Origin of the sequence: Psychrosphaera sp. B3R10 (genome assembly GCF_018861025.1) — a bacterium.
In the GTDB taxonomy this organism is placed as follows: Bacteria; Pseudomonadota; Gammaproteobacteria; order Enterobacterales; family Alteromonadaceae; genus Psychrosphaera; species Psychrosphaera algicola.
In genome coordinates this window covers 60,762-118,432 of record NZ_JAHKQH010000023.1, presented here as the reverse complement: position 1 = coordinate 118,432, position 57,671 = coordinate 60,762, and the positions used below count along the sequence as shown (strand labels likewise).

The window sequence follows — 57,671 nt, the reverse complement described above, 5'->3', positions numbered from 1 at the left end:
AATACGTTAAATTGGCGTGTGTTTCGCCCTCTTTAACGCTTTAGGATGCATCAGTTTTGCGAGTTTAGCCAACAAGGTGGCCACTTTTTGGTGGGTGGTTGAGTCTTCAATTATAGCGTGATGTAGCCACTTATAACTTTGTTCGTAATCATATGGGCTACCAACCCCATCTAAATGCATTTGTACCAACCTCATTTGCGCATTGAGGTTTCCTAATTCCGCGGCTCGAAATATTAACGTGTGAGCTTTATCGATGTCCTTTTGAACAAATATGCCTTCATGATAATAGCGTCCCATCTGTTCTATTGCCGCAACTAGGCCTTGTTTTGCCGACTTACGAATATAATAAATTCCCAGCTCTGCGTCTTTTTCAATGCAAACTCCCCACGCGAGCATGTCCCCATAAAGAAATTCATAAGCCGGTATATGGAGTTTTACTGCATGGTCTTCAATATCTCGATTTAACTGGCACCGATCGGCTTTTACTTTATCTAAATGCTTGTTTTCTTTTATTAAAGCTAACAATTCATCTTGAGTATAAATTTGCACGACTTTCAATTTATTCTCGTTATAAGAAAAACTATAAGCAGAAAAAACAAGCAGTAGTGTCAGAATATATTTCATGTGCGCCAGACCAAATTGTAGTGTTGCTTTCAATTAACCGATTTATTGGTTAATTGAAAGCAAGTACTAGGCCATTCCCTAAAGTAAGTTTTTGGCTTTAATCGGCCCTTTGGAAAAGTCGACGGGTGGAGAAGGAATAAATTTAGCTTTTGCCCCGCCATTTCGATTTTGAGGCGACGCTACGGCACTCGCACTACAACTGTCATTGGCAAGGTAATATAGCCCTTCTGCCAACAATGGATCAGAATCAACACCCCAATCCCCTGTAACGACATCATTCACTGGGCAGTCAACACTCAGACCATCAAAGTAGTCACCAAAGCCTACTGCGTTCTGAGTTTGGAAGTTAATTGCAAAAACCACATGGTCGCATATTTCTTCTGGATACATACCAACTGGTTTACCACAGGTATTTTCGCCTACGATGACAACTTCTACGAATGGGTCTAACGCATTGATAACTAATTCACTCGCTGAACAACTGCCACCAGTGGTTAACACAATAACTCTGTCGAGATTCATTTTTTCAAAGCCGGCCCCTAAACTAAAGTACGACGTTTGGTCGCGACTCGATTGTTTATCATTGTGAACGTACTTTACAAAAACTTCATTCTCAACTTCATCTCCCGCGATTTGAGTACTCAATTGCTTTGCGACACGGATTAAACCGCCGCCGTTGTATCTAACGTCTAATATCATTTCGTCGATGTTTTGATCAGCAAACTCATCAAACGCGACGTTAAGCTCCTGTTCAGATCGAGAATCAAACGAATCGAAAACGAGATATCCAACTTTTTTAGCTTCGCCTGCGATAGTGACATCTTTAACCTGAGTCGCCATTACAGTATTGGCCGTTATCGAGCCTTTACTAAACTGAGTATCTATTATTGAGCCGTCTGGTTTTAAAATTTCAACATCAATAGTATGCCCTGCTTCATTAGGGCCAAATACGGTATTCAACGTCGTTGTGCCTGCTGCAACCTGAGACAATATTGTCGCCATATCAACACCTTCGACGCCAACGATGGTATCACCGCGACGAAGACCATTCTGCGCTGCCGAACCCTCTTCAAAAACATATCTGATCTTAAGACCATCATTATTTTCTGTGGCCGAATGAGAAAAGCCATAGCCAAAGAACACTGACTTTTGATAATCGTCATATTCTGCTGTAGTCATTGCAAAGCTAAATCGGTCTTGAGGAACGCGAAGACTCGCAAGTGCTTCTTTGATATCAGAATGCTTTTCAGGGTTAAACGACTGTGCTAAATCGCCATACCAAAAATATTCATCGTCCAGAAAGTCATATAATCGATTGTTGGCATCCGGTGCTGAACACTGACCATAAGTAACGTCATCGTCAGTTTCCAAACAACCGGATAAGCTAATACTTATAAGAGCGACAAAGAGGGATTTTATGTACATGTATTTTATCCTTAAACTAATTCATCATTAGATTATCGAAAAAAACCTAGGAGTACATCTAATTATAGAAAGAAATTTCGCGAATGCTGTAAACAAAAAAGCCACCTTCCGGTGGCTTTATTTTAACTCTAATAAATTTAGGCGTTTTTTCTACGGTAATGAATACCCATCAAACCAAATACAAACAATGCAATAGACGCTGGTGCAGATACTGCAGCAAATACCGGCGTATAGTCGCGAATTAACCAACTACCACCAGCTAAAGGCGTATCTTTGTCCCAAACCCAATCAACCATTTCAGGCGCAGCGCCACCAATAAACTGGACAGCTTCTATTTCACCTGGTTCACCAGCAACATCAGTTCCCGACATACCCATTGTAGCGAGTGCACCATTGCCTACGTCATCTAACGTGTTGCCAAATAATTGGATAAAATCAAACATATTACTTTCGTTTAAAATAGGTGTGCCTGAAATATCAGCAAAAAAGTTAAATGCCATAATTTGAATTTCAAACATTTGTGCGTAGCGCCAGCCAGTCGAAAACTCTGAAGTTTCGCTTAACGTGTCATCTAAAACTGAGTCCGCTAGGTCAGCGGTGATGTCATTGAAGCTTATGTCTAGCGTTTCTGTTAAATCTAACCATTCGGTCATTTGACCTTCGATGTTAGTAATCGTAGTTCTACCATTGTCGATAAATTCAACAATTGGAACAGCCTGGGCTTTACCCGTGACTAAAATGCAAAGCAACATTGCGATTGACAAAATTTTCATACAACAACCTCTAAATTAGGAAATGAACAATCCATGTTGAATAAACAACTATCATTCGTCGAATGTAGTTTTAATATATCAATAACAAAGCAATTAATGAGCCAACAAAAACAAACCCTTTAAATACAACAATATAAGTATTACCGAAAATATAAAAAAAGCCAAGTGTAAAATTTATCGACACTTAGTAAATACAAAAAAACCGCCATGATGGCGGTTCTTAAAAACAATTCTACTTACGAAAACGGGTTACGTAAAATCATTGTTTCATTTCTGTCAGGACCAGTAGATATGATATCCATTGGCACGCCAGTGATTTCTTCTAAACGTTTAATGTAGTTTTGCGCAGCTTGTGGCAAACCTTCAAAAGTTGTAACGCCAAAAGAGTTTTCAGACCAACCTGGAACACTTTCATATAAAGGCACGACAGCATCATACCCTTCAGCGGCCATAGGTGGAACGTCAACAACTGAACCATCTGCTAATTGATAACCTATACAGATTTTTATTTCTTCTAGACCATCAAGTACATCAAGTTTTGTTAAGCAGAAACCTGTAATTGAGTTAATTTGCACTGCACGTTTCATTGCAACGGCATCAAACCAACCTGTGCGGCGTTTACGGCCTGTTGTAGCGCCAAACTCATGACCTTTAATGCCTAAGTGTTGGCCAACTTCACAATCAAGTTCTGTTGGGAATGGGCCTGAACCAACGCGTGTTGTGTATGCTTTTACAATACCAAGTACATAGTCTAAGTAACACGGACCAAAACCTGCACCAGTTGCAACACCACCAACAGTTGTGTTTGAAGACGTCACATACGGATATGTACCGTGGTCAATGTCAAGAAGTGTACCTTGGGCACCTTCAAACAAGATTGACTCACCAGCAAGGCGTGCAGCGTCTAATAACGACGTTACATCAACAACCATAGCTTTAAGTATGTCGGCAATTGCCATAGCATCATTAAATGTCTTATCAAAATCGACAGGGTCAACTTTGTAATAATTAACTAATGAGAAGTTATGGTACTCAAGAACTTCTTTTAGTTTTTCTTTAAATTGCTCTGGATTAAACAAATCGCCAACACGTAGGCCACGACGTGCTACTTTGTCTTCATAAGCTGGCCCAATGCCACGGCCGGTTGTGCCGATTGCTTTATTACCACGTGCGATTTCACGGGCTTGGTCTAGAGCGATATGATATGGAAGGATAAGCGGGCAAGCTTCAGAGATAAGTAAACGCTCTTTAACAGGAACGCCTCTTTCTTCCAACATTTTGATTTCAGTCATCAAAGCGTCTGGAGATAATACAACGCCATTACCAATAATACATTTTACGCCATCGCGTAATACCCCAGAAGGGATTAAATGCAGTACTGTTTTCTCACCGTCTATTACTAACGTGTGACCCGCATTGTGGCCACCTTGATAACGTACAACGTAATCAGCCTTGTCAGTTAGTAAATCAACTACTTTACCTTTACCTTCGTCACCCCATTGGGTGCCTAAAACTACAACGTTTTTGCCCATTTCATTTTCACTCAGAAAAAATTAGGCGGGGATTCTATCAAAATTGCGGGGTAAAGATCACCCGATTTGGCAAAAAAGATTCACATTGTTTATTAAATATCTGAATTTATTAGATAAAAATTAAACTTAACGAAACATTAAAAGCACGATTCCAAGTACAAACAACACACCACCAACAAATCGGATGCCACTTATTGGTTCATCTGCTAACTTTCTAATGTAGTTTTGCCATATTTTTGGGAACAATAACGGCATCATTCCTTCAACTATTAATACAAGTCCAATTACGGTTAACCATTCTATCTGCATTTTTATCTCACTACATTACGTGGCATAAATACCAAAATTTCATGTATTTATACGGTACCAACAAAAAAGGCCCCGTAGGGCCCTTTAACTAGTGGTAAGGTTATTTACCTGAGGTTGATTTCATATATTTGAAGAAATCGCTGTCTGGTTCGATAACCATAATATCTTGACGACTATTAAAGCTATTTCGATACGCGTCTAAACTACGAACGAAACTAAAAAATTCCGCGTTTTTGCTAAACGCATCAGCATATACGCGTGCTGCTTGTGCATCACCTTCACCACGTAAAGTCTGCGAATTTTTCTCTGCTTCTGCAATCATAATGGTAATTCTTGCATCGACATCAGCTCGAATAATTTCAGCTTGTTCACGACCCTCTGAGCGGTGAGCTTTAGCTACTTTTAATCGTTCTGTTCTCATACGTTCAAAAATATAGTTACTGACTTCAAGTGGTAGATTGATTTGTTTTACACGAACATCCAATACTTCCAAACCTAAATCACTAGAACTTTTAGCGGCAATAATAGCAGCTTCCATAAGCTCTGTGCGTTCACCAGAAACAATCTCTTTAATTGTACGAGTACCAAATTCAGTTCTTAACGCGTTGTTTACTTTTTGCTTAAGTAACTGTTCTGCATTTGCTTTAACGCCACCGGTAGAAAGGTAGTACGTTGCAAAGTCAGAAACACGATATTTGATAAATGAATCAACTATTAAGTCTTTTTTCTCTGCTGTTACAAAACGGTCTGGCACATCGTCCAGCGTTTGAATACGAGCATCTATCATTCGTACTTTTTCAACAAACGGCAGTTTGAAGTGCAAACCAGGCTCTTTCACCAATGTGGTACCAGAAGCATCACGCTCAACTTTACCAAACTGAATAACAATAGCTCTTTGACCTTCTTTCACAACAAATAGTGAAGAGAAGGACATAAGACCAATAAATATTAGGGCTACAATACTAAAGTTTTTCATATCTAGTTCCCGCCTCCATTAAATCTGTCGCCACGGCCCGAACGGGACGGTTGTGGCTGATTAGTTGGACTTGAAGAGCCCGCGTTATAGCCATCTTCTGGACGATTAGACATCACAGGAGTCTGAATGTTTTGCTGCTGCATAATTTTATCCAGTGGCAAATACAACATGTTGCCACTGCCTTTTGTATCGACTAAAACTTTAGATGTATTTGCATACACTTGTTCCATCGTTTCTAGGTAAAGACGATTACGAGTCACTTCAGGAGACGCTTTGTATTCTGGAAGTAACTGCTCAAACTTAGCAACTTGACCCTGTGCTGATAAAATTTTGCCTTGTTTGTATGCCTCAGCTTCTTGACCCATTCGGTTAACTCGACCACGAGCACTTGGCTCAACTTCACTAGCATAAGCTTTAGCTTCGTTGATATAACGAATCTCATCTTCCTGCGCAGCGATAGCATCATCAAATGCATCTTTCACCTGTTCTGGTGGGCGTGCATCTTTAAAGTTGACGTCAACAACGCTGACACCGAGTTTGTATGGTTCAATAACTGTGTTTAATTCATCCCAAGTGTTGCGACGAACTGTTTCACGACCAGCTGTTAAGATGGCATCCATGTTTGAATGGCCAATTACCAGTCGTAACGCACTATCTGTAGCTTGACGTAAACTTGAGTCAGGATCAGGAGTAGAGAATAAGTAAAATTTCGGATCAATAACCTTATATTGAACTTCCATATCTACTTGAACGACGTTTTCGTCTTTCGTTAACATAAAGCCTGACGCTGGAATTGTACGAATAGTTTGTACATTCACAGGAATAACTTCTTGAATAAAGGTCATCTTCCACTGAATACCTGGATCAACTAACCCGGTGTATTCACCAAACGTTAAAACCACGCCTTTTTCAGCTTCTTTAATGGTATAAATACCAGAAAGTGCCCAAATACCTAAAGCCACAATCGCAATAAGTCCAAATCCAAATGGGCTCTGTGCTTTACCACCTTGATTGGAGGATTTACCACCAAACATGCCGTTAAAACGGTTGCCTAAATCTTTGAAAAGTTCATCCAAATCAGGAGGACCCTGATCTTTTCCACCGCGATTTTTCCACGGATCGTTGTCGTTTTTTCCCGGCTCGTTCCAGGCCATACCTTTCTCCAGTACCTATTAGTAATCAATAAATTATTAAATTCGCATCATAACGTGTAGTTAAAGACGAATATCAGTGAATGACACAAACATAACTCTATTTAGTCATCCAGTTGCCATTTTTCAATGGCATAGCTCATTTGTTTATTTAACTTTTGATGATCGACAGTGGTGATACGTACTTGTAGCACCCATTCACCCTTATCATTTATTTTTTCATCTAATATACCATTAAGTGTATAAAGTGCCGCTCTTAACTTACCCTCTGATGGTGGAATACACAAAGTGATATCCAACATAGAAAGGCCCAACAGCTCAGACATTGCGTCGAATAACAGGTCTAACCCCAATTTATTCTGTGCAGACAACCAAACTGAGATTGGCTTGCCTTCATCATCGCGTTCAATATGTGGGCGAATATCTTCTAACAAATCGACTTTATTAAATACCAGCAATTGCGGAATATGATCAGCGTCGATTTCTTTCAATACTTCTTGAACCTGCTCCATATTATCAGCACGGCGGGCATCTGCAACATCAACTACGTGCAACTGTAAATCAGACTCGCGAGTTTCTGTTAATGTTGCTTTAAATGCGGCAACGAGATCGTGTGGTAGATGACGTATAAAGCCAACTGTATCAGCTAAAATAACTTCGCCTACGTCTTCAACTTCTATTTTTCGTAGGGTTGGATCTAATGTCGCAAACAATTGGTCAGCGGCATACACCTCGGCATTTGTTACCGCGTTAAATAATGTTGATTTACCGGCATTGGTATAACCAACTAATGACACTGTCGGCACCTCTGCTTTTTTACGTGAACGTCTACCCTGTTCGCGCTGTTTTGATACTTTTTCTAACCGTCCCAGAATGTGCGTTATACGAGCACGTAGTAGTCGTCTGTCAGTTTCTAACTGCGTTTCACCAGGACCACGAAGACCAATACCACCTTTTTGGCGCTCTAAATGAGTCCAACCGCGAATAAGCCTTGTAGAAATATGACGTAGTTGTGCAAGTTCGACCTGCAATTTACCTTCGTGTGTTCTTGCTCGTTGAGCAAAAATATCGAGAATAAGTCCTGTGCGATCTAAAACTCGGCACTTAAACAACGCTTCAAGGTTTCTTTCTTGGGAAGGCGATAAGGCGTGGTTAAAAATTACGATATCAGCGCCGTCACGTTGCACCGCATCAGCTATTTCTTGCGCTTTGCCGGTGCCAACATAATATTTTGCGTCTGGTGAGCGTCGCGTTGTTGTTATAACGCCTAACGAAGAAACGCCGGCAGATGACACTAATAGACCAAGTTCTTCTAAGTCTTCTCGGTCGTTTTCATTGGAAAAGTTCACGTGAACAAGGATTGCTTGTTCACCGCCTTCATATCTATCAAACAAATGTATTTCCTGTTTTTAAAAAACACAAAAAGGAAATACATCGTATGACATATTTCCTTTATGGTATGCATTAATTTACCCGTGTAGGCGTAAGCCCTGGATAGGCATTTATTCTGCGTCTTCTCCACTACCTTGGTAGTGTGGATTTGTCTGGAAAGGACGAGCAGGCACTATCGTTGATATTGCGTGTTTGTAGACCATTTGACTTAAGGTATTTTTAAGTAAAATCACAAACTGATCAAAAGACTCCACTTGGCCCTGCAATTTAATCCCATTTACAAGATAAATTGATACAGGAATACGCTCACGTCGTAACGCATTTAAAAACGGGTCTTGTAAAGATTGCCCCTTAGCCATTGTTCATTCCTTATTGTTATTCTGTTATTTTTATACAAAATGTAGAACATGTTTAATGTCATGTTCTATGCAACCCCTTGTCATCGCCAACGTCTATTTTTCCTTAATATCACGTTATCGGGTGTTGCTTATGCAAGTTACCACAATATTATTGGGGTAATAACTTTAAATTCAAGTAAATCGATCAAATTTCAACCATTACTTCATAATTTAAGCAATATCTTCCTATCTACTTATAAGCTTAGCGAGTTTATCATTCGATGCAAGTTTTCTTTTTCTTTACCTATGCTTAGGTGCGTCACATCGGGCCAGCTTCGTAACCACGTGAGTTGCCTCTTAGCCAATTGACGAGTCGCTACAACGCCCCTGAAAATCATTTCATCCCAGTCATGTTTGCCGTCAAAATATTCCCACATTTGTCGATAGCCAACGCAACGCATGGAAGGTAAGTCTAAATGCAAATCGCCTCGTTCATAAAGCGACCTAACTTCTTGTTCAAAACCTTGTTCTACCATGTTCAGAAATCGTTGTTCAATTCGATGATGGAGCAATGTTTTGTCTTCACACATAAAAGCAAACTGCTTTACTTTAAACGGTATCGGCTTTTTTTCTTTTTTCATTAATGCCGTCATCGTTTCACCACTAATTAGATAAATCTCATAGGCTCGGTTAATACGCTGCGGGTCATTAGGATGAATACGTAAAGCGGATTCTGGATCAATTTCAGCTAACTTTTGATGCACACCTTCCCAACCAATTTTACTTGCCAATTGCTCAATCTCAGCTCGGGTTTCGGCTTGGGCGACAGGTAATGTCGATATTCCGTCAATCAGAGATTTGTAATACATCATAGTGCCGCCCACTAAAATTGGCGTTTTTCCATTTTGGTATGCCGACTCAATTTCCTTCAATGCATCTCGACAAAAGTCAGCAGCTGAATAAGTCTCTAATGGATCTAAAAAGCTGATTAACTGATGAGGATGCCGAGCTAATTCTTCGGCCGTTGGCTTGGCTGTTCCAATATCCATGTCTTTATAAATGAGGGCCGAATCCACACTTATCAGCTGGCCATTAATACGATCGGCTAATTCCATCGCTAAATCGGTTTTGCCCGAGGCTGTTGGCCCCATTATCGTTATGACCGGATATTGCACTGACTGGCTCATTTTAATTCACTAATTTGGTTAATATTGCAGAAGCAGAGAGTTTAGCTGAATGTTGTAGCACATTGACATCAAGACTCCCGTTTTTAATATATTCATTAAATGTTGTACGGATCTGTTCACCTGAAATTGGCTGCGCACTGGTTTGTTTTAAGATATTAACAAGTATCGTCTCGGTTAACGTTTCCGTTGCCATTAAATTTTCAAAAAAACGAGGCAATGTTCGACCGACTTCCGAGGACCGTAAGACACTTGGCACTTGCTTAATGATAATGTATTGCCCGTGTAATTTTGTTTCAAAGCCACTGTTTTTAAGCTGTTCAATATGCTGCGAACACCATTGTAGTTCATCTTTTGTTAGCTTTAATCGAACCGGCACCAATAAAGGTGCTGGTGTCAGATTGATTGGCGTTGCTGGATTTAGCTTCATCGTCGATAACATATCAAACAAATAGAAGGTATTTTGCCAAATAAAATAGACATACCTGTCTTGTTCGATATAACAAATGGACAGTAGGTTGTTGGTAGGCGTATTAATCTCGGCAACACTGTCTCTTAGTCCACGTTCTGACGTCGGAACTTGCTGATGATGCGCATCGGTATCTGCGGTTAGCTCGTCCACAGAATTCGCAAAATTATCAAATGCCTGGCGCTGACGATTAGAAATTTGCACTGAATGACCATGGTTCATTCTAGGTTTTTGCGCAGTAGGTGCATAGTCGTTGTCTGCACGCTCAGTTATTCGCCTAATCGCTTCATCCCCAACCGGCAACTCTCCATCACTCTCGTTTCTTTGTTCAGAGCCTTCCGCTGCTCCTGTAAACAAAGAGCCTTCAGCCTCACTCGGTAAAGAGCCTTCAGCGTCTCTTTTAAGCAAAGTGCCTTCAGCGTCTCTTCTAAATAAAGAACCTTCCGCTGTTCCTGTAAACAAAGAGCCTTCAGCTGACTGGGGTTGATCATCAAGTGAAGTCAAACACGATTTTTGAATTTCAGTCTGCTCAAATGCTTTTTGATAATCATCAGGGGCAGATCCCAACCCGCCTTCCAATTTTGTTCCGTCACCCTTACCCGTTTCAGGTAACTGGTAAAAATGTTCAATTGCTTCCTGCACTGTGCGCACGACCAGATCATGAATAAGACGCGAATGGTGGAACCTAACCTCATGTTTGGCTGGATGTACATTCACGTCAACATCAGTCGCTGGCAAATTTACCGTAATGACATATTCCGGCTGTTGCTCCGAATGCAACGAATCGCCATAACCTTGGCGTATTGCATGTTGCAACAATTTGTCGCGCATCATACGGCCATTTACAAACGCATATTGCGATGGGTTAACACCTGCGCAAAGCTCAGGTTGATTAACCCAAACCGATATTTCAACGTCATCATACTGCAAATATCCATACTGACATTGATCTACAAACCTTTGGTTAATGACTTCGGCCAACCGACCCGACATTTGTTGTTGCCAATCAGACTCGTTACCTTGTCCTCGGTATCGTTTAATTGTTTTACCATTATGTTTGAGTACAAAACTAATCTCAGGCCGACTCATCGCGATTCGTTTTATTAACAATTCAATATGGTTAAATTCAGTTTTGTCAGCTCGAAGAAATTTGCGACGTGCAGGCGTATTAAAAAAGAGATCTAGCACTTCAATACTGGTGCCATTTGGATGTGCCGCAGGTTTAACCGCCACGGCCATGTTTAGACCTTCGGCACTTGCCGCCCAGGCTTCGTTTTGACTTTGTGGTTTAGATGTTAAAGTCAACCGAGAAACCGAGCTAATAGAGGCTAACGCTTCGCCTCTAAAACCCAAACTGTGAATTGCTTCCAAGTCGTCAAGGCAGCTAATCTTGCTTGTTGCATGTCGTGACAATGCCAATGCAAGTTCGTCTTTGACAATGCCTTTACCATTATCACGGATCAAAATGCGTTTCTGACCGCCACGATCTATTTCCACTTCCACTTTAGTGGCGCCAGCATCTAACGCGTTTTCAACTAACTCTTTTACAACTGACGCGGGACGTTCGACAACTTCGCCAGCCGCAATTTGGTTAGCTAATTGCGGTGGTAATATTTGAATAGGCATGGATCAGACTTATGATTGCGGAATGGACAAAACTTGACCCACACGGATCATATTTGACTTAAGTTTATTGGCTTTTTTAATCGATGAAATAGAAACATTATAACTTTGTGCTACTAACGACAAAGACTCGCCACTTTTTACTTTGTGTTTAAGATTTTTAGTCCGCGCGAATAATGTGCCGTCTGGTGGATTATGTTTAAAATAACCACGCACTGCTTTGAAGATAGAATTAGCTAATCTTGATTGATGCCAGCCATTCGTTAACAGTTTTTCTTCTTTTAGATTAGAAATAAACCCTGTTTCAACTAATATGCTTGGAATATCAGGTGATTTAAGCACCCCTAAACTTGCCGCCTGTGGCGAGCGTTTGTGCAATTTTGTAATCGACTTTAATTCACTTAAAACGCTATTGGCCACACCATGCGCTTGATCCATCGAATGATCCATCGACATATCAAGTAACGTTCGCGCTAAATATCGCTCCGACGTCGTATTTTTAATGACTTCCGCCGCACCACCTAATAATTGTGAATGCTTCTCTTTTTGCTCTAACCACTTACCTATTTCTGAATTAGCCCGTCGTAAATTAAGAACCCAGACAGATGCACCATTTGGTTCTGGCGAAGTGAATGCATCGGCGTGAATTGAAATTAAAAGGTCGGCGTCAGAGTCTCGCGCCTTTTCAGTTCGTTTATGGACGCTTAAATAATAATCGCCCGTACGCGTCATTACGGCCCGCATTCCGGGCTCTTTGGTAATTAAATCTTCTAATTTTTTCGCAATACCTAATGTAACTCGTTTTTCATAGTTGCCTCGACCGCCTATTGAGCCTGGATCTTCACCACCATGACCTGCATCAATCGCAATAACAATGTCTCGGTCAGTTTTGAATTGTTTTTTGGTGTGCGCCACTTTCGCCACGGAATCAACTAAATCAATAACCAGCCGGTCGCTATATGGCGCGGTTGGTTTTAAGGCAAAAATCATGGCTTCAACTTTTTTATTTAAGTCGAGCACTAAACGAGCATCACCTTTCTTTTTCGGTGTACTGGTACGCACTGTATTTAACAGATTAGTATCTTTTGCAAGATCAGTTAACACTGCACTGATTTTTGTATCATGCAAATCAATAACCAGTCGTTCAGGGTTGTTCAAAGTAAAATAGCTGTATTCAACTGGTTTAGATAAGTCTAGTACCACGCGAGTAGAATCTGGAGACGGCCATACTCGAACATTTTTGACATCTATTGCAGCAGACACGCAAGCGCTCCCAATCACCAAAATAGTAATGACTAGGTTTTTCATTATTTGAAAACTTTTCACAAGCTGCATAGTGTTGTTTAGATCTCGTTTTTCAATCGTTGTAAAATTGTCTCACCTAACTCAGTACCGGCCTTGAATGTCACTTCGCGTTGTTGTTCTGCGTATTGCAATTCAATAACTAGATCTGGTTTAGGCAGTAAACCTGCGCCCTTTTCTGGCCACTCGATTAAACATACGGCGTGATCATTCAAATAATCCCGAAATCCCATATATTCGAGCTCTTCTGGCTCCGACAGGCGATATAAGTCAAAGTGATACGCATTCAATCCCGATAACTCATAAGGTTCAACCAATGTATAAGTTGGACTCTTTACATTGCCGTTATGCCCTAACCCTTGAATGACACCACGACTAAATGTCGTTTTTCCTGCTCCCAAGTCGCCATGCAAAAATATAATTGTTGAGCTCGTTAATGACTTTGCCAGTCGACGGCCCATAACAACAGTTGCATCTTGATCAGGTAAAATTTCTGAATATATTTTTATCACTTGTATCGACCAATAGTAAACACTTACATCGTAGTTTAATTAACGTTAATTACCGTTACATCATTACTACGTCAAACTGATCTTGATTATATAACGACTCAGTTTTAACTTTAATCTGTTTGCCAATAAAAACTTCAAGCTCCGCAAGGTTATGATATTCATCATTAACCAGTGACTCTGCTACCGTTGGCGAAGCATAAACAACAAACTTATCGGCGTCATAAGCGCGATTTACCCGCACTATTTCGCGTAATAATTCAGCACAAATCGTCTCTACGGTTTTTACATAACCACGACCATTACATGCTGGGCACTCACCACAAAGCACATGTTCAAGGCTTTCACGTGTACGTTTACGCGTCATTTCAACTAATCCAAGCGCGGAGAAGCCATTAATATTGGTTTTAGAACGGTCTTTTGATAAAGCAACTTCTAAACTGTGCAAAACACGGCGGCGATGGTCTTCGCTCTCCATGTCGATAAAATCGATAATAATGATGCCGCCAAGATTTCTCAATCTTAATTGCCGAGCAATCGCTTGAGTCGCTTCGCTGTTGGTATTAAAAATTGTATCTTCTAAACTGCGATGACCAACAAACGCCCCTGTATTAACATCAATTGTTGTCATCGCTTCAGTTTGGTCAATGATCAAATATCCACCTGATTTTAATTCGACCTTTTTATCCAACGCTCGTTTGATTTCAGATTCGACATCAAACATATCGAAAATAGGGCGTTCACCCGGATAATATTCTAACTTGTCGGTGATCTCTGGACAAAATTCATCGGTAAACGCCCTGAGTTCACCAAACATTAATTTTGAGTCGACTCGTACTCGTTCTAGTTCATTGGCGATAAAATCTCTAATCACCCTAAATGCTAAACTCAAATCTTCATGCAGTACTGACTGGTGGCGAGTCTTCTTTTTCTTTTTGATGATCTTGCCCCACAGCTTTTTAAGAAAAACGGCGTCCTGTGCTAGTTCATCTGCATGGGCACCCTCAGCGGCCGTGCGAACAATAAAACCACCGTTCCCTTCTTCATAATGAGATTCAACAATGGTTTTTAAGCGTAATCGTTCTTCGTCTTTTTCTATACGTTGCGAGACACCTACATGTTTTGCGTCAGGCATAAATACCAAATAACGAGACGGCAAAGTAATATCTGTCGTTAGCCGTGCCCCTTTGGTTCCGAGTGGGTCTTTAACCACTTGCACAATAATTTTTTGGCCTTCACGAACCAATTCAATAATGTCTCGTGTCGTTGTTAAATGAGATTTAATTTGGTCTTTTTCGTCGTCGTAGGTGATGATGTCTGACGCGTGCAAAAAGGCAGCTTTTTCTAATCCTATATCCACAAACGCGGCTTGCATACCCGGTAAAACACGACTTACCTTACCTAAATAAATGTTGCCAACAATGCCCACTGTACTTTGGCGTTCTAAATGCAATTCTTGCAGCATGCCATTTTCTACCTGGCCGACTCGTGTTTCACTCGGGGTAACATTTATTAAAAGTTCAATGCTCATTGGTCTAATATTTCCTGCAATGCGTGTTCTAATTCAACGAGTGGTAATCCAATGACAGCCGAAACACTGCCAGAAATACGGGTTACAAACTTACCACCAATGCCTTGAATCGCATATGAACCTGCTTTATCAACGGGTTCTTGAGTTTGCCAATAACGAATTATTTCGTCGTCGGTTAAAGTTTTAAACAGCACGTCGGTTGTTACAACTTCCGTTACGACTTGCTGATTTTTTATAATGCAAAAGCTGGTCATTACTTGATGTGTCCGACCCGACAGTTTTTGTAAAATTTGTAAACTGTCATTTAAGTCGACAGGTTTACCTAAAATTTCATTGTCACATACAACCGCCGTATCAGACCCGATAACAATATCATCGATATTCCCTAACTCTTGAACTTTTACCGCTTTACTCTTAGCTAAGCGAGTAACGTAGTCAATTGGCAACTCATCCGTGTAGGGCGTTTCATCAATGTCGGCTACGGCAATGTCAAAATCGTCAACGATATAGGCTAATAATTGTTTACGCCTAGGCGACTGACTTGCTAATACGATTCGCATTTTTATCTAACTCTAAATTTACGGCGATAGCCACGCAATACTGGAAATAGCCAAAGCCAAAATAGCGAGCTTGTGATCACTGGATACATTTGCTCTGCCGACAGATGTACGTCCAATAGGAATCGATTTAACCAAAAAATAATAATGTGATACAGAACTAAAAACACACCAATTAATATGGCTTGTTGCCAAACAGAAAAGTTTCGCAGTTTTTGAAAATTACTCGCCGTCACGAAAACAACCACAGAGAGTGCCAGCGCATGTACGCCGAGCACAGTACCGAGTAAAATATCCAGTAAAAAACCAACAACCCAGGCCGTACCTATGTTAACTCGATGCGGTAAAGCGATTGTCCAATATAACAACACAAGCGCAAGCCAATCTGGTCGAAATGACTTAATGGCTAGTGGGAGAGGCATAATGCTTAAAATAATAGCCGCTAAAATACTTAATGATATGTACCACCAAGCGGAGCGAAATACGCGTGTCATTGGTTACTTTCCCGATCATTTGTATCTTGCCATAGCAGTAATACGTGTTTAAGACGGTCCACCTGCGCGATTGGACGTGCCACGACTTGCATAAATGGCTTAGTAACATCTGGTGATATTTGGGTAATTTCGGCAACAGGATAACCATCAGGAAAAACCCCGCCAAGACCAGAAGTAATTAACTTATCACCTACCTTTACATCGGTATTGTGCGATAAATTAGACAATTCCATTTTAGTTAAGTTGCCTGAACCGGTAAGTATTCCACGAATATCGTTACGCAAAACTCGAATTGGGATAGCGTGCGTTTGATCGGTAATCAAAATAACCCGCGACGTGGTATTTCCAACTGAGGTAATTTGCCCAACCACCCCTAAGTCGTCTAATACCGGTTGCCCTATAAAAACATCGTCAGTCAAACCTTTGTCGATAACAACATTATGAGCAAATGGATGACTTGCAACAGAAATAATTTCGGCAACTTGTTTGCGGGAGTCACTGCGTAGATTCGTTTTTAATAGAGATCTGAGTTTGTCATTTTCAGTTTTCAGCATTTCGTATTGCTGTAACTTTTGATTTTGCAGAAGTTGTAATTTTCGTAGTTTTTGATTTTCTTCAAGCAACGAGTTTTTGCTTGCCAAATGGGTAGCAAAGCTATCAATTGTGCTTTCAGGCAGAGACGCCAAATATTGAATTGGCGATACCACAGTAATCAAAAAGCTCCTGATCTGTTTAGAGCCCTCAGTGCGGGTATCAGCAACCATTGCAATGACACTAAATATCAATGCAAATAACATTCTTAATGATAATGATGGTCCAGCACCGAATATTGGATTCATAACCCTACTTAAACTAAAACGGCAGTGGAAACTGCCGTCTATTTATAACTAAAAAGCACCGCTACGATTAATCGTAGCTAAATACATCTCCACCGTGAACATCGATCATCTCTAGTGCTTTACCACCACCACGTGCAACACACGTTAGTGGATCGTCAGCAATGATAACTGGGATCCCGGTTTCTTCCATTAACAAGCGGTCTAGGTCACGTAAAAGTGCACCACCACCGGTTAATACCATACCGCGTTCTGAAATATCAGATGCTAATTCTGGCGGTGACTGTTCTAAAGCAACCATTACCGCGCTCACAATTCCTGACAACGGTTCTTGTAATGCTTCAAGTATTTCATTGGAATTAAGCGTAAATGAACGAGGTACACCTTCCGCTAAGTTACGACCTCGAACTTCTAGTTCTTTAACATCACTCGATGGATACGCAAAACCAATTTCTTGCTTGATCCGTTCAGCGGTTGCTTCACCAATTAAGCTTCCGAAATTGCGTCGAACATAATTGATAATTGCTTCATCAAAGCGGTCACCACCGATGCGAACTGAAGAAGAATAGACAACACCGTTAAGCGAGATAATTGCAACTTCTGTTGTACCACCACCAATATCAACAACCATTGAACCCGTTGCTTCAGAAACAGGTAAACCTGCACCGATTGCCGCGGCCATTGGTTCTTCAATTAAAAATACTTCACGAGCCCCAGCACCTAGTGCCGACTCTTTTATCGCACGTTGCTCAACTTGTGTCGCGCCACATGGCACACAAACCAAAACACGCGGAGACGGGCGTAAAAAGTTATTGCTGTGCACTTGTTTGATAAAGTGTTGTAGCATTTTTTCGGTAACATAAAAATCGGCAATAACACCGTCTTTCATAGGACGGATTGCTTTAATATTTCCAGGCGTACGACCTAACATTCGTTTTGCTTCGGTCCCCACTGATGCGACACTTTTTGGTCCACCAGCTCGTTCCTGACGAATTGCTACAACCGAAGGTTCGTTTAGAACAATACCCTGATCTTTTACATAAATTAACGTATTTGCCGTACCAAGGTCGATCGACAGATCGTTTGAAAACATACCGCGCAAACTCTTAAACATGGCGCTTTTATTCCTTCAGAAACTTGAATTTTTTAAACAACGGGTAACTTTACCTAACCCGCTGTATCTGAGCAAGCGGGGATTCGGGCAATTACGATAAAACTATAAAAAAAAGACCTAAATCGGCCTTTTTTTTCTATAAATAACAAGTCTACTGTAATTATCGTTCTCGACGATAGATAATTCGGTCATTTCCACGGTATCGTCCAAATACAACGGACGTTGTAGGAACACTTGTATCTAATGTACCATCACCGTCCCAATCGAACTGCAACCAAGGCAAGTCGGTACTTAAATCTATGCCAATATTAATCCCGCCTACTAACCCATCACCTGGTGCCGCGAATGACAAAATAACTTCACCCAAATTAGGCGTTACTGAGCTTACGCCCGAATGGCCAACAATATATGTTTTACCAGTCGAATCGTCCAACGTATATTGAGTTGAAGCCGTTTCGACATCAAAGTCATTTAAACCATCGATGGTGACAAACGTCTCTAAAAATATGGTTTCGATATCATCCAGGTTTGTTGTCCACCCTGTACTTTCATCATATTCTTCAACGGTTGCAGTCCAATCTAATCCTTCGGTTTCAGGGCCATAATTGTTTTCTGTTTTCACCCTTCCGTAGCGGACTTCGGCCCCTATGATATTTGCCACATCATAATCTTCATACGCAATACCATTTGCACTGCCATCGGAGTCATATCCAATACCGTCTGCATCCGTCAAATCACTGGCCAGTAACTCGAGTGCTAAATCAACATCAAACTTGTTTATTGGAGTCGCCGTTTTGTCAAAGCTAAACGAATCATCAAGAGAAAATTCAAAGACGCCATCCCAATCTGTTGCGTCAGTTACGGTAATAGCATTTAAGGAACCGCCATCAAATAACCCAGAGGTAGCGTTGTCAGTGTATTTCCTAAGGGTTAAGTCAAACTCGTTTGCCCCTGAAAATTGATTGTAACCGCCGTCGTAATTCAAGACAGTGACATCTTTGTAGCTTCTAGCGACGACTTGATAAGTCGGATTCGTGGCATAACTTAACGTCTCGCCAATATATGAAAATTCGTTTGTACCCGCAGTATGAGTGTCACCAATATCACCAGCTTCGGTTTCTATAATCGAGAAATACGCTGGGGTAAAGCGTCCTGCTGATACCGTCGATGCCGCTGATATTTCAGTCCCAAAATAGGTGTCTCGGGCATTTAACGTAAACTCACCAACCTCATCAAAGGAAGCAACATTACTTGAGTAAACACCATTACTGAATGTTGTCGAAATGCCTGTCCAATTATCAGAGTTTCCTGCTGTTGTAGAGACCAAACTGCCATAGAAGAAAGGACTTGGATTGGCGCCAGAAGACACACTTGGTCCTAACATAAGTGGATTAATTTCCAGTGCAGATGCTTGATAATTAGGCGTAATCGTACCATCAAGGTTCACCGCTTGAATGGCCAAATTAAATGGCCGCCCAGCCATATAAGTACCACCAGCGAGATCAGTTCCACTGCTGTCTTGCATCTTTATCTGTAATTCAGCCGGGCGAACCACAAATGAATCGTTCCCCGTTGCAACACTTCCAGCAACAAGAACACCATTCGGATCGGTAAATGTTAGGTTTAACTGCCCAGCATCCGGATAAGCCAAATAAAATTCGGCGGTCGCATTAGCATTGCTAAAGTTTAATGTACTATTTGACGCCACACCGGCTGTAAGCGGGGTGTAACTGCTGTCGTCAGTGGAGAACCCTAATGCTTGAGTCCCTGTGTTTGGCGAAACATAATTAAATGACACATTTACAGATTGATTGCCGGTATAGGCCGGAACACAAGTTGTCCCTGCGTCATCCGCCTTTATCGCTTGTACGCTTGCCAATGTGCCGCCGTTAGACTGGGCATACGTTATCGAACCCGCTACAAAATCGGGGATAGAAACTAGATACCCAGAGTCAGCAAACACCATATTACAGCTCGCTGTAGAATCACTGGTATTTAAACATTGCATTTCATTAGTGGCTGCCGGTGACATTCCACTGAGTGACAAACTTATCGTTCCAGAATTGGTTTGCGTCAAATTGAGTTGCTGCACCCCATTATCAAATGAAAGGCCTGTTGTGCCTTGCGTGCCTGAAGAAATAATATTACCGATAACATCTGTAACGACAAGCTCACTGCAACTTGCGTCTTTACAGGCTTTAACTTTCACCGTATCGGCTAAACACGTTAAACCATTGCCATCGTGTTCAATACGGTAATGGTCGATTACATTGGCTTCACAATCTAGACATTTAACTACAAAATCATCAAAACTCACGCCAACATCGTTGTCGTAAGAAAAGAAACCGACATCGCCTAACACCGGACGTTCGGCTGCTGCAAACAACGTGGAAATGCCATTGACACAAATAGAAATTCCAGCTGCATTTACCGTTACCTTTATATCAATGTCATCAACATCGTAAAAAGAATCTGCCGTCAAAATTGTCGTCACACCATCAACGACTTTGAGCAAATCAAGTGAACGATGGGTACCAGGGAAAGTCGTATCCGTCGCATACCCCTGTGCAAATTTAGTCCATCTGATTAAATAAAAATTATCATGGTCTTCATATCCAAATACTAAGCCCGCGTCGTTATTGGTGGTGCCACTTGAATTTGATGTGAGTGAAGCTTCAACTGTATAGCTATCAATAGAGGTTGGATCAAACCCTTCGTTACTAACATCATGTAAGATCACGCCATATTCGTTGTCGCCGCCAGACGATACCCCACCGGCGATGTTAATTTTTCCGCCGCTAATATTAAATAAAACATCTTGTTCTTCGTTACTTGATGAATAGATAGTTTCACCTGGCCAAAGGCTAACTGCGTTTGCCCCTGATTTATCGAATGTTATCGCCTGCCAATTATCGTTTGTGGTACTAAAGTCATCACTGAAAATCTCAGTATAGCTCGTTGTATCAGGGCAGCTTTGAGGCAAAATTTCGCACTCTTCATTTAAGCTAGCTTCCTCGAAATAATATGGGTCGTAAAACAGATTGTTTACCGTGTCATCGGAATTATCATAGATGTAATTTATATTTTCTGTGCCGGTGATCGCGCCAAATATCGCTGTTCCAGTAATCGCCGCTAATGGGTCTTTTGTATATATCGCCCCCTGGATGACGCTACCCGTTAAATCGAGGTTATTTAAAGCGACAATAATAAGTGGGTTTGGTGAATCTAAATTTAATGCACCGCCGGTAATTGTGACATTGTTAGCATAAATAATTACTGGGTCAGTTCCGGTAAAGTCTACTGTTGAACCATTAACTTCAAAATTGTCGTAAACCAATGTCCCGGTTGGTAAAGAGGTTGTAAGCACAGGTAACTCGACAGAAAAATTATCCGTCGCATTTTCCATATCCTGAGTAATATTAAAATAACTGGTCGAAGATTTATTTACCGGGTTGGGCCACACGTTGTAACACGCATCGACTTTGACTGTGACATCCACTGCAAAAGTATCGATATAAAACTTATCTGTCGGCTCCATAATCGCTTTGGTGCTTATTCTTAGTTCCGTTTTAATTTCTCTATAATCGTTTAAGTCAACGCTATAACTGCCACCTGGAGTTGACGAATTAAATGCTTTAAGTAATGTCCAAATTATTCCATCGGTAGAGACTTCTAAATCAAAGGACTCGCCAGTTTCCACTGTGTCTTCTAGTCGATAGTCAAAACTCAATACTGCCGTTTCAGCATTGGTTAAATCTAATGTACGGGTAATAGACGTATTTGCATTTGATACCAATAACTCAGACCCTATAATCTGAATGTTACCGTCCGTAGCATCATTGTCGTCCCCGGTTTCTTCCCAGTCGGTTGCCCAATTTAATTGCCCGTCATTATTGTTATATGCAGCAGTATTAAAAAGATCCAAATAGGAATGTTCTGGAACAACAGGTGTGCCGGATGCATTTATCGCAAAGTTGTTGATATAAAAATGATCGGTACTTTCCATATTTGACTGGGTATTAATGCGCACTTGAGTATCTGCAGTTAAATAGTCATCAATATTTATACTAAATGACCCGTCTGCGTCATCATCTGAAAACGATTTTAAAGTTGTCCAAGTACTGCCGTTATGAGAGATATCCAAATCAAATGATTCGCCACCGCCCACAGTATCCTCTAAACGAAAGTCAAAACTAATGGTTGCTGTTCCATAACTGCTTAAGTCAACAGCACGACGAATACTGTTGCTGTTATTACTCACCAATAGTTGGTTGCCGGTAATTAAAATGTCTCCTAATTCGTCATCCCCATCGTCTCCGCTTTCAATCCAATCACTAGCCCATGGTAGATCGCCGTCATTGTTACCGTAACTTTGGGTATCAAACTTGTCTAAATAAGTCGCTGTAATAGTTTCGTCTACCGTAATCGTAAATGACTTTTTAAATTTTTTGCCTGCAATGTCCTGCGTTTGGACACAAACAACGTAGTCACCTGAAGTTAGATTATATTGGGTTTCGAGACCATCATTGTCGATTTGGAAATAACTATTACCGCTGCTAGCTGAACAGGAACCGCCATTAGTAGAAGCGCCACTAGAAATAAGAGAATATGTGAATGAATCGTTAGTATCTGCATCTGTTGTCGTCAATAACCCTACGGTCGCACCAACACCAGTATTCCCGACTTCGATTGTCGAGTTATCTAGACTAATATCTGTTGGAGTTTCATTAGTGACTGATATATTCAAAACCTGTTTAAAAGAAGCACCATAAGAGTCCGTTGCTTTGACACAAGCTGCGTACGTTCCCGCGACTGAGTTTTGGGCAAAACGTAATTCGGTGCCATTTATTGAAAACTGGCTATTACCGCTCGCTGTTGCACATGTCCCTGACGTGGTTGACGCAGTGGCATTTACTAAAGCGTACGTTACAGGCGTACCACCATCATTATCTGTGACCGATAAAGTGCCGATTGTTGAATTCACAGCAACGTCGGGTTTTGCGACACTCGAATTGCTAATTGAAATTGCTGTTGGCGGCAAATTAGTAATAGATATGGTTAAATTCTGTTTAAAGGACGCCCCATAGTTGTCTTTGCTTTGAACACAAATTTGATAATTTCCCACAGCTGGATTTGTGGCTAGAATTAAAGCACCGCCACTTATAGTAAATTCACTATTTCCATTTGAAGTACTGCACGAACCTGCAGTAGTCGACTGCGATGTTCCGACTAATGTATAAGTATAAGGTGTAGAATTATCCGGATCGGTAGAATTAAACGTTCCAACAGGGGCGCCACTTACTGCGCCTGACTTAGACACAGTGCTATTATTAATGCTAATCGCCGATGGGGCTTGGTTAGTTGACTGGATAGTAAATTGTTCTTTATAGGTTGCGCCAGAGGTATCCGAGCTTTGAACACAAATATTGTAATTACCAACTGCTAGAGGTGCGGAGCCCACTTGTAAATAAGCCCCTATGAGATTAAAACGACTATTATCTGAACTAGAACTACAACTACCTGCATCAGTTGCAGTACCTGCATCGACAAAACTGTATACAAACGACGCGATACTATCGGCGTCTGTACTCGTGAATGATCCAATATTGGCCGATGTTGTCGCATTGCCGACATACACCTGATCATTACTCAGTGTTATGTCCGATGGAGGCTGGTTACCAGCTTCGACGATCAGAACTGCACTCGCAGTTATACTGCCATTTAAGGACCAAAATCCCCAAGAACAGTTACTATATCGATGTGCTGAAACAGTTATATTATAGGTTCCAGCCGCGGATGGTGCGGTAAAATTAAAGCTACGCGTCGCATTTTCATTACTGCCGACGTCCGCAGTATCAACGCAATAAGATGAACCATTTAAGGTGAAAATTGACGACTGCCATTGGTTGCCAAACCAGTTGTTATTCGTCGTAACATTAACGTCAACCGTAACCGTATCGCCTGCGGTAACAGTTAATGTCGTCTGCCCATTGAGTTTAACTGAGTTTACGGCGCGACCGGCCATAGCGTCTAACGACACTAAAGATAACATTAAAGCACATACGATTCTGACAATTTTCAACATACTACCTCGCCGTATTAAAACGCTTTAGCTTCAACATCTACGGTTCTGCTGACGCATACTTTATCACTCGACAAACATAGTGCATCGGTACTATTTGGAGAACTATTATTTCCAGACATACCTGCCTTACAGGCCCCCGTACTAGATATATAATAATAGCTGACGCCGCCGGAAATTTGGGTAGTACAGGTCGAAATCACTGTACATTGACCAAATCCAATCGTCGTTAAATACATTTGCTGACTTGCTACGCAACTTGAAACAGCTCCCGTTGCCGTTGGAAATATTTGAGCGAGCGCTTTTTCATTTCCAGACTCCGCTGCAAATAGTGCTCTTGTGCCTAAAACCTCGTTATTTACTTGCGCACTGCTTGACGAAATATTGCGGCTCAATGATGCCGCTAAAAGTGACATTACAACGATGATAAACACCGCAATTATCAAAGAACTGCCGAGTTGCTTACCTGCTAAGCCAAACTTTTGGGTAAACATATTAACACTACGATTAGGGTACATTAGGAATATGCACCTCTTGGTTAAAAAACATATTTTCGTTTTGGTTTGCAGCAAATTCTAAGTATAGATTAAAAACAGAGTTTCTATACAAAACTCCTGAACTATAATTAAATGGAGCTTCTCCAGGAAGAGAATTAGTAATACCCTCTGCCATTAAAACGCCTAACAAACTCACAGTATAATAATCGCGCTGACCAGCACGTATTGTATTAATTTTTAATCGATATAAATTACTATTGTTTATGCAATAAATAACGGAATGATCCGCAGTATAATAACGTTCAATAGGAGATTTCTGGGCAAACGAGTCACTCTCTGTAAATTCCACTGTGAGCTCAGGCGCTGTCCCTGTCACATTATCTATAACACTATATCGATCAGTATCGCGGTAAAGGTGATTGGCTTTTAATCCATATATATAAAATCGGTCACCGGAGTCATACTCACCATTAAAGCTAATCACGTCAGCTTTAGAACCACTTTGTGGCGCAAATGACGCAGGTGATACCGCATCAAAATCCGTTCGATAGGTACCAGATGCTTTAATAGGTATAAATTCCACACATCGCTTATCTGCCGTAATCCTAATGCTGTTTGGTATTGAATCTCGTATTTCTCTGGTTAAACGTTCTACCACAAACCGAGCCTGACTTAAGGTACTTTGTCGAGTTGTAGAGTCTACGTATACCTGTGTGCCAAACACCAAAAATTTTGCCGTAGCGGTACCGAGAATCCCCAAAATTACAATTACGGCAACAAGTTCGATTAGTGTAAATCCACTAATATTTTTTTGTTTTGCCGTAACCCACTTAGGCCCAATCATTAATAATTGGCCTTATAAGCAGCATATTGAATTGGACCACCGGAGGGAGGTGTAACTGTCACCACAATTTTTTTTGCTTCACGTGCGGCAAGTCCAATATCAAGTCCCGCATATCGAACTTCTACCAAAACTGTAAATTGCTTATAAACGTCTACTAGCTTTACATTCTTTATATTGGTAATCTCATCACCCGATGCACTAAAGCAATGAAAATCGTCTACATCATCGTAGGATAATCGGCTACTCTCTTCAGTCCACACATAGGGTAACGAGCAATCGGGTAAATCTGAGATACAAGCCGTGCCGCCTGCTTCGTCACACCTTGGATCGTTTCCAGAAAGCGGTGAGTTTTCATCAAACCGTCGGGCCAAAATTTCATTAACAAAAGATTGTGCAAGTTCTGCAGAGCGCACTTGAAACCATGGGTCTGTGCTTTTTTTTGCCTGTGGGAATAACGCGGAAGTCAAAAAAACTAAGGCATAAGCGAGTAGTACTATGCCTATAATTAGCTCGATAAGTGTAAAGCCTTTAGCCGAGTTCAGCTTGGAACTTACCATCGAGTCAGCTAATCTGAGTTTACGGGCAAACACGTATATATCCTTCCGATTCAATACAAACAGCATCGGCCCCAAAATTAATGCGGCAACCTCCTGGCGCACAACTCCCCGTATTAACGCTAGGCACTCCCATTGAATTAAAATCTAACGACGAAATACTGTCGCCCCCCGCATTGAGAGCCGTGTAACTTTCAAGCCCACTAACGAGATTAAAGTCGTCAATAGCACCAGAACTTGAAGCTAAGCCAGTATCACATTCACCACCAATTTGTTGTGCCGCCAAACCTAACTCGGTCGCCAAAAATAGTACGCGGTGGCAAGTCGGATAATTTGATTGGGTATTTTGCATTGCTCGTTGTTGAACATTGCGCAGCAAACCAATGGTTTCATCGCGCTGAGCCGTTTGTTCATAACCCGATATGGAGGTAAGACGCGGTATCACAGATACCGCGAGTATTGCTAAGACAACAATGACAATCACGAGTTCAACGAGAGTAAAACCTCTTTGTGTTGTCATGTTTTTCTACTTACTGGTTTTAACGCTTTAGTCAATTGATAGACAATTAACAGTCCGTATCAACTACTGTGATAGCAGGTACGCTTGTTGCTGTTTCTGTCATTACATACTGAACGTAGCACCCAAGGTCCGTATTAGTAGTGATCAACGTATCTTCGCCTGTTGCAAGGCCGTCATACTGACCAACTGGGTAAATACGCAACGTTGTATTGGTGGCTGCTGCTGATGTAACACCAACTTCCCAATCGGTACTGGCTAAATCAAGCATAGCTTTAATTGTCGCTGCGTCCGCTTGTGGATAACCAAAATCAACGGTAATAGCAGTATTACTCGTTAATGTTTGGTCTTTTGCAATCGCTTCGCCAGCTACAAGAGCTTTAGAATAAACTATATTTACTGCACCTTTTAATGATCCCGCCATTCCTTGTAATGTCGATTTACGCGCATCACCTTGAATGTCTAAAAATTTAGGCGAAGCTGTAACCGCTAAAATACCTAAAATCACAATGACTATGATTAACTCAATTAACGTAAAACCAGCTTGGTTTGCTTTATTTTTCATCTTTAATTCCTAACCTTTTATTGCCTAATTTTCAAAAATACTAATTTGACCAGCGTCTGCGTCATAATAAAAACCCTGAACACCAGTTGCTGTAAAATGACTTGCTGCAACAGTGTCACCAGACTCGATACCTGTACCATTTGCTAATGCAAAAATACAATCTTGAGTGGTTGCACTCCCTGCGTTAACAAGATAACGCTCACTTGAATAGCTACTACCCAAAGCAATGTGTGTAGGTGGCTGTTGTAAAATTGCATTAAATACTTGAATGCAATTCGCGACCGTTAAATCATCACCCTGTGTAGTAACATTAGCAGTTGCTACCGGATAACCCAAATCATTAACATCAATTGATACGGTGTCATATACAACATTTGTATCGCCACTTGGACGACCAGCTAGCTCCCACTCGGCACGAACAAGTCCAACGGCACTTGCAAATCCACCTGCAACCCCCTCTACAGATGCATCTTTTGCGTCATCTGTCGCCCCTAAGAAACGAGGCAGTGCATTTGCGCCTAGTAAACCAATGATTACTATTACAATAATCAATTCAATTATGGTAAAGCCTTGTTGTTTTTTCATTTTTAATTAACCTCTAATCACGATAATTTTAGTCTATATAAAAAAAGACGTGTTTGAAAACTATAAAACTGCGAATTTTACGTTTATTTTTCAAATAATAATCAATTATTGAGCAAACGTCCGTTTTCAGTGTTGTATTCGACTTTCCATAATCGTTGTTTGCTTAATTTCTTTTCAAATTGGCATTTATTTCGAGATTGCAAAACTTGCACTCCGTCTAAATCTACCGGTTCATTTGTTTGTTCCAACACTAAAAATCGCCAAATGTTGTCACAATCTAAATTTTTTACTACATCACCTTTAGAGTCGCCAATAACCACAGGCCACCCAAATTTATTAACATTCACCACCCAGTTATAGAGTTCTCCAGTGCTAAATTGAAACTTGAGCGTTAGTTGTCGCGGTTGTCCACGTTGGTTCCACTGTTGATGGATATAAGCTAAGGCTCTTTCCAGCCGCTCTTGTTTTAACTCTAACGTTAACAATTCAGTATCACTGATGATTAAATTAAATGCCTTTAATCCGCCAAAAACTAAACCCGACACCAATACCGCCGAAACAACAAACTTGGTGAGCGTATGCCCAGTAATTGCATCGTTGTCCGTGTATTGTTGTCGAAACATTAACTATCCTTTAAACGCACCCATCATATCCCACATTGGGGTAAATATACCAAGCGCTAATACACCGACCATTACCGCTACAAATGAGATCAATACGGGTTCTATTTTGGCGGTTAAACTCTTTAAATCGAAATCGACTTCGCGTTCATAATAATCAGCGGCTTCTTTAAGCAATTCGTCCACTCGGCCGGTTTCTTCACCAACTGCAACCATTTGCAACACAAGCGGTGAAAACAACTCGCTCGCGACAGAAGACCTTAACAATGAATCACCACGTTCAATATTTTTTCTCATTTCGATAATTCGTTTTTCCATATACTTATTATCAACAGCCTCGGCGACTAAAGTTAACCCCGTAGTCATAGGCACACCTGAGTTTAAAATCATTGAAAAGCTACGGGCATAACGACCTAGTAAACTCCTTTCAATAATTGAGCCAACAAATGGGATTTTTAATTTAATTCTATCCCAATTTAATTTACCTTTTTCTGTGTCTTTGTAAGCTCTAAAGCCCAATATCGCTGACACAACAGCCACTAACAACAATTGCCAATAATTTACAAAAAAGCTGGACGAGCTCATCAATAACTTGGTGGTAAACGGTAGATCTGATCCCAGTTTTAAAAACATCTCTGCGAACTGCGGTATAACCAACATATTTAGAACAACCATTGCAATACAGATAACAATCAGAACGGTTGTCGGATAATTCATCGCCGATTTAATGCGTTTTCGAGTTTCTTCATCTCGTTCAAAATATTCAGCTAACTGTAAAAATGCCTCTTCCAAACGACCCGTATTTTCCCCCACATGAACAATACTGACAGCTAACCTAGGGAATACTTTGTGATGACTTGAAAATGCTGCGGATAATGATCTTCCGCGTTCAAGTTGCTGTGCGATATCTCGTAATGTCTTTTTCAATACAGGGTTTTGCGAACTATCAGCTAAACCAACAATCGCTCTGATCATTGGAATACCAGCTTTAGTCAACGAATACATTTGCCGAGAAAACACCACCAAATGCTGAGTATTAATCCGGTTTAAAATTCCCTCAAGAAAATCTACTTGTGAACCCGCTTCATCTGTTAACGTAATTTTTAGTGGGATCTCCTGCCGTGCTACCAAGACTTCAGCCGCAGCACTTTCATTAGGGGCTTCGACCTGACCTTTGGTCAGTTTACCCTTTGCATCCCGAGCTTGATAAAGAAAAAACGGCATCTACTTCAGCACCCTTTAGTTATACGTCACAGTATCGGAAACAACATCAGAAATCCGAAGGACTTCTTTTATCGTTGTGATACCTTGTTCAGCATATTCTAATGTCGCTTGCCCAAGTGTTTGATAACCTGGCATTGACTTCGCTATTGACGAAAATAACTCCGTATCGCCATTTCTTAACGCGCCAATCAAATCTTCATTAGTCATTTCCAGCAACTCATATACACCGATACGCCCTTTGTAGCCTGTACCATTACACGTTTGACAGCCTTTACCATGATGAAAAACAACATTGTTTTTATCTTGTTTAGCAATATTGGATACCCAAATAATTTCCTGTGGCTCTGGTTTATATTCCACTTTACAGGCGTTGCATATTCTTCTAATTAATCGTTGAGCCAATACCGCACGCAGCGAACTTGCCACCAAATAAGGAGCCGCCCCCATATCAATCAATCGCAGCGCGGTTGATATCGCATCATTAGTATGGAGTGTAGATAAAACCATGTGACCGGTTAATGCAGCCCGCAAGCCAATTTCAGCGGTTTCTTGGTCTCGTATTTCACCAACCATTATGACATCTGGATCTTGACGTAACGCGGTTCTTAGCACTCGAGAAAATGACAGGTCAATTTTAGTATTAATTTGTACTTGGTTAATCCGAGGTAACTGATATTCCACCGGATCTTCAACCGTAATAATCTTACTAGACGAGGTATTTAATTCACTTAAGCAACCATATAACGTTGTTGTTTTACCAGAACCCGTTGGTCCCGTGACTAAAAACATACCGTTGGGACTTTTTACTAGCTTTCTCACTTTTGCCAAAATTTTCGCTGGCATACCTGTGGTTTCTAACGTCAACAAACCCGCACTTTGATCCAATAAACGCATAACAACCGATTCACCGTGTTGGATAGGCATCGTTGAAATACGAACGTCGATCTCGTGGCCTTTTACTTTGATATGAAAACGACCATCCTGCGGTATACGTTTTTCTGAAATATCCAAGCCAGCCACCAACTTCAAACGAAGTACCAGTGCCGGCGCAATATTAACTTCACCGAGTATGCTTTCTTGTAAAATACCATCAACACGAGTTCTAATTCGAAGGCAATTTTTATCAGGTTCGATATGTATATCCGACGCTCTAACTTGAACAGCATCCTCAAACAGAGACCGTAAAAGTTTCGCAACTACAGTATCGCCTTCGCCATCACCATCGATTGTGGCGAAGTCAAAATCAGCACTTTCCTCGTATTCTGCCTGAAGCTGATGCGCAAATTGTTCAATTTCTTTTGTTCGGCGATATAGGCCGTCAAATGCCGCTAAAATTTGGCTTTCTCTTACCACGACTATTTCTAATCGTTTTTCACCAATCAAACTATCTAGTTGCTCGATTGCCGCTAAATCCGCTGGGTCAGACATACCTACAGTGATATGTTGGTCCGAACTTTCTAAAATAATAGCGCGAAGTCGTCTAGCATGAACTTCGGATAATTCACTAGCGAGTTTCTCATCAATTTGAACATCAGATATATTTAGGAACGGCAGGTTTAGCTGTTGCGCCAAAAAGCGTAGCAACTGCTCTTCACTGATAATCCCCGACTCAATTAGTACGGTACCTAACTTACGGCCAGTCTCTTTTTGCGCCGATAAGGCCGACATCAATTGCGTTTCGGTGATTATGTCTTCATCGACAAGTAAATCACCTAGTCGTTTTTTGAGTTTTGGAGCTGCCATGATTTAACCCTTCAATTCCGTGCTGCGTTGTTTGGCGAAGGTCATCGAATCTTTTGATACGCCGCCTAACTGCAATAGTGTTGTATAACTTTCTAACGCTTGTTCAAACTTACCTTGACTGTCTTGCGCTATGGCTAGCCCTAACCACCAGTTGCCTTTTTTAGGCTGTAATTCGATAAGTTGTAAATACGCCTGCTCGGCTTTATCAAACTGCTGTAGTTGACGCCCGAGACTGCCTTTCATTGTTAAAAACTCAATAGACGCATCGTTTATTTGTACATCAAGATACGACAAAGCTCCCGCAGCGTTATTTTCTTTAAAGAAGATCTTTGCTGCCGTTAAGCGCCACAATTCGATATTGGGGTAGCGTTGTAAGCCATTGTTAAGAATAGAAATAGCACGGTTAGATTCACCTCGACCATACCAAGCACCAGCTAACAAACTACGAGCTTCTATGTGTCCGTCAGACATCTTCAATAGCTGTTCAAGCTGTGTAATACCTTCGCTGATATAACCTTTATCAAATGACTTTTTAGCCGAAACAAGTAGCTTCTCGACACGCTGTTCAGGTGTTAACGACACATTTGTACGCTCTATGACAAAGCTAGATTCGTTTATGTTTGAAGGTTCGTCTACTGCGTTTGACTGTTCACTTGCTTGCGCACTATCCTGACGAATTGAAGCCACGGAGGTTGTCTCAGGTAGTTGTTCTTTTCGGTTATTCTCAACAACCTTAGCCTCGGCTGACGCAAGCTTTTTAACCGGTGCAGGTTCTTGTTCAGTTGCCGCTTGATTTGATGTTATAGGGTTGGAAACTTTGGTTTCCATAAGTTCTTGCTCTTGCGCAAGATTCGACAATTGATTGCTAAGTTCAGTCTCAGCTTTACTTCTTTGTTCTGAATCTAATGCAAGGCTACTTTGCACGCGGTTAACTTCGCTTTGAGCGTTCAATTGTTCGCTTTTAACTGGGGCTTTGAGAGCAGTTATTTTAAGACTAGATTGCTCGTTTTGAGACACTCCAGTCGCAGGATAGTTATTTGATGCTGGTTGGCTTTCATTATTTGAAAAACTTAACTTCCAACCGATGACCACTAAAGCAACCAAAATTAAGCACATGACCACTAGCAACCAATTCGTTTTTGATTTTACAACTGGCACATAGTTTCGGTTTATATTGGATTGATTTTCATCAGGTGCCTCAGATTGGCGCTGATCTAAATCTTTTAACATCTTATTAATTACACTCATCAATTTGCTCCTTGCAAATATGGCGCTTGCCAAATCGCAACTGCTGCAATGCACGACAGTAAAACGCTAAATACCAACAACCAGACATTTCGTCTCGACGATTTAATAACGCCGTCAGTATCATTTGCGGCGGCAACAATATGCTTTTTGTCGACGCTATGATCCCCTTCACCATAAGTTAACATTAGTGCCTTATGACAAATAATATTGGCCAATCTTGGTACACCTGTACTGTATTTGAATACGGCTTTCAGGGCATTCGGTGTGAAAACATTCGCCCCTTGATAACCAGCCATAACCATCCGATGCTTTACATAAGCGTTCATTTCATCGATATTTAAACTGCGTAATTTATATGAAAAAGTAATTCTCTGACGAAGTTGTCTTAAACGTTCAGACGCCAACATCTCATCAAGTTCCGGTTGGCCAAACAAAACGACCTGCACTAGTTTTCTTGACTCAGTTTCCAGATTGGTAAACAACCTCAAAGCTTCAAAACTTTCCCACGGGATGGTTTGTGCCTCATCAATAACAAGCACAACTCCCTTCCCTTGCTGATTTAACTCAACCAGTTTCAATTGAATCTTCTGACTTAATTGTTGTTGGTTAATTCGGGTTAGCCCTTTAATCCCCAACTCGCTTGCAAATGCATAACGGATTTCTTCAGGTGAGAGACATGGGTTTGGTAGGTAGGCAACTTCAAATGCATCTGGCATTTCATTAAGAAGTTTTCTACAAAGCAACGTTTTACCCGTTCCTACTTCGCCCGTCACTTTGATAAAGCCTTCGCCAGTCTTTAATGCGGTCATCAAAACTTGCATTGCTTCATTATGGCTCGGGAGGCCAAAATAAAAATTTGTATTAGGGGTAAGCGAAAACGGCAGTTCTCGCATCCCAAAGTGGTACAAATACATGTTTATTTGTCACCATACCAACGATTCAGCACATCCGCACTGCGTTGCATTTGTTCCTTCCATGTACCGGTTCCAACAACCGTTGGTCTGATTAAAATGACCAACTCTTTCTTACGTTCTGAATCTTGTTTCGATTTAAACAAATTACCTAAAAATGGTATGGCACCTAAAAATGGTACTCGAGACTCTTCATCTGTTTTAGCCGATTGCATCAGGCCACCGATAACAACAATTTCACCGCTTTTGGCCCGAATTACCGTATCTGATTCACGAATGTTACTTTTTGCTAATGGCAACACATATTGCTCTTCATTAAGCGTGACGACCTTTTGCTGTTCAGCAATTTCTGTTACTGACGGATGCACATGCAATATCACGTCACCCTGTTCACTAATTTGTGGCGTTACATCCAGCGCAATTCCCGAGAAGAATGGTTCTAAGTTAATTTCTGGTGTACTTGACGTCGCAGTACCAGTAACGGTTGTATTTGAAACGTCAGTTACGAAATACTCGTCCTCACCCACTTTAATAACCGCTTTTTGATTATTTGTCGCCGTAACACGCGGTGACGATAGAACTTGCACATTACCTTGAGTTTTAAGCAAACTCACAACACCGCCAAAGTCGACATTGTTAATGGTTAAGCTTGTAACTCCACCTAATGCCGCAGAGATTTCATCACCAAATGAACCACTTGAAGACGTATTAAACGCAAAATCAGTCCCATTTTTATCCGCTAAAACATTTTGCCAGTTAATACCTTGCTTATAGTTATCATCTAATGCGACTTCTACTATTTTGGCTTCTAGCACAACTTGCCGAGTTAAACTTTCTTCGGAAAGCTTCACAAAATTTTTCACTGCCATGATTTCAGATGGAAAACCACGGACGGTAATCAAACCCGATTGAGGACTAATAACAACGGCGTTGTCGTCATCGCTACTTGCACTCATAATCATTTTCAAAGTGTCTTCAAGCTCTTGCCAAAAATCGCTCTCTGACGTAGTTTGAATGTTCGAGCCCGCACTTTGTCCCATGTTATTCATGCTACTCGAGCCAGATTGTGTGCTTCCTTGATTACTATTGCTATTGCTACTACCAAAATTTTGGCCGCTCTGACTGCTTTGACCGTTTTGGCCATTTTGACCATTTTGTTGAACAATGCCGCCGGAATTAATACTTGTAGAGGTCATGCCAAAACGTTTAAGCATTAGGTAATTTATTGCTAATGTTTCTGTTTTAATTTTGGCTGGAAAAATTTGGATTACTTTGCCGTGATATTGAACGTCAAGTGGATAAAGACTTGTTAATACGTTCATTACTTCATTTATTGTGACGTCTTTTAAATCAAGACTCACATTTGCTTCAACCCCTGAATGAAAAGCCACACTGTACGGTGAGTCTTCGACTAAACCTTGCAAAAATGGTTTAACGGGGACGTTGTTTGCTGAAACGTTAAAACGCTCTTCTATGACAGCCATTTCAACCGAATTTGAGTTTGATGCCATAAGATCAGCATTAACTGAGTCTGGGATCACTAAAGGCGCATTTTTAGTTTCGTCAAAAACTTCATGAACTTCTTCTGATCTTTCAGGTGTAGGCGTTAAACTACAACTAGCTAACAAACTAGTCGCTATCGCCACTGATAAAATTACATTAAATTTCGGCATAATATTATTCATAAACATATAGTCTTTTTTGTGACCCTGATTTTGTCAAAACCACGTTATTGTTATTAACTTGGCTGATTTTATACCCATTAACCATTTCACCGACGCGGTGCAATTGGCCACTAATAATAGCCATACGGGTGTCTTTTTTATTTACAATTCCCTGCAAGGTCAACTCTTCGTCAACTGCTGCGGCCGCGCGATTAAATGTACCTGCAGAATCCACGTTACCAAATATCTTTGGTGCAGTGGGATCATGCACTGTGTCAGAAAACACAGTGTTTGGAAAAATACTGATAATTATGATGACCAAATATTTCTTATAATCGAATAACATTTTTACTGTCGCTCACGGTTACCAAGGATAATGTCATGTCCGCCGTTGGATGGGTCGTTACATGATAGTCGAGATTAGTGACTGAGAACTTATTGTTCTGAGACAATATTTTTTTAACAAGATTCATTAGGTTGAAATACTCACCAGAAACAACAACTTCAAACCCATGTCGATAATATTCAGGTAAGGCGTCAGATTGTTCTATATCTTTTACATCAATATCAATTTTTTCAGGTGCTAAAATCGTTACACCAATTATTCGAACATCACTAGAGGTACTTAACAAACTTGTAAGTTCCTTTGCCATTTCTTTCGGTGCTACATAATCGACCAAAGTTTTATCTAGCTTGCGATTAACGTCATCAAGTTGCGCTTTTAGTCGTTCAATATCTTTTTTTACTTGGTCGTTAGGATCGTTTTTTAGCGCTTGTTTAACTTCTTCAATCTGCGCCCGAACATTAGCTAAACTTGCGTTATGTTTTAACAGAGCACTTTGACTTTTATTCAGTACAGCCACTTGAGATTCGATCAGCAATATAAAAACCAAATAAGCCGTTAAAAATACGCCACACCCTGAAATGATTATTTTTTCACGCTGAGAAAGTTCTAAAAACTTGTCACTGTACTCTTGCCATTTCGACATTATTCACGCCCTTCTTCAGGAGTTATTAGCCCAGCTGACGTTGCAGCCTCAAACCCCAACACCTGTTCATCAACTGCCGCAATCCTTAAATGACTAAATTCTCTATCTTTAAATGATTCTGTAGTTTGTAAAAATGTCAGCCAACGTGTAACAGCATTTGAATGCGTGGTGAATCCGTTAAATACCACGTCATTTTCATTAAACATAAAATCTGTTAACCAAATTTCGTGATCATGATGTTCCGTTAAATCTTTCATAACGTGATAAAAATTGACACCCTTACCGGATTGTTTGTGCATTATTTTGCTTAACAAAATATTCTTAACTTGGTATTCGCGCTCAAATTTTATTTTTTGTGACGTAAATGTTGCGGAATCATTATGCTTGATTAATGCTTGCTGGTAATTGGCAAGTTCCTGCTCAACATAACCTAATTCCATATTCACTTTATCTGCCGCAGTTATCACATCTAAATTCTTCAAATAAATAGAACCGGCCCAACTCAGCATAATCAAAAGTGATGCCGCACTGGCAATAAGCACATTGGTTAACGTAAAATAATTTTTTTGTGGTCTAAGCGAATCTTGGTATAGATTAATCGTTATCTTCATTCTGAAACGTCCTCTTCATGACGTTCGACTACGGTCGACATTGCAGCACCTAATGCCGGGATAAACTTAAGACTCAGTTGTAAATCATTAGCTATTTCATCAAATGAAAAGGGTTTACTTTTAACCGGTAAACTTAAATCTAATGCATCGACAATGGCTTGAATATTGGCGCTGTCGATCGCTATAAATACATTTTTAATCGGGGGCTGCTTTAGCTGACCTTCGTAATAATCAATAGAACGTTGAATTTCAACTGCCACATTATCTGTGCCGCCCATCTGAATTTGCTCTGGCGTCATTGTATTGAGTGCTTCTGCACCACGAATTTTACGAGCAAAACAAATTTGTTGGTTTTTTAATATTAAAATAATGGCATCACTTTTAGCGTGCTGTAAAAAAACTAACTGCGCTGTATTTTCACTTCTTTGCAACTTTGCTACCGCAAATTGTTCAGTGAATATTTCTAGGACATTCGCGCCAGCATCATGAAATGGCTCTAATATTTTTTGTAGGTAGCTTCGCGATGTTGCAATTATTTGTGCTTTTGGTGTTTGCCCAAAAGGTTGCAGCGGCATATCTATATAGTCACACACCATATCAAGAGGCGGAATCGAAATTAAATCTTTAAGCTTCCAGGGCAATGCTTCTTGAATATCTTGCTCAGGCAACTCAGTAATTTCTATCTGGGTACTTTGAGAACGATGACTCGGTAATACGATGGAGATTGACCCAGAGACGATATCATTTTCTTTTATAATGGTTTCTAGAACATTTGGTAGTTGATCTTCAGACGAGTAAGCAACATCAAAATGCGTATTTAATAGCATTCCTTTTTCGCCTTGTTCTAACATAACAACGCGCACAACTTCTTTATGGATGGCAATCCCAACATGTAGGCCATTCGATTTACGATTTAACAACTTTTGCAAAAAGGCTGGAAGCATTGATTTCATTTATTTTTGTTACTCCATCATAGCCTTGTAATGTATCCTGTTACGCTATTCAACTTCAACACTAATCATCTATGAATACTGATTTTTTTAATTTTCAACCGGTTACTCCTGTACAACAAGTATCTTATCAACGGAGCGACAAAAAAAAACTTACTTTTTTGGTCAAACGTGATGATTTAATTCACCCCCTTGTTTCTGGCAACAAATGGCGAAAGTTGAAATACAACTTAAATCTAGCACAAAATGCCAATTTTGCAGGGATTGCGAGCTTTGGGGGCGCTTTTTCTAATCATATTGCGGCGCTCTCTGCTCTCGGCCACCAGGCCGATTTTCCGACCATTGGCTTTATTCGAACAGATCAGATTGATAGCAAAAACCCAACTTTGCGTTTAGCAAAAGATCGCGGTATGACACTAATCAAGTTGACGCGAGAAGAATACCGTTTACGCAACGACCCCGGCTTCATAACGTCTTTAAAGGTGCAATACCCAGATTATCTATTTGTTCCTGAAGGCGGCAGCAATGAAGCCGCTGGCGCAGGCTTAAAAGAACTGGCGGATGAAATTAGCCAGCAATGTGAATTCGACCGATTTGCTGTAGCCGTAGGTTCCGGCGGTACCGTCAGTGGTTTAATGGACAACTTACCCCATAACGGTATTGGCGTAGCAGTTGTTAGAGACGACACTTTAATAACTAATTTAACCAAGAAATATGGCAATCGATTGACGCTCAAATACAACCCAATAAGTGGTAAATACGGAAAAGTAACCCCAGAACTTGCGGAATTTTGTCTCGATTTTTTTACACAAACAGGTATTCCTGTCGAACCTATTTATACAGGAAAACTATTGTTTAACCTTTGTTTACATCGAGAGTATCTAAATATTCCAGATGACGAGAAAATTTTGGTGATTCATACCGGAGGATTACAAGGGATTAGTGGTTTAATTTATCGCCAGAAAATTTCAGCATCTGATTGGATTTCGGTAATTGAAGCAACGGCGAACTAACATAGTGACCCTGGATCCCAGAAATCCCTAAACGCTGTAACACTCTAATTTCTTCATGTTTTTCTACGCCTACAGCAAACATTGTTAAGGATTTTTGATTGGTAATTGCAAGCAAACTCCGTATAAACATTTGATTTTCTGGGCGGTCATGTATGTTATTGACAATGCTCTGGTGCAATTTGACATAATCCAACTTAATGTAATTTACGTAGCTTGTATCAAGAACGTATAGCCCCACTTGATCGACCATAATTCTGGCATTGTAACGATTTAATGCGGCAAATATTGTGGTTAGCTTTTTAGCATTTTGAGCCAACTCAAACTCAGAAATTTCAAATATTATATGGTCAATTACGTTACGATTAGCTTTAACAAACGATATTAGCCAATTTACAAATTTTCTATTTAACCAACTATCAATGTGAATATTCACCGAGATCATATGAGTTACGTCGGTTTTTAACGTTTCAATTAACAAGGTTAACATTTGCTTGTCGACTTCAGGGATCAAACCACTCTTACGAGCCATAGGTAAAAATACCTGTGCATTAATCAACCCTTGTTTGTCATCCTCCATGCGGACAAACACCTCGAAGTGATGAACATGCCTGTCATAATCGGAAACAGGTTGAAAGTACAATTTAAATTTATTGTTTGTAATTGCATTTTCGATAGCGGTACGCCACCGCACAGAGCCCTTAACATCGGACTGTGGCAGCGAATCCGTTTCATACACAAACCAGCCTGATGGACCATGTAGCTGAGCTGCGCGCAAAGCCATGTCGGCTTCTGCCAAAATTTGAAACGAGGAATCTCGCACGGTGAACAAATCCGCTCCAATATGACAGATTGCATTTTTATCATACTTTTCAGGCAGTTCTATTTTTTGTCCCATTCGTAGAATATTCATGGCGACACGTTCAACTTCTTTAATATCAACAAATGGCAATAGAATTGCAAAATCTGAGTGACTAATACGCGATACCAGACTTTGCTGAGTGTCATCCACGTATTGTTTCAAAATTCCGGAGTATTGAGATAGCAGTAAATCAAACTCACCTTCGTCATCTTCGAAGTCGTCGAGTGCGCCAAATTGCACAATTAACACAGCTCCATATGCTTCATCTTCTTGCTGTAATAATGACTCTAATCTTTGTTCAAAATAAAGCCGATTACCTAAACCAGTCGCGTTATCCAAAAAGGTTTGGCTTCTTATTGAATGATCAACTTTATTGCCACCTTGCTGAGCGTCTTGTTTATTTTGATGTAAGGTTCGTACGGTATTTACTAAATTGTAATCCGTATTTTTAACAAAAAAACGAAAGTCGCCACTTTTAGTGTATCGATTCGCCCAAGCTTCCAGTTGCATAAATACATGCCACGCGCCATAAACGTTTCTATGGCTGCTCGCCAAGTTAATCATTAATAGAACAAGCAGAACGGAGTTAGCGAGTGCCAACTCAAATAAAATAGCTGCGAGGAGTGATTCGTGAGATAAATAAATGGTGCCGTAATCGGATTCGAACTCTATATTTTCTGGATACCAACTAAAATCCACCGATTTTGTAGCGAGAACTTCGCCATAATCGTCGGTTAAACGCCAAGCTAATATCGTGTCAAACAGAGCGGGAGCAGATTTAATTTCGGAAGGTGTTAGGTTAGCTAAAAAGGTACTTTGAGCTTGCACTTGCTCAGCAAGATCGGACTCACCGTCAACGATAATGACAATATTGAATAACAAAAATATCGAGAATACTAATACGATAGCTGAACGCATTAAGCTTCGATAAATAGTCCGTGAAAGTTGCATATCCCTGCGCTAATTATTTTTATTATGCCATTCAATCTAATAGGCTATAACGCGTTTGGCAAGCGTTCTGCTTTAAGAATACAAAAAAAATATTGTTTAAAGTACCTCAATATTGACATAACACCTTCAGATCCGGACGCCAAATATTGAAGTCCTTCGTACATTAAGATTGAACCCTTTGATTTTTATTAATTTTAATAAAATGCCAAATAATTAGACCGGCTATTTATTGTTTTAAATCTATTGATTTTACTGCCTTATCAATCCTAGCAAAGGATGACGAAAGAACTGGAACGTAATTAAAAATTAGCACTGCGTGGCTTTATTGGATTAATAATTCGAAGGTACACTTTACGCTTTATACTAGAATCAAAAATTAAGATTGAAGGTCCAATTCATTTTTTTCAACAAAATAAAAAGCCGCTTACTAGCGGCTTTCAATGTAACTTTTCAACATTCTAAATTTTGTCTTGAATTAGAACGGAATGTCGTCATCAAAGTCCATGCTAGGTTCAGGTGGCGCTGCCGGTGCTTGTTGCGGCTGAAATCCACCTTGTTGAGCTTGACGCTGTTGCGGTTGGAAACCACCTTGTGGAGACTGTTGGTATCCACCTTGCGCCGGAGCTTGTTGTTGCATAGGTTGCTGTGCCTGCTGCTGAGGCTGTTGGGCTTGTTGAGGCGCAGCTTGCTGGAATCCACCAGGTTGCTGTGCTGGCTTTTGGAAGTTCCCCGCTGGTGCGCTTTGACCATCGTTACGACCACCTAACATTTGCATTTGTCCGCCAAAATCAACCACAACTTCTGTGGTGAATTTATCTTGACCAGTCGCTTGATCTTGCCATTTACGCGTTTGAAGTTTCCCTTCAAAGTAAGCCTGTGAGCCTTTACGTAAATATTCGCCTGCAACTTCAGCAAGTTTGCCAAAAACAACAATACGGTGCCATTCAGTTTTTTCCTGCATTTGACCGGTATTTTTGTCTTTCCAACTTTCGTTTGTTGCTAAACTAATATTTGCAACCGCGTTGCCATTCGGCATAAATCTTACTTCAGGATCTGCACCCAAAGTACCAATTAAAATTACTTTATTGACTCCGCGAGCCATAATATTTCTCCTGCAAACTAAATAAATTCACGTATTAATCTGTCGACAGAATCCCTGTCGTAATTAGATTTTTCTACTTTAAGATAAATTCGATGTTCGTCTTCAACTAAGGTCGCTTCCATAACACCTGAGCAATCACTAATTTTATCAATTAATTGTTGCCATTGACCACCGTCAACAGGTTCGATTGGGATTGAAACTCGTTTCGAACTTGCCGGTAATACCATAGAGGATGCGATAATCAGCCATAGTAACGCAAGTACGGCATTTGCCGCAAACAAATAACTGAAGCCAAAATTTTGTACGAGGTAACCGCCTGTTATTCCACCTAAAAAAGCACCAAAAAATTGACTGCTTGAATAGACTCCCATCGCACTGCCTTTTTGTCCAGCTGGCGACAATCGTGCGACATGCGCTGGTAAACTTGCTTCCAAAAAATTGAAACCAATAAAAAATAAAAACAACGTTAAAATAAGCGGCCAAAACGACTGTGTTAAAACCATAGCGCTTAAGGCAATAATTAACATGCCTATAGCTGCTAAAAACATCACTTTTTCTAAAGACTTTTTGGCAGCGATAATGATCATCGGTACCATAAAAACAAATGATAAAAACAACACTGGAAGATAAATTTGCCAATGATTATCAATGGCTAAGCCTGCGTCGGTTAACAACACAGGTAAAGCGATAAACAATGATGTCATCATCATGTGTAATATCATGACGCCAAAATCAAGTCTAATAAGTTGTGGATGGCATAACATCGAAATTAATCGGCTAGAGGTCGCTGTCACTTCACCGCTGTGCCCACGGGTATAAGAAACAGGGACGATAGTTAACACAATTATAATGCCGACAACCGCCATAATAGCCGTCAGGTTAAAAACACCGGCTAAACCAAATGATTTTGCCACCATAGGGCCTAAAACTAATGCCGCAGCAAAGCTCATGCCGATACACATACCAATAACAGCCATAACCTTTGGCCTTTGTTCTTCACGAGTAACATCTGATGCAAGCGCCAATACCGCACTGGCAATTGCTCCCATCCCTTGAATTGCTCTACCAAAGGTAACCATTTCAATGCTTTCGGCTAAGCCAGCAATTATACTACCAATGGCAAAGATAATTAGACCCAATACAATTATTCTTCGACGTCCATAACGATCTGAAAGCCAACCCATTGGTATTTGAAAAAGTGCCTGGGTTAAACCATAGGCGCCAATGGCTAAACCAATCCACATAGGCGTTACACCTGACAGTTCTTGTCCATATATGGCTAATATAGGCATTAGCATGAACAAGCCCAACATTCTCATGGAGAATATGAGAGCTAAAGAGACGGCAGCTCTTTTTTCTAAATTATTTAAACGGGTAGACTGCATGTTGTTAACTTAAAAGAATGTTCCAAACTTTGACAGACCGCACAGTATACTGGTAAACCAATATTAAAAAAGGTGTTTGAGGTCTAGTTTTTCGGATAAATCAAACATAACGACTTCAACTACAAAAAAGAATAGTTGAAGTGTGCATGATCAGAAGAACCGAAGGTTGTGTTGATTTACAAGCAACAACCAAATCTTAGCTTAGAGTTGGCTTCGGATCTGCTTGGCTTGAGCAAACCAAATTTCTTTTTCGCCGTTAGACAAAGCTGCATCTAGCTCTCGTTTGGCCTCCGCGGTACGTTCAAGTTTTATAAGTACCTGTGCTAGATGATAACGAATAGTCGCGTTATTAGAATCCATAGCATGGGCACTTCTTAACATTTCGAGTGCGGCATCATAACGTGCTTGGTGATAAAAGCCCCACCCTAACGTGTCTTTAATAGATGCATTTGAATCATTTAAGTCAAACGCTTTACGGGCAAACTCCATGGCAGTTTCCAACGATGAATCCATATTTATCATTGCCATATTATTTAGTAGAAAGGCATCATCTTTATAGTGACCTAAATCCATTAACTTCTGGTATAGCGGTTTTGCCGATTGAAATTTATTCAAGTTCATATAGTGATCGGCTAACAACCTAATACGCCAAACTTGTTTAGGGTACGTGGGGATAGATGCTTTAACCAAGGTCTCAAATTCAGCCGCTTTATAATTTTCTTTGGCGATTTGATACAAATTTAACAATGCTAAATTAAACTCTGGGTTTATTTCTATTGCCTGCCAATAATAGTCAAACGCTTTAGGAGTATCGCGTCTAGTGCTGGCAATATCACCTAATAATAAAAGAACATTAGGTTCGTTTTTCACTTCTTTATACAGTTTTTCCGCTGCTAGCTGAGCTTGTTGTATTTCTTGTTTATCTAACTCAAGTCGAATCGACTCTATATTAACTCTAAGGTTATTAGGAATTAAACTTTTAAGCTTAGCGATAGACTTCCCAGCACCTTCAAAATCGCCGACCTGACGTTGTAACACAGCAACGTCATAAATCATCTTAGGTTTGCCTTCCGCCAATCCATATAATATGCCTAACTGTTTAGCTGCTTCGTCTTTTTTGCCAAGCTTGTCTAATACAGCCACCTGTTTAAACAAATATGGCGGGTTAAACATATATGACGCAGATAACTCTTTAATCACTTTATAGGCCGATTGATATTCTTTTTGCTCAAAGTAAATGTCGTACAACAACTCTTGACTCAACCGTCCTGTTTTTTTGGCCTGAACAGTGACCAACAAAGGTATTGCTTGGTCGAAGTTTTTGTATTCAGCATATATTTGAGCCAACATATATTTAACGTCTGCATGCGTCGAACGCTCTGCATGAAGTTCTTCTAAAATATTTTTTGCAACATCAAAACGACCCAACATCTTGTGGGTTGTTGCTAAGTTAAAGCGAGCTTCAAAAAAATCAGGGCGAGTTTCGAGTAACTTCACAATAATTTTTTGCGCTTCGGCTGCTTTATTTTGCTTAATTAATACCGCAGATTTAAAATTTTGTAGATCAAAATTATCTGGAAATTGCTCAGATAACTTTTCAACAACGTCATATGCTTGAGGAATATCACCGTTTTGCAGGAACATAAGGCCACGAGCTATGTCTAATCGAATATCAGACTTGTCATTTTTAACTCTTTCAATCAGCAACCTAGCCTGTCCAGAACGACCAGATTGGTTGTAAATAGAGACTAAACGCAACGTAACATCGAGTTCATTTGGGTATTCAAGTTCAAGTTTCTCTAACAACATCTCAGCTTCAAATTTTTGACCATTACTTAAATATAAATCGACCAAACGTATGGCTAGTTTCAAATCACTGATCACAGCGGATTCGTGGCGCTCAAGTAGATAAGTTGCTTCGCGAGATTTGTCTTGTTTAAGATAAACGTTAGTCAACATCGAAATAGCGCGTAAATCACCAGGTGCAAGATTTAAGTATTTGCTAAGTTCTTTTGACGCTTGCTCTATATTACCTTGTAAATATGAAGACAAGGCAGTGACAAAAATGAGAGATGGTTTATTAATAAACTCGTCTTCCGGGATCATTGAGGTGGTATTAGACAACGATTCTAACATTGAAGCCGATTGTTCATCTTGTTTTCTAATTGACATCATCCAACTTGAAAGCAACATAATATGTGGGTCTTCAGGGGTTACGGCCAAAATATCATTGATCATTTTTTCGGCGTCATCAATTCTACCCACTTTTATAAATGCAGAGATAATTGAACGTTGAACCACGGGGTCATTATTTACATAATTTAAAGCTTTATTGTACGACTCTATCGCTCCTTGATAGTCGTTTTTTGACATTCTAATTTGGCCTTGAAGGTGGTAGGTACGATGGTCGTTTGGATTGATAATCAGTGAACGTGAAATTAGTTTTTGCGCTTCTTCAATATTCCCCAATGAAGATTCTAAAGACGCTAAGCTATTTAATGCCCGAGTGTCTTTAGCATTCAAAGCAATGGCGTTTTGATAGGACTTACGACTCAATACGGTTAAATCTAGATTTTGGTACGCTATCGCTTTATTGATATAAAGCTCATATGCCGAGCTATCATTTAGCTTGTAACCATCGGCAAACACTAAAACCTCTTTGTAACGTTTGGCAAAGTTTAGTGCCGTGGCGTAATCAGATAATATTAAATTAATGTCGGCTTTATAGGCTAATGATTCTTCAAATTGCTTAATTGCTTCGTTGAAATAGCCACGCCTTAAAAAAATCTTTCCCATTAATATCTTTGCAGGCAAGTTGTCTGGTTGCGCATCTAAGGCATTTTTTAGATAGATAAAGCTGGATTCGTATTTCTCTTCATAAAATGCTTGAACAGCTTGCTCATAATAACTATTTGCCGCTTTAGCGGCGAATGAAAATAAAAGTAAAAATGAAATCGATGCAGAAATTAGGGCACGGTGAAACATCGTAGAAGCCTCTGTTGCTTAACTTAGAGAAAGAGAATTAATTTTACTGTAAAAGAAAACAAAAAAGATGGCAAAGGCCATCTTTTTTTATTTTAGACAAAATTTAAATTTAGAAGTTTAATTTAAATTTCGATGATAATTTTTTCTGTCTAACGATAAAGGCTAAACCAAGTGCGAATATTGCAATTGAAGAAGGCTCAGGTACGTCAACTGGTGGTGTACCACCGCCGCCGTTACTTGTTTTTGCCGTTACACCCATCAATTTGAATGCGTCGTAATCACAATTTTCCATCTCGTTGTAAAGTCCGACCAACCAAAAGGTAGAAGAACCAGCATCACTATCCAAAGCATAATAATTACTTGAACCTTGTTTTGAAATAGTAGACATATCAACTTCGCTGTAGATATCATCCCAAGTTGACGTACCATTTGACATATTGGCTACATCTTGAGAAGAAATTGCAACTGCACCAACATCAAGAATGTTGTTTTGACCATCGCTATACCAACCGACACTAATACCTTCTAAACTTACTGCTTCTGAAAACGACAGCAATACCATGTCTTGGTCAGAATACATTAAACTGCTGCTGTAGTTATCAATTGAATGATCAGGCACAGAGTTTGAATTTTCATCACCGTTCACAACACCCCAACCGTTACTATCACCCCAATAATAAAGATCACCTTGCTCCACTATTTGGTCGTAATACTCTTTACTGTTTGATGCGCTAGTATCACCTTCTGAATCGGACCAACCAGTAATAACAACTTCGACGCCATCACTAGTAAGTGCAATCGATTCTGCATCGTTCCAAGTGCTACTATTAGAGCCAGCTACCCATGTACCATCTGTAGTTATGTTTGATGATTGCAAATCCCAATCGATACTAGTCGATGTTGCTGTAGCATTTGCCGACGCTGTGATCGCCGCGATAATTGCCAATGTTCTTAACATATGTACTTCCTTCAACTCTACTAAAACCGAGTTTAAATTAATTTCGTCTACACTGGTAAAGCAATATACAAGCCAACATTTAAATTATTGTTTTACAACAACTTTAATGGTCAACCAATTTGAACTGTAAAAAATATAGACACTTAAATTTTTAGCCATTTTAACCTAATGGCTAAAATTGTCATTAACTAGTTACTTATTTTACAGTCACTATACAAAAGCTCGACGGTCTTTCCTATTTAAGTTTAAGAAAACGAGCATTGTTATTAAATTATTCACCAAATGATGGCATACTGACCGGTCAAATTATGAGGTTATGACGGTAATATGGATAAAATAGAAGTTAGGGGTGCGAGAACCCACAATCTAAAAGATGTTTCTTTAACGATTCCACGCGACAAACTCATTGTCATCACTGGACTATCCGGTTCAGGAAAATCATCTCTAGCTTTTGATACATTGTATGCCGAGGGCCAACGACGTTACGTTGAGTCTTTATCAGCCTATGCTCGTCAGTTTTTGTCATTAATGGAAAAGCCTGACGTTGATCATATAGAAGGCCTTAGTCCAGCAATATCAATTGAACAAAAATCAACGTCTCATAACCCACGCTCAACCGTAGGTACAATTACCGAAATTTACGACTACCTAAGACTGCTCTTTGCACGCATAGGGACGCCAACATGTCCTACTCACGGCGAAAAACTAGAAGCACAAACCGTTTCGCAAATGGTCGACCGCATTCTAGCGTTGCCTGAAGGCAGCAAAATCATGCTGTTAGCTCCTATTGTTAGAGACCGTAAGGGTGAGCACGTTAAGACACTAGAAAACTTAGCGGCTCAAGGCTTTATTCGTGCGCGTATCGACGGTGAAGTATGTGACTTATCCGATCCTCCAGATTTAGAACTTCACAAAAAGCATACCATTGAGGTCGTTGTAGACCGTTTAAAAGTCCGCGACGATATTCAACAACGCCTTGCCGAGTCGATAGAAACGTGTTTAGAACTCAGTAGTGGCAATGTCCAAGTCGCTTACATGGATGAAGATAAAGAAGAGCTCACATTTAGCGCAAACTTTGCTTGCCCTAAATGTGGCTACTCCATGCAAGAATTAGAACCTCGGATGTTCTCGTTTAATAACCCTGCAGGGGCATGTTCAAGCTGTGATGGACTTGGTGTTAAGCAGTTTTTCGACCAAGAAAAAGTCGTTATTAATAGTGAACTAAGTCTAATAGGCGGTGCAATACGCGGTTGGGATAAACGTAACTTCTACTATTTCCAAATGCTTAAGTCACTTGCTGACCACTACAAAATCGACTTGTCATTACCATTTTCAGAATTGTCAGACGACCATCGCCACGTGATCTTAAATGGCAGTGGCCAACAGCCAATCGAATTTAAATATATGAACGACAGAGGCGATGTAGTTGTTAGAAATCATCCTTTTGAAGGCATATTAACTAATATGGAAAGGCGTTATCGCGAAACAGAATCTAATTCTGTGCGTGAAGAACTTACTAAGTATATTAGTACTCAGCATTGCCCTTCATGTGATGGTAGCCGACTTCGTGAAGAAGCGAGAAATGTCTTTGTTACTGGCGTTAACTTGCCAACAATTTCAGATATGTCGATTGGTGAAGCGAGCGAGTTTTTCCAAAACATGGAACTGACTGGCCAAAAAGCCCAAATCGCTGAAAAAATCCTAAAAGAGATCTGCCAACGACTCGGGTTTCTAGTCAATGTTGGACTCAATTATTTATCTATTTCAAGAAGCGCAGAGACCCTGTCAGGCGGTGAAGCTCAGCGAATAAGACTCGCCAGTCAAATAGGTGCTGGCTTAGTGGGCGTCATGTATGTACTTGATGAACCTTCAATAGGTTTGCATCAACGAGACAACGACCGTCTATTGCAAACTTTAGTGCACTTAAGAGACTTAGGAAACACAGTAATCGTTGTAGAACACGATGAAGATGCCATTCGAGCAGCTGACCATGTTATCGACATCGGCCCAGGCGCTGGAGTTCACGGTGGCGAAATCATCGCCCAGGGTACGCCTGATGAAGTTGAAAACACACCGGGTTCATTAACGGGTGAATACCTTTCTGGCGCTCGGGAAATCGCAGTCCCTAAAACCAGAACGCCAATCGACCGCAAAAAGATGTTGACGCTATCCGGTGCGACTGGCAACAACTTAAAAGATGTGACGATAGAAATCCCTCTCGGCTTAATGACTTGTGTAACGGGTGTGTCAGGTTCAGGTAAATCAACGTTAATAAATAGTACGTTATACCCAATTGCGCATCGTGAACTCAATAACGCAACTACCTCTGAACCAAGTCCGTATCGCGATATTACAGGTATGGATCAGCTAGACAAAGTCATCGACATTGACCAAAGTCCAATTGGTCGAACACCAAGATCTAATCCAGCAACATACACTGGTATTTTTACCAATATACGTGACATGTTTGCCGGTACGCAGGAAGCACGCTCCCGCGGTTACAAAGCGGGTCGCTTTAGTTTCAATGTTAAAGGTGGTCGTTGTGAAGCCTGTCAGGGTGACGGCATGATCAAAGTGGAAATGCATTTTTTGCCGGATGTGTATGTACCTTGTGATGTTTGTAAAAGCCAACGTTATAACCGTGAAACCCTGGAAGTAACTTACAAAAACAAAAATATTCATCAAGTTCTCGATATGACGGTTGAAGACGCCAGAGAATTTTTCGATGCGATCCCAGCGATTTCGAGAAAACTGCAAACACTTATGGACGTTGGTTTAAGCTACATCCGTTTAGGTCAGTCAGCGACAACATTATCTGGTGGTGAAGCCCAACGAGTGAAACTCGCAAAAGAGTTGTCCAAAAGAGATACAGGTCAAACGCTGTATATTCTTGATGAACCTACAACTGGCTTGCACTTTTACGATATTGAGCAACTACTAACCGTCTTGCATCGTCTGCGGGATCACGGTAATACACTGGTGATTATCGAGCACAATTTGGATGTTGTGAAAACAGCGGACTGGATTGTCGATTTGGGTCCTGAAGGGGGTTCAGGTGGCGGTGAGATTTTGGTCGCCGGTACGCCTGAAGAAGTATGTGAAAATACAACCTCTCATACAGCTAAATACTTAAAAGAACTTTTGGTTGGCAAAACCATATAAGTTTCTGGTTTTAAGCAAACAAAAAGGGTTAATTAACAATTAACCCTTTTTTGTTATTTTTGTCCCATCCTAAAATGTGCTCACACGTCTTCGTCGGGACAATTAATAGTTATAATATGGTCTGAACTTGTCACTACGGTTCGACGTCCGGCTGTTGTCCAAGTAAAAATGCCTCTAATTGCTCAGCGGGCATCGGCTTCGCGTGGAAATAGCCTTGAGAAACATCACAATTTAAATTACGAATAAAGTCCAACTGGAATTGTGTCTCAATCCCTTCTGCGACAGTTTCTTTACCTAACTTTTGACTTAGTGTGATAACAGTCTCAGCAATAATGCCATCGCCACCCTCGCCGATACCTTTAATAAACTCTCTATCAACTTTAATTCTATCCAACGGCAACTGTTGTAAATAACTTAGCGACGAAAATCCTGTTCCAAAATCGTCGATCGCAATCGCAAACTTATTCTTTTTAAGCTCTTCAAGCGCAATGATCACCAGTTTTGGATCATCCATAACAACACTTTCGGTGATCTCTAATTCAATTTGCTCAGGGTCAACTTCGTATTTTTTGGCGGTCTCAATGACGTTTTGAACAAAATTAGAATTACGGAATTGAGGCATCGATATATTCACCGCAACACGCAATCCAGTAAGCCCGAGTTGCTCAAGTTTTTTAACTTGCTCACAAGACTGTTCTAGCACCCACATACCTAATTCAACGATAAGGCCGGAATATTCAGCGAGTGGAATAAAAATCAGTGGTGAAATAAATCCACCATCGCTATTTGGCCAACGTAATAACGCCTCCATGCCATCAAATCGGCCAGTTTTAACATTTAATTGCGGTTGATACCAAACCTGTAATTTACCGTGATTAAAGTCATTAACTAAACTGCGGATCATACCGAGTCGCCAACTTGTTTCATCTTCCATTTCGGTTTCATAAAACCGATACCGAGATTGAGTGTCTTTTTTCGCTTTGTTTAGTGCAATGTTTGTATGTTTTAGTACCGATAAACCATTTTTTCCGCCATTCAATTTATCGCAAATCCCCAAAGTCGCATTGATAGGGATTAAATGCTCTTCGGCTTGAAAAGATTGATTAAACAGGGGCAAAACAACATTAGTATCTAATGTTTTTGTAGTTCCAATAAAACCAAATATATCGGCCCCGATCCGTGCAATAGTCACACTTGGGTCCAATGAATTTTTTAATCGCTCTGTCACACATAATAACAAGGCGTTGCCCGCTTCTTGACCAAGTCCATCATTGATATCAGAAAAGTGGTCAATGTCTAGCAACATCACCCTATCCCCTGACAACCTGTTTTTTGTGTACAGGTCGAGCAATTGGATAAAACGCGAGCGGTTTGCTAAGCCCGTTAATCGATCTTGGTAAGCGACCTGACTAACTTGTTTAATGAGAATAGAGTTGTCTAACGACGAACCAACGTTTGCACAATAGGTTTGCAGTAAAGCCGCTGATATTGTTTCAACAATCGAGTTATTTAAAACCAAAATAGCCGTGCAGGACTTCGCTTCGATATAAATAATTTCAATATCATCTTCAAAAACGTGACCGCTGGTTTTAATTGCTTTGCTAATTAAATGAACCACATTTTCACTCATGACACATTCAAAGCGCATATCTGTATATTGTTGGTAAGCACCAATTCCACGATTGACCCAAAACCCATCCTCCGGCACAAACTTTTTGTCTTTTGAATAGTTTAATAACAGTGCTGCGTCTGTTCCGCCAGCAAACAATTTATTTGAATTACCAACAAGTAAGTCGGTAAATTCTTTAAACTGCTCTGTGGATATTAACTCTTGATTTAGCGTGTTAATTTGTTCTAAAAAGTTTCTGGATTGGCTTATGACTGATAATTGCTGAAAAGACCGTATAGCAGAGAAAACAGACGTTAAAAGCTTATTTCGTGTAAGCTCAGTCTTGGTTTTGTAATCGTTAATATCGTATTCCATGATCACGTTCTCTTCTGGAGCATAACCCGGTTGTCCTGTTCGTAGAATAATTCTGACATCCGTCAGTTTTAAATTTTCTCGGATTTTTCTGACAGCCATTAATCCAGCATCGTCAGATTCCATAACCACATCAAGTAAAATAACAGCGATATCTTTTACAGTTGTGAGAATGTCTAATGCCTCATTTCCTGAATACGCATGTAAAAATTCCAATCGGCAATTGCCAACTAAGGTATTGGCTAAAGCCAGTTCAGTTATTTTATGGATCTCAGGTTCGTCATCAACAATTAATATTTTCCATGAGCCTGTAACTTTAGCTTCATCCGCAAAGTCTGGTTCATTTTCGTTGTCAGCGAAAATAAATGTATCGTCTTCTACCATATTGGTTGCATGTCTATTCACGAATGTCCTATTCCATTTCCCAAACCCGTAAGTAAAAAATTACTTGTTATAACAAGTGTAGATAGTATTTTTAATTAAAACCATCCTAAATTAAATTTTATCTTTTTGACATTGTATTAAATTTTCTTAACTATAAGTGAAACTTTGTTAAAGGAATATCATGGCTAACCAAGCGTTGCATCCAAGTCGCACTAAATACCTTGCGTTGTTAAAACAAACAACCGGGATTGAATTTGCACTTGTGCCTGAAGCTGAACCGCAGCTAGAGCATAAAGCAATCCGTACAACCAATGCGGGCGACCAAATTTATATTAAAAATCCAGAGTCCAATTTGTTGCAACGCGGGCACAAACGTGAGCAAATTCTGCTCTCTCGTCAACAAAATAATCTAGAGCAAATTTTTAGTTTGGCACTTGAGTATGTCAATCAAGATGCCCAATTTGAACGCTTAGACTTAGATTGGTTAATGAAATTTACTGAATTTGCAAAGTCGAGTTTTTCTTCAACCAAACAAGAGCTGTGGGCGAAAATTTTGGCTGTAGAGTTAAGTCAGGTCGGTACTTTTTCATTCCGTAGTCTTAAAACACTTTCTGAGATCAGCAGTAATGAGGCAATGACATTTTATCGTTCGGTGTCTTTAGCGTGTCGTATTGGGGAGGAAAAAGGCGCTAAAATTTTAACTGGAATTTATAAAAAACCAACTTTGATGTCGATATTTAGCGGTTCTAATCGAATGGTGATAAACCTCAACAAATTTGGACTTTCGTATCCCCAATTAATGACGCTCGGTGAGTTGGGCTTGCTGTATACTCAAGAGATAGAGTCTGCACCATATTCATTTAACGACAAAATCCAGTTAAATTACCACGGCCAATCTATTGGTATGACAATACAGCAAAAAGAAGTGATATTTACCTATTACAAATTTACCCAAACGGGCTATGAATTAAGTAAATTAGTCGCCTCAGACAAAGATAACAACTATCTAAAAACCTTGATTTCAGATTTCAGAGGGCTTGTTGATTTTCAATCTGAGGTTAATGTTAAAAGCTAGATTCGAGTGAGACAAATACAGAATTCCATTCTGCTTTTGCTACGATTCCGTCTTCATATTGATAAGATATCTGTTGGTCTTTATAACCGATATAGACGGTAATGGCTGCCAACATATTTTCTGAAAATTGATAGCCAATCGCTGTTTCGTAATCATGGTTTTTATCTCCAGTTTGATATTCAAAATAGGAGAACAAACCCATTAACGGCAAACTACTTGTCAATTTAGCATAAAATAAAGGTTCAATTGAGGACACGCTCGTTTGGGAGTTAGCACCGGAATTTACGTCTGCAACCTGATATTCCGTATCTTGAAATCGAAAATTGACACCCAAATCAAAGCTCAATATATCTCTGTCGACAATTTCATAATAAGAAATAAAATCGACAATTTCATACTCGCCGCCATAGTTCAATTCACTTGCGATACTATATAATTGGCCGCCCAAACGATACGTTTGATCGAGTAACGCGATGTCTTCAAAATCAAATTTTGAGTAACCCATCTTCACATTTGGAATTAAAAATATCGGATGTTCTATGCTACCGTAAATTCGGATTTGGCTTTGTGAATCGCTACTCCAACTCAAAACGGCATCATCAGCTTCGCCAACGTAACCCGTATTATCCGCCTGCCAATGTTGTAGCCCAAATTTAACACCCAAGGTATCAGCAAATGCACCACAACTTGCCATCATCAATAAAATTGCTAGCCATTTGCTGTTCATTGGTTACCCCTGTATCAACAACTTGTTCAAATCAATGATCGCGGCATTTGCCCGGGAAATATAATTGGCCATTACTAATGAATGATTGGCTAATAAACCAAAACCGCTGCCGTTCAAAACCATCGGGCTCCATATGGCTTCTTGACTCGACTCTAATTCCCGAATGATTTGTTTAAGGCTTGTCGTTGCACCTTTTTTTCGTAGTGTTTCGGCAAAATCAACTTCTATGGCTTTCAAAAAATGTAATAAAGCCCAACTTGCGCCTCGCGTTTCATAAAACACATCATCTATTTTCCACCAACTGGTTTTCACTTGCATAGTCGAAGGCGCAGATGTTGACTGTTTTGCAGACTGTTCACCGGCTAAGTCGGTATTTGAACGCTCCTGGCCTACACTTGCACTGAGTCGTTGACTCAAACTACCTAAGCGTTTTTCAACTTCATTAAGCCACTCTCTTAGATTATCTGCCCGGGCATAAAACTGCGCGGTATTCTGACTTTTATCAGCAAGTGAGTTTCGGTAACTAATAAGGGCTTCAACTGCTTTTCCATATTCCGACTCAGCACTTGGCCACGCCCAAGACCTATGGTCTATATTAAACTGCGGTTGTGCAATTTTAAGATATGGGTTTTCTAAGGACTGTGACTGAGAGCGACTAAAATCTTTACGCAATGACAAGGCCAGATCACGAACCATTTCCAATGCACCAAATTCGAACGCTGGCATATTATCCAGCATGACACTTGGCGGCATGATGTCATTAGACAAGTACCCACCTGGTTTATGTAAAAGCGTGTTAGTCACTTCGATTAATGTATGCGTTGTTGTAAAACCGGTTACAACCTCAACATTAAGTTTTTTGGCCTCTTCAACTGCGCGATGTTGCACGTTAAATACGTCGGGCATAAAACTCCAATACTGTGCTAACACTAACATTAGCAACGAGACGGTCCCGACAGCGGTCGCTATCCATTTATACATAAAATTCGCCTTTTTAGTGTTTATGTTCGTCAAGTATCGACTTTACCGAAAACGTAATTTGAAACTTTCGACCTGAACTGGTGGTAAATTCAACGTCTACTTTCGAACCGGCTTTTGGATAATTAGTTAAGTTTATAAACATTAAGTGCATTCCACCGCTTTCAAATTTAATTGAGTCATTAGCAGGAAGCAGGATTTGATCCACTTTTACCATTCGCATGTTGTCGCCATTCATAATGTGGTTATGAAACTCGACTCTTTCGGATATTGTGGAGCTTGCATTAATCAAATATTCATCTGTATCAGAGCTATTGGTTAATGAAAAGAATCCTGCTGTGCTTGGCATCCCAGGAATCGCAGCTCTAATTACAGGTTCAACCATAACTAAGTGATGACCAAAGCTAATATTACTCCAAAGAATTGCCGCACTAAGTGCCACAATTTTCCATATTTTTAACGACATACAAACCTCCAATAATGAGATTTGTCTATCTTACCCGATCCAAATTTAATTTGGACCTCATTTATTATATGCAGGTTCATTTGAGTCAGAAAAAATCCAATACAACACCATTGCGACCAAAATTATTGGCCAGAAAAATGACACTCCAACAAATAGCATAGTTGCACAAACCAAGCCCGCAAAGAAAATCACAGCACTGAATACACTTATAAATAAAACTAACACTAAAGCGGCGGTAAAAAAGACCACGCCAACTATCAACGCATTTGAGATTAGCCAGTCAAATCCTTCAATATCACCACTGTAAGTAATATGGCCATTGCTAAATGGGCTCATATGCCAAAATATACTCAATGCTAAAAATACCAAAATTACTTTCATTAATGATTTCATGACTATGGCCTCCTAATAACGTTTTGTTGGCATCAAAATAACCGCCAATAAATAACCAAAGATTGCAGCTGCGGGGAAAAACAAACCAAACCCAATTGTTGCCGCCCGAACTAACCAGGTCGGTTGGCCATAATGTGCAGCGATTCCCGCACATACACCCGACAATTTACGATTTAAATAATCTTTCGCCAAAGGTTTACCTAGATATTCTGATTTCATGATATTTCTCCAATAATTGGAGCGACTTTTAGTTGGTCGCTCACCAATAAATAGTTAATTTTAAGATTAGCCGTTTGCAACTTTTGCTTTAAGTTCTTGTAACTCAGTTTCTACTTTTGAGTCCGCTTCAAGTTTTCTAAATTGCTCTTCAAGTGACGGATTAGAAGTAACATCGTAAGCTTCCACTTGGCTTTCTAGGTTTTCAATTTTCTGATGTAACTGCTCATAACGTTGGCTGACACTTTCTAGCTTACTGCTGTCTATTTGACGACGTGTATGCAATTGAACGACTGCTGCTTGTTCACGTTTCATTAGTGTGTTTTGTTTCTGTTTTGCTTCTGACAATTTAGTCTGTAACGACGAAGCGTCGTTAGTAATGGCGGCAAGGCTTGTTTCAACAACATTTAGCTGCGCTTGAATTTCTGAAATTTCATTTTCACATTCAGATTTAGCAATGAGTGCCTGGCGTGCAAGATCTTCACGCTCTTTATTTACCGCAAGTTCGGCTTTGTGTTGCCAGTCTGTGCTTTGAGAAGTTAACTTAGTGATTTTACGTTCCATCACTTTTTTCTCTGCAATAAACTGCGCTGCCTGACAACGTATATCAACCAATGCTTCTTCCATTTCCTGGATGATCATACGTAACATCTTTTCAGGTTTTTCTGCACTATCTAATGCTGAATTTAAGTTTGAATTTACTATGTCTACAAATCGAGTGATAACGCCCATGACGGCCTCCTATTGATACTCAAATATTCTGCTAAGCAGTTTTTGTTTTGTGTTTTTAACAATTTATTTGTTTAACTACTCTGTTCTTATTCCAATCATCGTGCCAACACATAAGTTATTGTTTTTATTTATTATTTAAAGAATCCTCCTATTATCACAATTTTAACAACTGCATATAGTGGCTAAATTAACCACCTATATAGCGCAATTGACCAACACATTTATTGCAAAGATCTGAGGCATTTTTACGTTAATAAAGTGTGATTAACGTTTTATAAACCTGCGGCAAACAATTGGATAATATGCTCCGCAAATTTATCGCGAACACAGACCTTCCTCTGGAAATAAATGGTTAGGTAGACCAGTTCTAACGATGGATCAAAAATATGCGAAACAGCGGAAATGGATATTACAAGTAGAGGCGCTAAGTTGTTGATCAGCCGCTAATAGGTGGGGATAGTCGACCGAAATCGATAACTTAATAAGATATTAAATAATACTATTCCTAATAATTAACTAGGGTTGATTTCGTACGTTATAGATTTTTGGATTTTTGGATTT

At 40.2% G+C, this 57,671-nt stretch carries 50 protein-coding genes; 3 read left to right on the top strand and 47 right to left on the bottom strand.

Annotated elements, in window-relative coordinates; genetic code table 11:
* Nucleotides 1–6 precede the first annotated feature (6 nt).
* The 35 genes from KO525_RS07965 to KO525_RS07795 all read right to left on the bottom strand — a co-directional run bounded on the left by KO525_RS07965 (nt 7) and on the right by KO525_RS07795 (nt 37,746).
* Nucleotides 7–624 carry a tetratricopeptide repeat protein gene (locus KO525_RS07965; RefSeq protein ID WP_215963260.1) on the bottom strand — a complete coding sequence of 206 codons (618 nt, stop codon included), beginning with the start codon at nt 622–624 and terminating at the stop codon, nt 7–9.
* Between the two features lie 78 nt (nt 625–702).
* A complete protein-coding gene (locus KO525_RS07960) occupies nt 703–2,049 on the bottom strand; it encodes a S41 family peptidase (RefSeq protein WP_215963259.1) in 1,347 nt (448 codons plus the stop codon).
* Between the two features lie 137 nt (nt 2,050–2,186).
* Nucleotides 2,187–2,822 carry a hypothetical protein gene (locus KO525_RS07955; RefSeq protein ID WP_215963258.1) on the bottom strand — a complete coding sequence of 212 codons (636 nt, stop codon included), beginning with the start codon at nt 2,820–2,822 and terminating at the stop codon, nt 2,187–2,189.
* A 236-nt stretch (nt 2,823–3,058) separates the two neighbouring features.
* On the bottom strand, nt 3,059–4,354 hold the full coding sequence (locus KO525_RS07950; protein WP_215963257.1) for an adenylosuccinate synthase: 1,296 nt from the start codon (nt 4,352–4,354) through the stop codon (nt 3,059–3,061).
* 126 nt (nt 4,355–4,480) lie between these two features.
* Complete coding sequence (locus tag KO525_RS07945; RefSeq protein ID WP_215963256.1) at nt 4,481–4,663, bottom strand: DUF2065 domain-containing protein; 183 nt, start codon at nt 4,661–4,663, stop codon at nt 4,481–4,483.
* Between the two features lie 100 nt (nt 4,664–4,763).
* The gene (gene hflC, locus KO525_RS07940) at nt 4,764–5,639 is read right to left on the bottom strand and encodes a protease modulator HflC (protein WP_215963255.1); all 876 of its coding nucleotides are present in this window, start codon (nt 5,637–5,639) and stop codon (nt 4,764–4,766) included.
* 2 nt (nt 5,640–5,641) lie between these two features.
* Complete coding sequence (gene hflK / locus KO525_RS07935) at nt 5,642–6,793, bottom strand: FtsH protease activity modulator HflK (RefSeq protein ID WP_215963254.1); 1,152 nt, start codon at nt 6,791–6,793, stop codon at nt 5,642–5,644.
* Between the two features lie 101 nt (nt 6,794–6,894).
* Complete coding sequence (hflX, locus tag KO525_RS07930; protein ID WP_215963253.1) at nt 6,895–8,184, bottom strand: ribosome rescue GTPase HflX; 1,290 nt, start codon at nt 8,182–8,184, stop codon at nt 6,895–6,897.
* Nucleotides 8,185–8,292: 108 nt separating this feature from the next.
* A complete protein-coding gene (gene hfq / locus KO525_RS07925) occupies nt 8,293–8,541 on the bottom strand; it encodes an RNA chaperone Hfq (protein ID WP_215963252.1) in 249 nt (82 codons plus the stop codon).
* Nucleotides 8,542–8,774: 233 nt separating this feature from the next.
* A complete protein-coding gene (gene miaA / locus KO525_RS07920; protein WP_215963251.1) occupies nt 8,775–9,707 on the bottom strand; it encodes a tRNA (adenosine(37)-N6)-dimethylallyltransferase MiaA in 933 nt (310 codons plus the stop codon).
* Nucleotide 9,708: 1 nt separating this feature from the next.
* Complete coding sequence (mutL, locus tag KO525_RS07915) at nt 9,709–11,799, bottom strand: DNA mismatch repair endonuclease MutL (protein WP_215963250.1); 2,091 nt, start codon at nt 11,797–11,799, stop codon at nt 9,709–9,711.
* 9 nt (nt 11,800–11,808) lie between these two features.
* Nucleotides 11,809–13,131: an N-acetylmuramoyl-L-alanine amidase gene (locus tag KO525_RS07910; RefSeq protein ID WP_215963249.1), complete on the bottom strand. Its 1,323-nt coding sequence runs from the start codon at nt 13,129–13,131 to the stop codon at nt 11,809–11,811.
* A gap of 8 nt (nt 13,132–13,139) precedes the next feature.
* Entirely contained in the window at nt 13,140–13,610 is a 471-nt protein-coding gene (gene tsaE / locus KO525_RS07905; RefSeq protein WP_371744394.1) for a tRNA (adenosine(37)-N6)-threonylcarbamoyltransferase complex ATPase subunit type 1 TsaE, read from the bottom strand.
* A gap of 55 nt (nt 13,611–13,665) precedes the next feature.
* Entirely contained in the window at nt 13,666–15,138 is a 1,473-nt protein-coding gene (gene rng, locus KO525_RS07900; RefSeq protein ID WP_215963248.1) for a ribonuclease G, read from the bottom strand.
* The gene (locus KO525_RS07895) at nt 15,135–15,698 is read right to left on the bottom strand and encodes a nucleoside triphosphate pyrophosphatase (RefSeq protein ID WP_252736738.1); all 564 of its coding nucleotides are present in this window, start codon (nt 15,696–15,698) and stop codon (nt 15,135–15,137) included. The genes rng and KO525_RS07895 overlap by 4 nt, the downstream gene beginning before the upstream one ends.
* 2 nt (nt 15,699–15,700) lie before the next feature.
* A complete protein-coding gene (mreD, locus tag KO525_RS07890) occupies nt 15,701–16,189 on the bottom strand; it encodes a rod shape-determining protein MreD (RefSeq protein ID WP_215963247.1) in 489 nt (162 codons plus the stop codon).
* Nucleotides 16,186–17,028 carry a rod shape-determining protein MreC gene (mreC, locus tag KO525_RS07885; RefSeq protein WP_215963246.1) on the bottom strand — a complete coding sequence of 281 codons (843 nt, stop codon included), beginning with the start codon at nt 17,026–17,028 and terminating at the stop codon, nt 16,186–16,188. The genes mreD and mreC overlap by 4 nt, the downstream gene beginning before the upstream one ends.
* 67 nt (nt 17,029–17,095) lie before the next feature.
* The gene (locus KO525_RS07880; protein WP_215963245.1) at nt 17,096–18,139 is read right to left on the bottom strand and encodes a rod shape-determining protein; all 1,044 of its coding nucleotides are present in this window, start codon (nt 18,137–18,139) and stop codon (nt 17,096–17,098) included.
* A 160-nt stretch (nt 18,140–18,299) separates the two neighbouring features.
* Nucleotides 18,300–24,224 (bottom strand): DUF6701 domain-containing protein, encoded by a 5,925-nt coding sequence (locus tag KO525_RS07875; RefSeq protein ID WP_215963244.1) that lies wholly within the window; start codon nt 24,222–24,224, stop codon nt 18,300–18,302.
* A 14-nt stretch (nt 24,225–24,238) separates the two neighbouring features.
* Complete coding sequence (locus tag KO525_RS07870; RefSeq protein ID WP_215963243.1) at nt 24,239–24,739, bottom strand: MSHA biogenesis protein MshP; 501 nt, start codon at nt 24,737–24,739, stop codon at nt 24,239–24,241.
* The gene (locus tag KO525_RS07865; RefSeq protein WP_215963242.1) at nt 24,729–25,562 is read right to left on the bottom strand and encodes a type II secretion system protein; all 834 of its coding nucleotides are present in this window, start codon (nt 25,560–25,562) and stop codon (nt 24,729–24,731) included. The genes KO525_RS07870 and KO525_RS07865 overlap by 11 nt, the downstream gene beginning before the upstream one ends.
* Nucleotides 25,562–26,152 carry a prepilin-type N-terminal cleavage/methylation domain-containing protein gene (locus KO525_RS07860; protein WP_368668256.1) on the bottom strand — a complete coding sequence of 197 codons (591 nt, stop codon included), beginning with the start codon at nt 26,150–26,152 and terminating at the stop codon, nt 25,562–25,564. Before KO525_RS07860 ends, KO525_RS07865 begins: the two co-directional genes overlap by 1 nt.
* A complete protein-coding gene (locus tag KO525_RS07855; protein ID WP_215963241.1) occupies nt 26,139–26,636 on the bottom strand; it encodes a prepilin-type N-terminal cleavage/methylation domain-containing protein in 498 nt (165 codons plus the stop codon). Before KO525_RS07855 ends, KO525_RS07860 begins: the two co-directional genes overlap by 14 nt.
* A gap of 46 nt (nt 26,637–26,682) precedes the next feature.
* Nucleotides 26,683–27,198 (bottom strand): prepilin-type N-terminal cleavage/methylation domain-containing protein, encoded by a 516-nt coding sequence (locus KO525_RS19870; protein WP_215963240.1) that lies wholly within the window; start codon nt 27,196–27,198, stop codon nt 26,683–26,685.
* 24 nt (nt 27,199–27,222) lie between these two features.
* Nucleotides 27,223–27,783 carry a prepilin-type N-terminal cleavage/methylation domain-containing protein gene (locus tag KO525_RS07845; RefSeq protein ID WP_215963239.1) on the bottom strand — a complete coding sequence of 187 codons (561 nt, stop codon included), beginning with the start codon at nt 27,781–27,783 and terminating at the stop codon, nt 27,223–27,225.
* Between the two features lie 101 nt (nt 27,784–27,884).
* Nucleotides 27,885–28,406 carry a hypothetical protein gene (locus KO525_RS07840; protein ID WP_215963238.1) on the bottom strand — a complete coding sequence of 174 codons (522 nt, stop codon included), beginning with the start codon at nt 28,404–28,406 and terminating at the stop codon, nt 27,885–27,887.
* A gap of 3 nt (nt 28,407–28,409) precedes the next feature.
* Nucleotides 28,410–29,627 carry a type II secretion system F family protein gene (locus KO525_RS07835; protein ID WP_215963237.1) on the bottom strand — a complete coding sequence of 406 codons (1,218 nt, stop codon included), beginning with the start codon at nt 29,625–29,627 and terminating at the stop codon, nt 28,410–28,412.
* A 15-nt stretch (nt 29,628–29,642) separates the two neighbouring features.
* Nucleotides 29,643–31,370, bottom strand: coding sequence for a GspE/PulE family protein (locus KO525_RS07830; RefSeq protein ID WP_215963236.1), 1,728 nt, complete (start codon nt 31,368–31,370; stop codon nt 29,643–29,645).
* Nucleotides 31,371–31,373: 3 nt separating this feature from the next.
* A complete protein-coding gene (locus tag KO525_RS07825; protein ID WP_215963235.1) occupies nt 31,374–32,618 on the bottom strand; it encodes a lipopolysaccharide assembly protein LapB in 1,245 nt (414 codons plus the stop codon).
* Complete coding sequence (locus KO525_RS07820; protein WP_215963234.1) at nt 32,618–33,532, bottom strand: ExeA family protein; 915 nt, start codon at nt 33,530–33,532, stop codon at nt 32,618–32,620. Before KO525_RS07820 ends, KO525_RS07825 begins: the two co-directional genes overlap by 1 nt.
* A 2-nt stretch (nt 33,533–33,534) precedes the next feature.
* The gene (gene mshL / locus KO525_RS07815; protein WP_215963233.1) at nt 33,535–35,214 is read right to left on the bottom strand and encodes a pilus (MSHA type) biogenesis protein MshL; all 1,680 of its coding nucleotides are present in this window, start codon (nt 35,212–35,214) and stop codon (nt 33,535–33,537) included.
* Nucleotides 35,207–35,515, bottom strand: a complete 309-nt coding sequence (locus tag KO525_RS07810) for a hypothetical protein (protein ID WP_215963232.1) — start codon at nt 35,513–35,515, stop codon at nt 35,207–35,209. The genes mshL and KO525_RS07810 overlap by 8 nt, the downstream gene beginning before the upstream one ends.
* 7 nt (nt 35,516–35,522) lie before the next feature.
* Nucleotides 35,523–36,182, bottom strand: coding sequence for a type II secretion system protein GspM (gene gspM, locus KO525_RS07805; RefSeq protein ID WP_215963231.1), 660 nt, complete (start codon nt 36,180–36,182; stop codon nt 35,523–35,525).
* Complete coding sequence (locus KO525_RS07800) at nt 36,182–36,793, bottom strand: PilN domain-containing protein (RefSeq protein ID WP_215963230.1); 612 nt, start codon at nt 36,791–36,793, stop codon at nt 36,182–36,184. The genes gspM and KO525_RS07800 overlap by 1 nt, the downstream gene beginning before the upstream one ends.
* Nucleotides 36,790–37,746, bottom strand: coding sequence for a hypothetical protein (locus KO525_RS07795; protein ID WP_215963229.1), 957 nt, complete (start codon nt 37,744–37,746; stop codon nt 36,790–36,792). The genes KO525_RS07800 and KO525_RS07795 overlap by 4 nt, the downstream gene beginning before the upstream one ends.
* 71 nt (nt 37,747–37,817) lie before the next feature.
* On the opposite strand from KO525_RS07795, the gene KO525_RS07790 reads away from it, so the two are divergent.
* A complete protein-coding gene (locus tag KO525_RS07790; protein WP_215963228.1) occupies nt 37,818–38,756 on the top strand; it encodes a 1-aminocyclopropane-1-carboxylate deaminase/D-cysteine desulfhydrase in 939 nt (312 codons plus the stop codon).
* On the opposite strand, the gene KO525_RS07785 is transcribed toward KO525_RS07790, so the two are convergent.
* From KO525_RS07785 to xdp1, 5 genes are all read right to left on the bottom strand, one after another.
* Nucleotides 38,683–40,566: an EAL domain-containing protein gene (locus KO525_RS07785; protein WP_215963227.1), complete on the bottom strand. Its 1,884-nt coding sequence runs from the start codon at nt 40,564–40,566 to the stop codon at nt 38,683–38,685. The genes KO525_RS07790 and KO525_RS07785 overlap by 74 nt on opposite strands.
* A 475-nt stretch (nt 40,567–41,041) precedes the next feature.
* Nucleotides 41,042–41,668 carry a single-stranded DNA-binding protein gene (gene ssb, locus KO525_RS07780; RefSeq protein ID WP_252736739.1) on the bottom strand — a complete coding sequence of 209 codons (627 nt, stop codon included), beginning with the start codon at nt 41,666–41,668 and terminating at the stop codon, nt 41,042–41,044.
* A 17-nt stretch (nt 41,669–41,685) separates the two neighbouring features.
* The gene (locus tag KO525_RS07775) at nt 41,686–43,053 is read right to left on the bottom strand and encodes an MFS transporter (protein WP_215963226.1); all 1,368 of its coding nucleotides are present in this window, start codon (nt 43,051–43,053) and stop codon (nt 41,686–41,688) included.
* A gap of 201 nt (nt 43,054–43,254) precedes the next feature.
* Nucleotides 43,255–46,038 (bottom strand): XrtA/PEP-CTERM system TPR-repeat protein PrsT, encoded by a 2,784-nt coding sequence (prsT, locus tag KO525_RS07770; protein WP_215963225.1) that lies wholly within the window; start codon nt 46,036–46,038, stop codon nt 43,255–43,257.
* Between the two features lie 109 nt (nt 46,039–46,147).
* Nucleotides 46,148–46,996 carry an exosortase-dependent surface protein XDP1 gene (xdp1, locus tag KO525_RS07765; protein WP_215963224.1) on the bottom strand — a complete coding sequence of 283 codons (849 nt, stop codon included), beginning with the start codon at nt 46,994–46,996 and terminating at the stop codon, nt 46,148–46,150.
* 327 nt (nt 46,997–47,323) lie between these two features.
* Between xdp1 and uvrA the strand changes: the two genes are divergently transcribed.
* A complete protein-coding gene (gene uvrA, locus KO525_RS07760) occupies nt 47,324–50,158 on the top strand; it encodes an excinuclease ABC subunit UvrA (RefSeq protein ID WP_215963223.1) in 2,835 nt (944 codons plus the stop codon).
* A 133-nt stretch (nt 50,159–50,291) separates the two neighbouring features.
* On the opposite strand, the gene KO525_RS07755 is transcribed toward uvrA, so the two are convergent.
* The gene (locus tag KO525_RS07755) at nt 50,292–52,544 is read right to left on the bottom strand and encodes an EAL domain-containing protein (RefSeq protein ID WP_215963222.1); all 2,253 of its coding nucleotides are present in this window, start codon (nt 52,542–52,544) and stop codon (nt 50,292–50,294) included.
* Between the two features lie 160 nt (nt 52,545–52,704).
* On the opposite strand from KO525_RS07755, the gene KO525_RS07750 reads away from it, so the two are divergent.
* Entirely contained in the window at nt 52,705–53,598 is an 894-nt protein-coding gene (locus KO525_RS07750) for a TIGR03899 family protein (protein ID WP_215963221.1), read from the top strand.
* Here KO525_RS07750 and KO525_RS07745 read toward each other — a convergent pair.
* From KO525_RS07745 to pspA, 6 genes are all read right to left on the bottom strand, one after another.
* Nucleotides 53,588–54,325 (bottom strand): TIGR04219 family outer membrane beta-barrel protein, encoded by a 738-nt coding sequence (locus KO525_RS07745; protein ID WP_215963220.1) that lies wholly within the window; start codon nt 54,323–54,325, stop codon nt 53,588–53,590. The two genes, KO525_RS07750 and KO525_RS07745, sit on opposite strands and share 11 nt — an antisense overlap.
* A 3-nt stretch (nt 54,326–54,328) precedes the next feature.
* Nucleotides 54,329–55,306: a DUF2333 family protein gene (locus KO525_RS07740; protein ID WP_215963219.1), complete on the bottom strand. Its 978-nt coding sequence runs from the start codon at nt 55,304–55,306 to the stop codon at nt 54,329–54,331.
* A gap of 13 nt (nt 55,307–55,319) precedes the next feature.
* Nucleotides 55,320–55,769, bottom strand: a complete 450-nt coding sequence (locus KO525_RS07735) for a copper chaperone PCu(A)C (protein ID WP_215963218.1) — start codon at nt 55,767–55,769, stop codon at nt 55,320–55,322.
* A 57-nt stretch (nt 55,770–55,826) separates the two neighbouring features.
* Entirely contained in the window at nt 55,827–56,162 is a 336-nt protein-coding gene (locus KO525_RS07730; protein ID WP_215963217.1) for a hypothetical protein, read from the bottom strand.
* A gap of 12 nt (nt 56,163–56,174) precedes the next feature.
* The gene (locus KO525_RS07725; protein WP_215963216.1) at nt 56,175–56,381 is read right to left on the bottom strand and encodes a PspC domain-containing protein; all 207 of its coding nucleotides are present in this window, start codon (nt 56,379–56,381) and stop codon (nt 56,175–56,177) included.
* A gap of 66 nt (nt 56,382–56,447) precedes the next feature.
* Entirely contained in the window at nt 56,448–57,110 is a 663-nt protein-coding gene (gene pspA / locus KO525_RS07720) for a phage shock protein PspA (RefSeq protein WP_216031180.1), read from the bottom strand.
* Nucleotides 57,111–57,671: the final 561 nt, after the last annotated feature.

Bases quoted from the DNA above. Each gene is read 5' to 3' on its own strand.
- KO525_RS07965 (WP_215963260.1), bottom strand. From the start codon at position 624: ATGAAATATATTCTGACACTACTGCTTGTTTTTTCTGCTTATAGTTTT.
- KO525_RS07960 (WP_215963259.1), bottom strand. From the start codon at position 2,049: ATGTACATAAAATCCCTCTTTGTCGCTCTTATAAGTATTAGCTTATCC.
- KO525_RS07955 (WP_215963258.1), bottom strand. From the start codon at position 2,822: ATGAAAATTTTGTCAATCGCAATGTTGCTTTGCATTTTAGTCACGGGT.
- KO525_RS07950 (WP_215963257.1), bottom strand. From the start codon at position 4,354: ATGGGCAAAAACGTTGTAGTTTTAGGCACCCAATGGGGTGACGAAGGT.
- KO525_RS07945 (WP_215963256.1), bottom strand. From the start codon at position 4,663: ATGCAGATAGAATGGTTAACCGTAATTGGACTTGTATTAATAGTTGAA.
- hflC (WP_215963255.1), bottom strand. From the start codon at position 5,639: ATGAAAAACTTTAGTATTGTAGCCCTAATATTTATTGGTCTTATGTCC.
- hflK (WP_215963254.1), bottom strand. From the start codon at position 6,793: ATGGCCTGGAACGAGCCGGGAAAAAACGACAACGATCCGTGGAAAAAT.
- hfq (WP_215963252.1), bottom strand. From the start codon at position 8,541: ATGGCTAAGGGGCAATCTTTACAAGACCCGTTTTTAAATGCGTTACGA.
- miaA (WP_215963251.1), bottom strand. From the start codon at position 9,707: ATGAGCCAGTCAGTGCAATATCCGGTCATAACGATAATGGGGCCAACA.
- mutL (WP_215963250.1), bottom strand. From the start codon at position 11,799: ATGCCTATTCAAATATTACCACCGCAATTAGCTAACCAAATTGCGGCT.
- KO525_RS07910 (WP_215963249.1), bottom strand. From the start codon at position 13,131: ATGCAGCTTGTGAAAAGTTTTCAAATAATGAAAAACCTAGTCATTACT.
- rng (WP_215963248.1), bottom strand. From the start codon at position 15,138: ATGAGCATTGAACTTTTAATAAATGTTACCCCGAGTGAAACACGAGTC.
- KO525_RS07895 (WP_252736738.1), bottom strand. From the start codon at position 15,698: ATGCGAATCGTATTAGCAAGTCAGTCGCCTAGGCGTAAACAATTATTA.
- mreD (WP_215963247.1), bottom strand. From the start codon at position 16,189: ATGACACGCGTATTTCGCTCCGCTTGGTGGTACATATCATTAAGTATT.
- mreC (WP_215963246.1), bottom strand. From the start codon at position 17,028: ATGAATCCAATATTCGGTGCTGGACCATCATTATCATTAAGAATGTTA.
- KO525_RS07880 (WP_215963245.1), bottom strand. From the start codon at position 18,139: ATGTTTAAGAGTTTGCGCGGTATGTTTTCAAACGATCTGTCGATCGAC.
- KO525_RS07875 (WP_215963244.1), bottom strand. From the start codon at position 24,224: ATGTTGAAAATTGTCAGAATCGTATGTGCTTTAATGTTATCTTTAGTG.
- KO525_RS07870 (WP_215963243.1), bottom strand. From the start codon at position 24,739: ATGTACCCTAATCGTAGTGTTAATATGTTTACCCAAAAGTTTGGCTTA.
- KO525_RS07865 (WP_215963242.1), bottom strand. From the start codon at position 25,562: ATGATTGGGCCTAAGTGGGTTACGGCAAAACAAAAAAATATTAGTGGA.
- KO525_RS07855 (WP_215963241.1), bottom strand. From the start codon at position 26,636: ATGACAACACAAAGAGGTTTTACTCTCGTTGAACTCGTGATTGTCATT.
- KO525_RS19870 (WP_215963240.1), bottom strand. From the start codon at position 27,198: ATGAAAAATAAAGCAAACCAAGCTGGTTTTACGTTAATTGAGTTAATC.
- KO525_RS07845 (WP_215963239.1), bottom strand. From the start codon at position 27,783: ATGAAAAAACAACAAGGCTTTACCATAATTGAATTGATTATTGTAATA.
- KO525_RS07840 (WP_215963238.1), bottom strand. From the start codon at position 28,406: ATGTTTCGACAACAATACACGGACAACGATGCAATTACTGGGCATACG.
- KO525_RS07835 (WP_215963237.1), bottom strand. From the start codon at position 29,627: ATGCCGTTTTTTCTTTATCAAGCTCGGGATGCAAAGGGTAAACTGACC.
- KO525_RS07830 (WP_215963236.1), bottom strand. From the start codon at position 31,370: ATGGCAGCTCCAAAACTCAAAAAACGACTAGGTGATTTACTTGTCGAT.
- KO525_RS07825 (WP_215963235.1), bottom strand. From the start codon at position 32,618: ATGAGTGTAATTAATAAGATGTTAAAAGATTTAGATCAGCGCCAATCT.
- KO525_RS07820 (WP_215963234.1), bottom strand. From the start codon at position 33,532: ATGTATTTGTACCACTTTGGGATGCGAGAACTGCCGTTTTCGCTTACC.
- mshL (WP_215963233.1), bottom strand. From the start codon at position 35,214: ATGAATAATATTATGCCGAAATTTAATGTAATTTTATCAGTGGCGATA.
- gspM (WP_215963231.1), bottom strand. From the start codon at position 36,182: ATGTCGAAATGGCAAGAGTACAGTGACAAGTTTTTAGAACTTTCTCAG.
- KO525_RS07800 (WP_215963230.1), bottom strand. From the start codon at position 36,793: ATGAAGATAACGATTAATCTATACCAAGATTCGCTTAGACCACAAAAA.
- KO525_RS07795 (WP_215963229.1), bottom strand. From the start codon at position 37,746: ATGAAATCAATGCTTCCAGCCTTTTTGCAAAAGTTGTTAAATCGTAAA.
- KO525_RS07790 (WP_215963228.1), top strand. From the start codon at position 37,818: ATGAATACTGATTTTTTTAATTTTCAACCGGTTACTCCTGTACAACAA.
- KO525_RS07785 (WP_215963227.1), bottom strand. From the start codon at position 40,566: ATGCAACTTTCACGGACTATTTATCGAAGCTTAATGCGTTCAGCTATC.
- ssb (WP_252736739.1), bottom strand. From the start codon at position 41,668: ATGGCTCGCGGAGTCAATAAAGTAATTTTAATTGGTACTTTGGGTGCA.
- KO525_RS07775 (WP_215963226.1), bottom strand. From the start codon at position 43,053: ATGCAGTCTACCCGTTTAAATAATTTAGAAAAAAGAGCTGCCGTCTCT.
- prsT (WP_215963225.1), bottom strand. From the start codon at position 46,038: ATGTTTCACCGTGCCCTAATTTCTGCATCGATTTCATTTTTACTTTTA.
- xdp1 (WP_215963224.1), bottom strand. From the start codon at position 46,996: ATGTTAAGAACATTGGCAATTATCGCGGCGATCACAGCGTCGGCAAAT.
- uvrA (WP_215963223.1), top strand. From the start codon at position 47,324: ATGGATAAAATAGAAGTTAGGGGTGCGAGAACCCACAATCTAAAAGAT.
- KO525_RS07750 (WP_215963221.1), top strand. From the start codon at position 52,705: ATGGCTAACCAAGCGTTGCATCCAAGTCGCACTAAATACCTTGCGTTG.
- KO525_RS07745 (WP_215963220.1), bottom strand. From the start codon at position 54,325: ATGAACAGCAAATGGCTAGCAATTTTATTGATGATGGCAAGTTGTGGT.
- KO525_RS07740 (WP_215963219.1), bottom strand. From the start codon at position 55,306: ATGTATAAATGGATAGCGACCGCTGTCGGGACCGTCTCGTTGCTAATG.
- KO525_RS07735 (WP_215963218.1), bottom strand. From the start codon at position 55,769: ATGTCGTTAAAAATATGGAAAATTGTGGCACTTAGTGCGGCAATTCTT.
- KO525_RS07730 (WP_215963217.1), bottom strand. From the start codon at position 56,162: ATGAAATCATTAATGAAAGTAATTTTGGTATTTTTAGCATTGAGTATA.
- KO525_RS07725 (WP_215963216.1), bottom strand. From the start codon at position 56,381: ATGAAATCAGAATATCTAGGTAAACCTTTGGCGAAAGATTATTTAAAT.
- pspA (WP_216031180.1), bottom strand. From the start codon at position 57,110: ATGGGCGTTATCACTCGATTTGTAGACATAGTAAATTCAAACTTAAAT.